Consider the following 48,714-nt stretch of genomic DNA (forward strand, 5'->3'; position numbering starts at 1 on the left):
AAATTTTATAAAAAATTACCCATCAAACAATTAAAAAGTTATCATCATGAGTTTTTAATAACATGATAGTTTTTACAACGCATCAGATGCTTATGACCGACACGAGTTGGCAAAAGCAGTCTAAGCGCTTAATAGGATTACCCAATGACCAACCGTGACCTCATCATCTTTGTGACGCTCTCTTTTATGTGGTCACTCTCCTTCGTTTTTTATCGTATCGGCGTGCCCGAGTTTGGCTCATTGGCATTCGCCAGTTTGCGTGTGATATTCGCCGGATTAGTCATGTTGGTCTTTGTATTATTAAATAAGAAAAACAGAGTAGGCATCAAGGAGCATTGGAAAATGCTAGCACTCGTCGGCTTGTTTTCGGCAGCGCTACCTTTTGTGTTGTTCTCGTTTTCCGCGCAGTCAGTGAACGCAGGCGTGCTAGCCGTGCTAAATGCTTCTGTACCGATGATGAGTGGTTTTATCGCCAGAGTCTTCTTTAAAGATAGGCTATCGAAAAAACAAGCACTCGGTTTGGTCATCGGAGTGATTGGGGTAATCATACTGATGAGCGAAAGCTTATTTGGCGGAGGTGAGCCAGGCAAAGGATTGGTCGAAGGGCTACTACCAATGGGTTACGCGCTACTAGCCTGTGTGGGTTATGCGCTTGGGGCCAACATTACCAAGAACTATCTGTACGAAGTATCGCCAGTCGCTATCACCGCAGGATCGCTCATTATCGGTAGTATCATTATGCTGCCTGTGGCTTTTAATGAGTTCCCTTATGGCAAAGATATCAGCATAAAGGCGTGGGTATCAGTGATCTGTATCGGTGTATTTTCGACTGCCATTGCCCTTATCTTTATGAATCAGCTGATTAAAAATATTGGCCCGACGCGCGCCACCAGTATTACTTTAGTCATCCCAATTTTTGCCATTATTTTAGGGTATCTATTACTTGGCGAGGCGCTAAATATACAAGCTATCATTGGTTCGATTGTGATATTGATCGGCACATATCTGTCATTAGAGCTATCAATTAAGAAAATGCTAAAGCCAAAAGACAAGACCCAGACGAACAGTATTTAAGGCTTAGTAAACAGTCTTCGTAGTAAACAGATACGAAGATTTGTATAGGTGAATATTGTTGTATCTGTTTGTAAATATTGCTTGGAATAATGAAATCTATCCCCTATAAATGTAGGCGCTAAACGTAGATTTACTAATGATATTATAAGTTTTTCTAAACAGCATGCGATAATAATTAGTATGATTGATGGTTGCTATAACTAAAGATCATAGATAGCAACAATAACCAATAGGACAGATTATGGCACACGATATTTTATTTGAGCCTGTAAAAATGGGTACACAAACGCTAAAAAACCGCATTATGATGGCCCCACTGACACGTCTGCGTGCCGTTGAGCCAGGCGATGTCCCTATCACATGGGCAGCAGAGTACTACTCGCAGCGTGCAGGGGCGGGCCTTGTCATCACTGAAGCGACGCAAGTATCGTTTCAAGCAAAAGGCTATGCAGGCGCACCAGGGCTACATACTCAAGATCAAGTCACTGCATGGAAAGCCATCGTTGACAATGTCCATGCTAAAGGTGGCAAAATCGTCGTCCAGCTATGGCACACAGGACTTGTCTCACATGAAAGCGTACAACCTGAACGCCGTGCGCCAATTTCAGCCTCAGATGTCGATGTAGGTATCCGTACCTCATTGCGTGATAGTGACAACCAAGCCATTCGCGCGGATGCCACGCCGCCGCGCCCAGCCAGTCTTGATGAGATTCAGCAAGTGGTTACTGACTTTGCGCATGCAACCAAGTGCGCGCAGGAAGCGGGGTTTGATGGTATTGAGATTCATGGCGCGCATGGTTATTTGCTGCATCAGTTTTGGGCCGAGCATACCAATCAGCGTGACGATGAATACGGTGGCAGCCGCGAAAACCGCGCGCGTCTGACCTTGGACGTGATTGATGCTTGCGTAGAGGCATGGGATGCAGATCATATTGGTATTCGTATCTCGCCACTGGGCACATTCAACAATGTTGAGGGAGGCTACGAAGAAGACGATAACATTTGGCTGATTGAACAAATCAATAAGCGTGGTCTAATGTATTTGCATCTGTCAGAGCCAGATTGGGCAGGTGGTACGCCGTATAGCGATGAGTTCCGTCAGCGTGTCCGTGATGCGTTCGATCAGACCATCATCGCGGCGGGTGGCTATGATGCGGACAAAGCTGAGAAGAACATCAAAGCAGGCTATATCGATGCGGTAGCATTCGGTCGTGATTATATTGCCAACCCTGATCTCGCTGAACGTATTCAAGAGGGCGCACCGCTCAACGAGCAGCACCCAGAGAGCTTCTATGGTGGCAGCACGGTTGGCTACACTGATTATCCGTTTATGAATGAAGTGTAAGCAATTATCCATCCGTCAGTATCACTGAATAGGCAGACAAACGCGTTATAAAAAAGCCCTTTGACTATCGATAGTTAGAGGGCTTTTTTTTACGCATTTATTTTGATTAATATCCAAAATTGCCTGTTTGATAATCACGGAACGTTTGTCGTAGCTCATCTTGGGTATTCATCACAAAGGGGCCGTGACCTGCGATAGGTTCACCGATTGGCTCGCCGCTTAGCAGTAGCAATTTGATAGGTGTGTATTCATCGGTAGTTGCAGGGTAGGTCAATTCGATAGTATCAGTAGCAGGTAATGATGAATGTTCAGATTGAGTGCCTACATGATTTCGAATAGGCGCTGAAAATTCAATTAGGCTGCCTGCGCTGACGGCTGTACCGTTGACCAATATTTGACCTTCTTGTACCAGGAGTAGGGTATTGTGCGTTTTCGGTACTTGTAGCGTGGTTGTACCTGCTGTATGTAGCTCAATATCCCACATATTGACTGGCGTAAAGGTCGTTGCTGCTCCCGCTATCCCATGCCAGTCACCGGCAATAATGGCAGCTTGGCCAATGACAGTTTGCTCGTCGCTATTGTCTATCAGATCAACGATAGGCATATCAGCACGTTTGATAGATTGGTATTTTGGGTCGGTCAGTTTATGGGCGCTTGGCAAGTTGACCCATAACTGCACCATACTAAATATACCACCACGTTGCCCAAAGGCTTCAGAGTGGAACTCTTCGTGCAGAATACCGCGACCAGCAGTCATCCACTGTACATCACCTTCTAAAATATCACCGCGCCCACCTGTCGAATCTACATGACTAATCTCACCTGCATAAGCAATGGTGACAGTTTCAAAACCTTTATGTGGGTGTTGACCAACGCCATGTGGCTGCATTTTATAAGAGGGATTGGGTGAAAACGTTGTTGGCTTGGCATAGTCTAATAATAAGAAAGGATCAGTATGGCTATAATTAAGGTCTGGATTATCATCTAGATGACTGATCAGAGTTTTTACAAAAAAGCCGTCACCTACCCAGTGCGACTCTTTTTCACCGTGAATGTGTTTAATTGAACGCATGGGTCACCTCATTAGTCTAATTAGAATTACTATCAATAGAAAAGCTATTATTAAGTAATACTACTATGAATATAAGAGTAGATTGTATGAGTTTTTATTACTATTTCATTCCTAGTGCTGTCGGCAGCGATTAAGCAAACGTTAAACACTTATAAGTGTCCATGATTAGACGATCTCACCACTCACAAAACCACTTGCCCATGCCCACTGAAAATTATAACCACCAAGCCAGCCGGTCACATCAAGCACTTCACCGATAAAGTATAAGCCGTCTTGTAAATTGCTTTGCATCGTTTTGGAGGATACTTCATCGGTTGTGACGCCGCCGCGTGTGACCTCAGCGGTTCGGTAACCTTCTGTACCCGAGGGTTTGAGCTGCCAGCCATTAAGGGTAATACCAAGCTCTGTGAGACGTTCGTCTTTAATATTAGCAAGCTCCGTATCTTTGATGTCTTCCCACAGATGCGTCTGTAACGCTGCCAATAGCTTCTTGGGTAATGCATTGTCTGTATTTTCTGCCAATACGGTACGAATAAGCTGGCGTGGGTGTGATTTTTTACGAGTCAGTAAAAGTTCAGTGACGTCTATTTCAGGCAACAGATTGATACTGATGGTTTCGCCAGTCTGCCAATAGTTGGATAGCTGTAGCATGGCAGGGCCAGAGAGACCGCGATGGGTAAATAGGACAGGTAATTTAAAAGAGATACGCTCGTTACTGGCAATAACTGGCAGACTGATACCAGCCAAGGCACGGATAAGTTCGCCTGTTTTATCAGTGAAAGTAAACGGGACTAAACTGGCATCAGTAGGCACGAGCGTATGCCCGAACTGCTGTGCCAACTCATAGCCGATACCACTTGCTCCCATGGTCGGGATAGATAAACCCCCAGTAGCGACCACCAAAGATTCACAGCTATAGCGTGTCTGCGCAGATTGAGTACCGCTCGCGATGTCTTTTTTACCAAGCTTTTTGCTCGTCGTTAGATAAAAGCGTTCGCCTTTATCATGAACAGCAGTTTTAACATGATCAATCTGAGCATTAAGCTTTACTTGTACACCTACGGCCGCGCACTCATCTAGTAGCATAGATAAGATGTCTTGTGCTGAGTCATCACAGAACAGCTGACCGTGTTCGCGCTCATGGTAGGCAATCTTATGCGACTCTACCATGCCGATAAACTCCCAACTTGGGTAACGACTTAGCGCTGATTTGCAGAAGTGGGGATTGGCACCAATAAAGTGCTCAGGCTCCACAAAGTAATTGGTAAAGTTGCAGCGACCACCACCCGACATCAAAATCTTTTTGCCGGCTTTATTGGTATGATCCAAAACCAATACGCGGCGACCGCGCCGTCCGGCAGTCAGTGCACAGTACAACCCTGAAGCGCCAGCACCAATAATAACGACATCATAGTGAGTATGGTTTTGTGCATTGCGTTGATTAGTCATTGCGGTCTCGTAAAACGATGGGGTGAAAAAAGTATAACCAGGCCAAGCATTGTTTTTATTAAAAACGCGGCTGACATTTTGTTAAATGAAGCAGTATGTTTAGTGTAGCTATTGTCCATATTTCACTAAAGGTTACAAGGATTAAATGCCCTAAGCCATACGCTGTTACCGTGTGATCACAACCAGCTGTCATTTTAGTACTATCGTTATGATAGCTGCCCCTATAAATAGCATTATACGTACCAGTATAAGTACTAATATAATTATCTAAACATACAGATGTACAGTGAAATTGTTATGTTTGGCTTTTGATGTCTTGCAACGGTCACGCTTATTTGTCAAACTAACGATGAGCGTCACACATTATGGAAGATGACTCTTATCGCTTACATGGGGCGCGTCATAGACGTTTATCCGTGTAGGTCATAATAATTAAAAGGGACCCAACACTATGACTCAGAAATCATTTCCTATCTCAGCCGAGTTTATGGCTGCTGCCAATACCACACCTGATAAGTACCTTACAGACTACCAGCAATCTATCGAATCACCCGAAGCAATTGATGCTTTTTGGGCGAAGCGTGCTGAGCTAATCGACTGGATAAAAAAACCAACTAAGGTCAGTAACGTCAATTATGACTTAGATGATTTTCGCATCAAATGGTTTGAAGATGGTGAGCTAAATATCTCAGTCAACTGTCTTGATCGTCACCTTGAAGAAAACCCATACAAGCCGGCTATCATTTGGGAAGGTGATCACCCTTCGTTGCACAAAATCATTTCTTTTAAAGAGTTACATGAAGCCGTCTGCCGCTTAGGTAATTCATTGCGCAAGCTTGGCGTTGTAAAAGGTGACCGCGTAACCTTGTATATGCCGATGATACCAGAAGCCATGGTAGCGATGCTGGCATGTGCGCGTATTGGTGCGGTGCATTCAGTGGTGTTTGGTGGTTTTTCTGCCGAGAGTCTGGGCAATCGCTTGATAGACAGTCGCTCAAAGGTTGTTATCACAGCTGACGAAGGTTTACGCGGCGGTAAGCACACACCGCTTAAAGCCAATGTCGATCACGCACTCGACATGGATGGCACTGAGAGTGTCGAAAAAGTCATCGTCGTTCATCGTACGGGTAACTCTATACCGATGAGTGGCCGCCGTGATGTGTGGTATCACAATCTGGTCGATGGTCAATCAGAGATCTGTGAGCCTGAAGTCATGAATGCCGAAGACCCGCTATTTTTATTATATACGTCTGGCTCTACTGGTAAGCCAAAAGGTGTAGTGCATACTACAGGCGGCTATATTACCTATGCTATCTCAACGTTCCGTGATGTGTTTGATATCAAAGAAGATGACGTCTACTGGTGTACAGCAGATGTGGGCTGGATTACTGGCCACACGTACTCGACCTATGCACCACTGGCCAATGGTACGACAACGGTAATGTTCGAAGGTGTGCCAGAGCATCCAACATGGGCACGTATCGGTCATATTATCGATAAGCATGACGTGACTATCCTATACACTGCACCGACAGCCATTCGTGCAATGATGAAAGAGGGCGACGCCTTCGTTCGAGAGTCGGATCGTTCAAGTTTGCGTCTGCTAGGGTCGGTCGGTGAGCCGATCAACCCAGAAGCGTGGGACTGGTACTACAATGTCGTCGGTGATGGTAAATGTCCTATCGTCGATACATGGTGGCAGACCGAGACAGGCGGCATCTTAATGGCGCCAATACCAGGCACGGTCGATCTCAAACCGGGCGCGGCAATGACACCGCTATATGGTGTCAAACCAGAAGTCGTCGATAGTGATGGTGCGATTTTAGAAGGCCCTGCAGAAGGCAATTTGGTGATCAGTAGCGGTTGGCCAGGGCAGATGCGTACTATCTACAATGACCATCCACGTTTTTTAAAGACTTACTTTAGCGATTATCCAGGTCATTATTTCACAGGTGATGGCGCTCAGCGTGATGAAGATGGGCATTACTGGATTACCGGTCGTGTTGATGATGTACTCAATGTTGCAGGGCATCGCTTGGGCACAGCAGAGATTGAGAGCGCCGTGGTTGCGCATCCTGCGACTGCTGAAGCTGCGATTGTCGGTATGCCGCATGAGATACGCGGTACAGGTATCTGTGCATTTATCATTCTAAAGTCAGGTGAAGAAAAGACCGACGATCTAAAGGCAGAACTAAAACGTCATGTGCGTGCCGAGATTGGACCAATTGCGACTTTAGATGCCATTTATATGGTTGATGCACTACCAAAAACGCGCTCAGGAAAAATCATGCGCCGTATCTTGCGTAACCTTGCAGCAGGTCAATATGTAGGGCTGGGCGACCTATCTACGCTTGCCGATAGCTCAGTGATTAATGACTTGGTTGAAGAAGTCAAAGCGGGCCGCGGAGAGTAAGTTAGCCTGATAACGAACCTGCAGTATTAAGGATAGTTATTCAGTACTAGCCATTGATATTTGTATATTGAAGTTGAATAAAAGCCATGTTATCGAGAATAGCATGGCTTTTTTACGTAGACGATATTGATATTGAGTCACTTTGAAGGTTCAATAATGCTAACAAGACAACATCGCTACCATTTTAATTGAGGATTAATTGACGAGTCACTCGGTACTTACTAGGTTAGATACTCAATATAGTAGCGACTCGTAAATACTTTATAAGGTCTACTGTCATCATGACTGATCATGCTTCGTGCTCAACTGTCCTATCTGCCCCAAAAATCGCCATCATCGGTGGTGGCCTAACGGGTTTGCTCACCGCAACACTATTAGAGTGCGCGTCAAACCAGACAGGCTCGTCATCTAACACCCCGCAAATCACTATCTTTGAAAAATCACGTAGTGTGGGCCGTTTGGCGACCCGCTATCGCAGCGATAGTGAAACTGGTAAGAACTGGCAATGGTCGTTCGGTGCACAGTTTTTTACTGCGAAAACTGCTGTCTTTCAACAATTTATCGCGCCTTGGTTAGATACAGGGTTGCTACAGCCATGGTGTGCTGAAGTGATTGAGTTAACGGCATCAAGTGACAATTATCAGTCACCTAATATCCAAAGCAAAGAGCAATGGGACGTGGTGCATGCACGCTATATCAGCACACCGAAAATGACCAGTTGGGGCCGTGAGTTAGCCGCTGCGCTCAAACATACGACCATAGTATTTAAGACCCGTGTCGCACCGCTTGCTCAATATTTGCAGTCTCAGCATCAGATCCAGAACCAGACTCATAATCAAACTTTTAATCAAAACAGCAAGCAAACTGAGCTATTTGACGAAACTGGAGCCAGTCTGGGTTGGTTTGATTGGGTTATTTGCACAGCGCCAAATGGTCAGGCGATAGAGCTGATGTCAGATAGTGGCTTTGCTCAACAAGACAAAATTACTAAACCGCAAATGCAAGCCTGCTATACGCTGATGCTTGGCTGGGATGATGTGCAAAAACTACCTGAAACATTAAATGGCCAACTTGCACCGCAGTGGGATGTCGCTTATTTAAATAGCGCTGTTCTCGATAGGATATTTATTGAGCATCAAAAGCCTGCTCGTGATGAGCTACTACCAAGTGTCACCATTCATGCACGTAATGACTGGTCAGAGACCCACGTCGATGACGATATTGAGTCAGTCAAAGAACAATTATTACAGGCGGCAAAACAAGCATTAAATTGGAATGAAGCTAGCGCACCTAGCCAGACAGATTGTCATCGTTGGCGCTATGCGGCTACTATCGTAAATAAGGATACTGAAGAGCTAGGCATCTTAATCGATGAAACCAAGCAATGGATCGTTAGTGGTGACTGGTGTGCAAAAGGTAATATAGAAAGCAGCTATCGAATGGCGCAGCAAACCGTTAAGGCAGTTATGCAAACGCAGTAAGCGTAATATCTATGCTCATTATTTTGCATTGTTTAACGATATTTAGGTTTAGCAAAACGTAAGCAAAAAAAGGCCCACAGAGGAGGTACTGTGGGCTGAGGAAAACGGGTCATGTATTAGCTACACAGGCCGTGGTCAAGAGTTGTTGTAATTATTGGTGCTCTCTACTGTTATTTATAAAGGTAATAATTATCAATACAATAGGTGGAAATATTTAACTATTAACATTTACTGATTTAAGTGTACAAGTGTTCTGGTACAGTCGCTATGATAGCGCAATTGATTACTGTCTGGCGGTTTTGGTTACAGTATATTACGTTGTAAAAGTCCAAAAGACGCCAAGACTGGTATGAAGCACTGATATTTAGAGTAAGTAGCGGAGCTTTATGATGAAATCATTAATAAAGGCTGCCAATAATTTCAATACGTTATGTCGATAGGAGGTCATCTAGTCGATCTTGATACCTTTGATAACTCAATCGCTGCAGAGATGGCATGACGCCTTGTCCGAAAAATGCTAAGCTATCTGCCATTATTATGTTCATATTAAACTGGGTTTGCCATGACTGACAGCACGCATTTGCATACGCAGGAAGAACCGCCAAGTTCGCAAAATACCAAGAGTATTTTCAACTTGCCTAATAACCTTACGATTGCGCGTATCTTGATGATTCCGCTATTTGTCGCGATTGCTTATTGGCCGCCAGCCATGGGTATTGGTATGCCTGCGATTTCAGACAATGTCATTGCGCGCGTTGGGATGAGCGAGTTTAGTGATAGTTTGTTGCGCCATTTATTATTGACTGGCGTCTTTATTATTGCCGCAATTACCGATTGGCTTGATGGATATTTTGCTCGTAAACTTAATGTCATGTCAGCCTTTGGGCGCTTTTTAGACCCTGTTGCTGATAAGTTAATGGTAGCTGTAGCGCTCATCGTTCTTGTACAGTGGCATCCTAATATCATTATGGCGATAGCGGCTATCGTCATTATTTCGCGTGAAATCGCAGTATCAGCATTACGCGAATGGATGGCAGAGTTGGGCAAAAGTACTAGCGTCGCAGTATCTTATGTTGGCAAATTAAAGACCACGTTTCAGATGGTGGCAATTACCGTACTACTACTTAATTGGCAGTCGCTTGAAACCATTGGTTATGTATTAATGGTCGCTGCTGTGATACTTACCTTATGGTCGATGATGATTTATCTAAAAGCAGCTTGGCCTTATTTAAAGCAAAGCGGATAATTCCATAAAACGAAAATAATCAGCTCAAAACTTAGACAATAAAAAACGCCAGTCGTATTAGCCACTGGCGTTTTTGTTTTTACTGCTTATAGATCAGGCAGCTTATAGCGTCACTGAGTTGTTTTCGCCTAAGTTAGTCGCTTTCTTACCGTCCATTACTGCAGCAGTAGTCATCTTAAACATATTGACGACTGAGCTACCGCTTAGCCAGTATTCTGCACCATGTGGTACGACTTTGATTAATTGTACATTTGGATCTTCTTTACCTTGCTCATAAAACGCATTGTAAATTGGCGACCATAGCTCGTCTAACTTCTCTTGGTCTTCGACCAATTCTGCTTTACCGTTAATAGAAACATAATCTTTTGAATCTTGACTGACATAGGCCAAGTTCACTTGCGGGTCTTTTTCGATATCTTTAATAGTTTCGGTAGTCTTATCACCAATGAACCAAATCTCTTTTGCGCCAATACTCGTCTCGCTAGTTGTCATTGGGCAGGCATGTAAATGGCCTTCGTGAGTACGAGTGGTCATCATGGCAAATTTCACTTCTTTTACCAGTTCTTGTACTTTATCGATATGGTCTTGTCTACTCATAATAAATTTCCTTTTTTATAGTGTTTTAATTGGGCTTATATAGCGTTGTTTTAATTAGCCGAATTGAACAGTTAATTATTTATAGTAATTTTTCTTTAGGCTAGATATGTCTAACCATTAAATAAATCTAAAAGTTAAACGTCATCGTCGCCTTAACAACTGAGACTAGAATACCGAGTTGTCACCCTACATTTATATAGGTTCCCAGTAATGCGATGTGAGTGTTTGTAAGGAATATGAAGGTTAGGTAAAAATTGTGACAGTGCGAATTTATATTCTCTATATTTGAATAAATTATTCAAAAACGTCTAGAAAATTCACTTTTGTAGTTTGTCGATTCATAAATAATAAGTAGTGATAGAACGCAACTTTTCGGCAATTTATCTTGGTTTAGACCTGCTTATTACAGGGCTTCTTGTTATAATACGCAGACCATTTACTTAGCATGGCAGAGATGCCTTGATCTTACGGATTATGCCTTTATGATGACCATCGCCGGACAACCGTTTCTTACCGATTTTCAGACGCAGCAACTCATCAGTCAGTTTCAGCAAAAAACCGAGCTAAATGTCAGTCAAATAAGTACACAGCAAGTGTATGTGCTATCACGAGAGCTATCTGGTGATGAACATAAAAAAGCGCTAGATTTACTAGCGGTTGACCAGTCAGCAACGCTAAATTCGCCGCAAGACAACCAACTACAAGTCATCGTTGGGCCACGTTTTGGTACGATATCGCCATGGGCAAGTAAAGCGACAGATATCTTTAATAACTGTGAAATCGAGATCAACCGCGTTGAGCGTGTCGTTGTTTATACGTTAACCCTCGATGAAAAAATAGACGGTGACGCAGGCGAAAAACTACCAGTAGACGCTGAGCAGTTATTGTTTGATCGTATGACTCAGAGCTTGGTTTATGACTTGAGCGATGTCAGCAAATTGTTTGATGATCAAGCGCCAGCATCACTGAACCATATAGATGTAATAGGACAAGGTCAGGCAGCGCTAGAATCGGCCAATACCGAGTTCGGCTTTGCGTTATCAAGTGAAGATATCGACTATCTGATGAATGCCTATGTCAATGAGTTGAAATGCAACCCAACTGACGTTGAGCTGATGATGTTTGCACAGGCCAACTCAGAGCATTGCCGTCATAAGATCTTTAATGCTCAGTGGACAGTTGACGGCGAAGCACAGCCAAAATCATTGTTCCAAATGATCAAAAACACGTACCAGTCGAATCCACAAGGTATTTTATCAGCGTATAAAGACAACGCTGCGGTCATGGCAGGCGCTGATGGTATGCGTTTTTATCCTATTCCAACCAACGCGATGGATGCCAATTCAATCCATCCTTACGACTTTCATCAAGAAAACATCGATATCTTAATGAAGGTTGAGACGCACAATCATCCAACAGCGATTGCCCCTTATTCTGGTGCGGCAACAGGTGCTGGCGGTGAGATTCGTGACGAAGGCGCGACTGGTCGCGGCGGTAAGCCAAAAGCAGGTCTAACAGGGTTCCACGTGTCACATTTGCATATCCCAGAGCTTAGCGAAAAATGGGAGCAGTCAGGTCAATTGAGCACGCAGGATTATGGTACGCCAGATCGTATGGCAACCAGCCTTGAAATCATGACCGAAGCGCCATTAGGCAGTGCCAATTTTTCAAACGAGTTTGGTCGTCCAAATCTATGCGGTTACTTCCGTAGTTTTCAGCTAGACACCTCTGCTGCAAAAGACGGTAGCGAGATGCGCGGCTATCATAAGCCAATCATGCTGGCAGGTGGTTACGGCAATATCAAACGCAACCTTATTGAAAAAAATGCAATCAAAAAAGGTGATTTGCTCATCGTCCTTGGTGGCCCTGCAATGCAAATCGGTCTGGGCGGCGGTGCCGCATCGTCGGTCGATAGTGGTGACCTTGATGAAGGTTTGGACTTTGCTTCAGTTCAGCGCGATAATGCTGAAATGGAGCGTCGTTGCCAAGAAGTCCTCGATCGCTGCTGGGCACTAGCGGGCGATGATGTCGATGTAAGTAATAACAGTAAAGACGGCAACCCAATCGTTTCACTACATGATGTAGGGGCAGGTGGTCTGTCTAATGCGATGCCAGAACTGGTCAATGACCATGAAATGGGCGCGCATCTGAACTTGCGTAAGATTCCATCGTTAGAAGCTGGCATGTCGCCAATGGCCATATGGTCAAATGAAGCGCAAGAGCGTTATGTGCTAGCGATTCGCCCAGAGAGCAAAGATCAGTTCGATGCTATCTGTGCCCGTGAGCGCTGCCCATATGCCATCTTGGGCGAGGCGACGGATATCCGTCAGCTAATCGTTGACGATGAGCTATTAACTGAGCAACCAGTCGATATGCCGATGCAAGTACTGCTCGGCGGTACACCGAAAATGCAACGTAGCTTTGAGCGTACCGAGAGCACGTTACCAGCATTAGAGCTTGGTGACGTTAATCTAGCTGAATCAATCACCGATGTATTGCGTCACCCAACTGTCGCTAGCAAATCATTCTTGATTAGCATTGGTGACCGTTCTATCACGGGTATGGTCGTGCGTGATCAGTATGTGGGTCGCTATCAAGTGCCTGTATCAGATTGTGCGGTGACGGCTTCTGGCTTGGTGGCGCTAGATGGTCAGCCAATGACTGGCGAAGCCATGAGTGTGGGTGAGCGTACGCCTGTTGCGCTTATCAGTCCAAAAGCCTCTGCGCGTCTAGCAGTCGGTGAAGCGATTACTAACATCGCTGGTGCGCGTATCGCTCAGTTGTCTGATATTACGATGTCAGCGAACTGGATGGCTGCGTGTGGTAATGATGCGGAAGATGCTGCATTGTTCGACGCTGTACATGCCGTTGGTGAAGAGCTATGCCCAGCACTGGGCATCGCTATCCCAGTCGGTAAAGACTCGCTATCGATGCGTGCCAATTGGAGTGATGAAAGTGGTAAGGACAAATCAATCGTCTCACCAATGAGCTTGGTCGTGACGGCGTTTGCCCCTGTCGTTGACGTGGCAAAAACGCTAACGCCTGAGCTAATCAATGGCGACAGTGCGTTTTACCGTATTGACTTGTCAAAAGGCAAATTGCGTCTAGGCGGCTCAATCCTTGCGCAGACGCTTAGCCAATTAGGTAACGACTGCCCAGATCTAGCGCAGCCTAGCGACTTGGTCGATTTCTTTAACTTTATCCAAGCGGGTAATGAGCAAGGCGTCATCAGCGCCTATCACGATATCGGTGATGGTGGTCTACTAGCGACTATCGCTGAGATGCAGTTCACTAGTCGTCAAGGTATCAAGCTGTCATTGACGGATGATAACTTACTCGGTCAACTGTTCAGTGAAGAGCTAGGCGCAGTCATCCAAGTATTACCAGAAAACGTCGCGGCGCTAATGCAGTTGGCAGAAGAGTTTAATGTTGCTGATATGCTGAGTCTCGTTGGTCAAAGCTCGGAAGAAGACAGCTTACTTATCCAAACGCCAACGCTCATGGGTGCCGATGGTATTAATGAAACTTTACGCTTTAGCCGTACTGAATTGCAGCAAGCGTGGACGCAGGTCAGCTATCAAATCGCGCGTCGCCGTGATAACCCAGCGTGCGTACAGCAAGAGTATGACTTGATTGCTGATGCGAGCCATCAAGGCCTGATTGCTTCACCGAACTTTGATCTGAATCAAAAGGTCGAAGAGCCATACTTGGCTAGCCGTGAGAATAAACCAAGAGTCGCTATCTTGCGTGAGCAAGGCGTCAATGGTCAGACAGAAATGGCAGCAGGCTTTACTCAAGCTGGCTTTGAAGCGGTCGATGTACACATGAGCGATCTGCTCAGTGGTCGCATCAATCTGCGTGACTTCGACGGTCTGGTCGCTTGTGGTGGCTTTAGTTATGGTGATGTACTGGGCGCTGGCTCTGGCTGGGCAAACTCTATCTTGTTCCATGACGAGCTACGCATGCAGTTTGTCCGCTTCTTTGCCCGTCCTGATACCTTCTCATTAGGTGTCTGTAACGGTTGTCAGATGATGGCTCAGTTAAAAGACCTCATCCCAGGTGCAGATAACTTCCCACGCTTCATCGCCAATCAATCGGCTCGTTTTGAAGCGCGTACGGTCAACGTAAAAGTCGAGCGTACCAAGTCTATCCTGTTCAAAGGTATGCAAGACAGCATCTTGCCAATCGCTGTAGCGCATGGTGAAGGCTATGCCACGCTAGACAACAACGAAATCGATGGTATGGCCAAACACGGTCAGCTTGCGATGCGTTATGTCGATAGCCAAGGTCATCCAACTGAGACGTATCCGCTCAATCCAAACGGTTCGGTCGGCGGTGTCACGGGTCTGTGTAGCACTGATGGTCGTGTGACGATTATGATGCCACATCCTGAGCGTAACCTAAAAGCCTACAACCACAGCTGGAAACCAGAAGAGTGGGACGAGGACGGCGCGTGGATGCGTATGTTCCGTAACGCTCGTGCTTGGTTACGCTAGACTGGTTTGAGTTATTTTAGATAATAAAAAAAGGTGGGCGTAATGCTCACCTTTTTTGTGTTTTGGTTTTTAGTGTCTAGAGTAGGTTGATGTGGAGCTTGCACACCCAACGGTTTTAACAAGGAAGGTAATCCATAGTTCGTGTGACAAACGAATTAATTCTACCTAGTATGCTAAAGCTTTATTGATTCAAAGCAATGTATTGACCACAACCTTGTGTATCCCCATTATCACATGCCAACTTAAACCATTTTTTGGCTTTAATATAATCTTGATCAAACCCTAAACCATCCCTGTAGAGAACGCCTAAATTATATTGAGCATCAACATAGCCTTGACTGGCAGCTTTTTCAAACCATTCTGCTGCATTGAAATAATCTTGAGGTACACCTCTGTTGAAAAGGTACATTGTACCAAGATTATACTGAGAGATAGCATCACCTTGAATAGCAGCTTTTTCAAACCATTCTGCTGCTTTGTTAAAATTCTTAGGAACGCCTTCACCATCATTATAAATATTTGCCATATTACGTTGCGCACCAACATTTCCTTGGTTAGCAGATTTTTGATACAAGTCTATTGCCCTCAAATAGTCTTGGGGAACGCCTCTGCCATTATTGTATAATATTGCTAAATTGTATTGCGCATTAGATTGACCTTGATCAGCGGCTTTTGTGTACCATTTTACGGCCTTTGTATAATTTTGTGAAATTCCTTCACCATCCATATACATCACGCCAAGATTATATTGCGCATTAGCATGTCCTTGACTAGCGGCTTTTTGATACCACTCTATAGTCTTAGTATAATCTTGAGAAACACCTTGACCCTTTCCATACATCCATCCAATTTTGAATTGTGCTTCAACGTTGCCTTTTTCGGCTAATCTCAGTAGTTTTACAAACTCAATATCTGTTTCAGATATAATTTTCGTTGCAGAAATCTGCTGACTATCTATACTTTGCATTTTATGGTCATCTGCTAATAGCGTAGATAATGTAGATAAAAAAAGAATAATGATTATTGATTTAGTTACTAACAAATTCATTTACTAATTCGCTTATGAGAAAATTATTAAAAAGCACATTATTTTAGAACCTAGACTAGCATATAAAGTTAGCAAATCCTGCGATGCTCTACAGTTTTGAGCTGATAATTTAAATAAATAAGATGTTAGGTTTTTTATTTGATACTAAACTAAAACTGCTTTTCCAAGTATGCATTTTTAATAAAACCAATCGCCATTACGAAGCTTTTCTATATCTCTGTTACTTGCCTTACGCACCATGTTTGATATTGCACCATTAGCTTGTCCATGATCTGGTTTTGTGAGAAAAATATTCACTTCAGATTCATCTGCATGAAGTATCTTATCTAAGTAATATCGTTGGTCATTTTCGTTTAAACCAGTTTCTTTAAGCTGAAAAGGTTGGTGTAGTGCTGCATTAAGCATCACTGCACGATATTTATCATTTTCAATTACTTCAAAATCTTGAGCATTTATGCTTATGATTACACCAAATTCTGCGAATCCACTCTCGATAGAAACCTTTAAAATATAAATTCCATTTTCTGCTTTTGCTAGCATACGAAGATCATGAAAAATAATTATTTTGTCCTAATAACCTGTCCCTTTCCGAGCCTCAGCAATCAATTCATGAATCTGAGCACTTTCTTTTAGCACACAAGCATCATAAGCAGAAAGCGGCTCAGACTCTTGTTCTTTTTCGTGATCTTGCTTGGCTTTTTCTGCTAAATAATTTTCAAGTTTATCGGCTTCAGAATCGCCCATGGTTTATCCCCCGTATAATTTTTACCATATAAAAAACGGCACTGAAATCAGTGCCGTTTTATAAGTCGTGATAATTTAAACCCTAACCACGACTCCTCAAATACTGACGCAGAACATTATCAATCCCAGCTTAAAATTACCTTACCGCATTGCCCGCTTTCCATGATATCAAAGCCTTCTTGAAAGTCATCAATGTGCATGCGATGGGTAATGATTGGCGATAGATCAATACCGCTAATCAGCATTTGCTCCATCTGATACCACGTCTCCCACATCTCGCGGCCATAAATACCTTTTAGGGTTAATGCCTTAAAAATAATTTTGCTCCAATCCACCGTGGTGGTGTTAGGCAAAATGCCCAAGAGCGCAATTTTAGAGCCGTTATACATATTACTAATCATCGAATCAAATGCCTGAGGCGAGCCTGACATCTCAAGCCCAATATCAAAGCCGTGCATTTTTAACTCAGCAATAGCGCCTTCGATGGTTTCACCTTTGGCTGGGTTGATGGTCATCGTCGCGCCCATTTTTTTGGCAAGCTCTAGGCGATAATCGCTGATATCACTGACCACAATGTTACGTGCTCCGGCAAATCGGCAAATCGCTGTTGCCATCGAACCAATCAGCCCTGCACCCGTGATTAGTACATCTTCACCAAGGACAGGAAATGAAAGGGCAGTATGAGTAGCGTTGCCAAAGGGGTCCATAATGGCTGCCATCTCATCGCTGATACGCTCATCGAGCTTGATGACATTATCGGCAGGTATCACCAAATATTCGGCAAATGCGCCATCGCGGTCAACGCCCACACCGATGGTGTTTTCGCACACATGTAGCTTACCACGGCGGCAGTTACGGCAATGCCCGCAAGCGATATGGCCTTCGCCTGTGACTCGGTCACCTATTTCAAGATGCTTGACGCCATCGCCCATTTCACTAATGACACCGACATATTCATGTCCGATAATCATCGGCGTTTTTATGGTCTTCTGTGACCACTCATCCCACTTATAAATGTGTAAATCTGTGCCACAGATGGCGGTTTTTTTAATTTTAATTTTAACGTCATTGATACCGACTGTTGGTTCTGGCATGTCTTGCATCCAGATGCCTTTTTTGGCATGGGCTTTAACCAGTGCTTTCATACTTTTCTCTTATTTAACGGTGTTGTACTTAATGGTTGAATCTAGCGAGTGAATACAGAACAAATACCAAACGACGCTTAATCAATCACTTTCATCTGCTTGGCGACTTTGATAAAGGCGGTGATACACTTGTCTAGCTGCTCGCGAGTATGGGCGGCAGAGAGCTGGACACGAATGCGAGCCTCATTTTTGGGTACGACAGGATAGAAGAAACCGATCACATAAATGCCTTCTTCAAGCAGTGCGTCTGCCATCTGTTGCGATACATTGGCGTCATAGAGCATCACCGCACAGATTGCCGATTCGGTAGGCTTGATATCGAAGCCTGCCTCTTGCATTTGCTTCACAAAATAGGCGGTATTTTCATGCAATTGGTCTTGTAGAGTATTGTCTTGCGCTAGCATCTCAAACGCTTTTACCCCAGCGGCAGCCACCATAGGAGGAATAGAGTTTGAAAACAGATACGGGCGTGAGCGTTGACGCAGCATCTCAATCATTTCTTTTTTGCCCGTGGTAAAGCCGCCAATAGCACCGCCAAATGCCTTGCCCAAGGTACCAGTGATCAGCTCAATATCGCCACGCAGATCAAACAATTCAGTCACGCCGCCACCAGTACGACCGACCACACCTGCTGAATGCGATTCGTCAATCATGACCATGGCATCATATTTTTGTGCCAACGCATAAATCTCATCCATCGGCGCTACATTACCATCCATTGAAAACACACCGTCAGTGACAATCAAACGAAAACGCTGTGCTTGCGCCGCTTGCAATTGCGTCTCTAAATCTTGCATATCCGCATTGGCATAACGATAACGCGCGGCTTTACACAGGCGCACACCGTCGATGATCGAGGCGTGATTTAGCGAATCAGAAATAATCGCATCTTCAGCAGTTAGTAGGGGCTCAAATGCGCCACCATTGGCATCGAAACAGGCCGCATAAAGAATCGTATCTTCGGTATTAAAAAACTTAGAAATCGACGCCTCTAATTGCTTATGCAAATCTTGCGTACCACAAATAAACCGCACCGATGACATGCCGTAACCTGAGTTTTCGATGGCCTCGGTAGCCGCCTTTTTAATTTCAGGGTGGTCAGACAATCCAAGGTAATTATTGGCACAGAAGTTAAGCATCTCACGGCCATCGGCAATTTTGATGAGCGCATCTTGCGGAGAAGTGATCACGCGCTCGTTTTTATACAGGCCTGCCGCGCGTATATCGCTGATTTCTTGTTGTAGGTGTTTTTGAAAGGCTTGATACATAAATATTCCTTTTTTAGTATTATTGGTGTTCGTTTGGTAATAAAAATATTGGGAATGGTCATAGAATCAAGTTATCAAAGCCAAGCTATCAAAGCCAAGCTATCAAAGCCAAGCTATCAAAAGCCAAGCTATCAAAAGCCGCGCATCATCCTAGCCATCATTAAAACCAATGATAAAACCAATGATAAAACCAACAATGCGGGAAGCCAATGAGATGGTGCGAGCAGTGATACTATCTATAACCCTGTGAGCGGTGATTTTATCATTTGCCTATCGCAATAAATAGCCTAAATAGTTGGTAGATAGGCCTTCTTTTATAAAGTGATATAGTGCTGTTTAGTTGTGGTATTGGTTTCATAGCGGCTTAGCTATGTCTCAAAACATAAGACATTAACTTGCGCATTTATATAATCTTGATTGGTAAGGATTGGTAAGTACTGTCTATCCAGTTATTCATCTTTGGGACGATTCTGAGCCTCAGCGATCAACTCATGAATCTTGGCGCTTTCCTTTAGCACACAAGCATCATAGGCAGAAAGTGGCTCAGGTTCTTGCTCCTCTTTCTTTTTCTGCTCTTGCTCTTGTTTGGCTTTTTCTTCTAGATATTTTTGCAGTTCGTTTTGTTCATCTTGTTGAGAGTTATCCATGGTTTATGTCTCCTGATAGTCTGTATTCTTTAATAAAAATCATCCCGACCAGCATATTTCTTATTTAGTGCCTGCAATATCGCATAGGTCTCGCTATCCATATTACCCGTTGGCTGCTGCGCTCTAAAGTGCAGCTGAAACGCATAGACGACATCGCGACTGGCTTTGTCCCACGTATCAGTATCGTTGATTTGATAGCCATACTTGCGAAACGCTTGCTTGATCTCAAGTATCGTGGCCGACGCAAATCCATCTTGATTTATAAAGAATTGCTTATCAAATTCATCATACCAAGCGCCGATACCGTAATCGAAATACAGTCGCTCCCACGGGAATTTGGCACCAGGGTCTATCTTGCGCGAGGGTGCCATATCGGAGTGACCAATGATATTCTTCGGTGAGATGTCATAGCGCGCGGCGATATCCTGCACCAGTTGTGCGACTTTTTTAATCTGCAACTCATCAAATGCCACATAGTGCTCATAAGGGTGATAGTCGAGCGTGCCATTTTTTAGTGCGTCTCGATATTCAGGCTTGATGCCACTATTGACGATTTCGATGCCGATAGAGGTATCGTTTAATATCGTCCGTCCTGCAAAGCCGCCATCACCTGCATGCCATGCGCGCTCGCTCTCTGGTACTAGGTTATAGATTTTATTGTCATCATTGTCTAATACTAGATAGTGCGCGCTCACATTGCCCGTGGTCAATGTCTTTATCGAGCGCTCATTATCTGAGACCGTATAGTGCAAGACGATGGTTTTGATGCGCTCGCTTTTGCCAGTAGCTTGGTAGCTATCGCTATCGATGATATAACGCGGCTCTGAAGTTGATACGCAGCCCACAAGCGATAGCATAGAGGATGATACTAGTACTGAAGCCAATGCAATCGAGGAAATGTGTTTTGCCATGAAATGCTCTATATAGGAAGAGTTGCGGTTAATTAACATTAGGATTGACTGCGATTTTTTTATAACCAATTGCCCCGATCAGAATAAAGAATCCTAGTAATACATAAGCATTGAACGACAACGCTGCTGGTGAAAATGGTAGCAGCAATAGCGATATAAAGACCACACTGAATAGTACAGAGAGATAATTTAGCAGACCCGCTTGTTTCTTTTTTCGCTCATTGATGAGGTCGGCGGTCGTGACATAAGCAAAGCCAACGGTTATACCCAAGGATGCCATTGTCACGATATCGAGTAGGTAGTTTCTACCTAGCCAAGGAGAGAGTAGGCACACCAAACATATCAATATAACGGTTCTTTGCTTACTGAATTGGTTGTGTTTATCCGTAAATACGCTAGGCAATAATGACGTATCACCCATAGATTCTAAGAGCTTAACCGATGACAATATAAAGCCGTTGATACCGCTCATTATCGAGCCAATCATAGCGATCGACAGCAGCCAAATACCGATGCTACCAATCCGATTGTCTATGCCTTCACCTGTTGCCCAGTGGCTGTCTTTGATCGCTTGATAGTCAAAGCTCATGTTTAGCGCGGTAAAGTAGTTGATTAAAAAGTAAAACAACACACCAGCGATGAGTGAAATTAGGATAATACTTTTGGTCTTGGTTTTTGAATCACTAATCGCCTTTGAAATTTGCGGTGTGGTCTCAAAACCAACATACGCCCATGGCATAACGGCCAAGATAGGTAACCATGCCAGACTGGTAATAGAGCTGCTAGACATATCAGTTGGCAGAAACGTTTGGCTCGTTGGTGTCATCCAAAGCGATGCAAAAAACAGCGCGGTGACTGATAGAATCATAAAGAGGGCGATATAGAGTTGGATTTTTGCACCGACTCGTACGCCTTTTAGGTTGATATAACTGAACAAAATAATAGCCGCACTGCATAGGAACACTTCACTGGCGTAGACTTCCCAACCAGCAATCGTATACAGATAGCCTAATTGTAAGCCACTAGGCAGTAGATAGCGCAGTAGCAAAGCGACGGCTGATATATTGAGCGCGATAATAGAAATATAACCTATCGTGACGCCCCAACCATAAATATAGGCATGCTTGCGATTGATGTATTTTTCAATCCAATAGATACCGCCTGATTCATTCTCTGGCGTTTGGGTCAGCAAATTAATATAGGCACGCGCAACCATATAGATGGCTAAAGTACCGATAATAATAGCGACAGAAGAGCCTAATAGCTGTGACTGCGGCAAAAACAAATCGCCTGGCATAACATACGCACCCCAGCCGATAATCGCGCCGACACTAATCGCTATCGCTTGTAGGTAGCTGATACTTTCTGTCTTTTCACTCATGGAGTGCTCCTTCGCGATCAAAGATAGAGAAGGAGAGAGTGTTTATTATGGAGCTGACATAGAACATGAAAAACCTTGTGACGCCATTACGCAGGGTAGTGGCTATCTTTTATAAATAGAAAAGTCATATTAAAGGTTTTTGTTGAGTGTTACCTTTTCAATCCTGTTGGATTTTCTTAGCCAGAACCTTTTTCCAACTGTCCTCTAAACAGTCAATCGCGAGCCACGGTTCAATCACATTAGCATCAAACTTTTCTTTTGAGTTTGCCAATTGCCACAGTGTCTCTAACGTCGCAAACGGATAAGGGCGCTCAACCAAATACACAGGTAAATCAGCGTCTATAACGCCATCACGTACAACTTGAAAATACCAGCCAGAGATACCTTGCTTGCTGACCCATGCCGCGATATTTGGTACTTTGGTAAATTGGCCAATCTGGTCGTTGATTTTGTAGCAAGGACGGCGTGGTTGGACGATACGTAACTGAACGCTATCACCATCATTACTAGTGTCTTGACCGTTTTCAAAATGTCCACCGTATTGAAAAACATCACCAATGCAAACCGTAGATTCGGTCATTTCAGGCAAACCATCGACAGCTTCAGTCGTAAGATTTTCACCCAATGTACCGACGCGCACTTTCAGGCCAAACTCTGCATTGATTTTTTCATACGTCGCAGGCGCTAGCTGATGCACGGCTTTGAGTGGGCCACCATGATGCTTACGATCGGCCTGTTCATCAGTGGTTAAGCCCATAAAGTTGACAGCAACAGGAGATTTGATAGGTGCTTTATCAATGGCGCTCATTTCTTCACGGGCGAATGGCATAGATTTGCCAGCGCGGACACAAGTAAGGGTAGCGATATGTAGGGGCAAGTCTTGGTTAAAGTCTGTTAGGGTTTGCTCAGGCGATTTTGTTAAGGTTTGCTCAGGTGATGACGTGATCGATTCTGCGCTCATACGGTTTCCTAATAGGTAGAATGAATAGGCAAGGGCGGCTTAATTTGGCGGCTTAATTTGGCGGTTTAATGTTAGCGGCTAATAAATATTGATATGAAATGAGCTTATCTGTACTCAGTGATGTATCTGATTATACTAGTTCATCACCATAAAATTTACATAAAAAAAGACCAGAATAAGTATTCTGGTCTTTTTGATGGAGCGTTTCTTAATTTTGAACGAATATCATCACTGATAAGCTTATTTGTTTTTGTTACGACGACCTGCAGTTTTCTTTTCGCGCGGCGTAGCAACTAGCTCAGCCAACTGCTCAGGTGATGACCATAGGCCTTCTAGGTCATAAAACTCACGTGCTTGCGGCGTCATCATGTGGACGACAACTGCGCCCAAATCAATCAACGTCCAGTCAGAATCGATGCCGCCTTCACGGCCAAGGGGCATAAAACCAGCTTGCTTAGCTTCAGCGCCGACGCTATCAGCCATCGCACGTACATGACGCTTTGAGGTACCATCAGCGATGATGATGCGCTCTGTTACGTCAGTCAACTCTTCTACATTCATTACAGTGATGTTCTTTGCTTTCATATCATCTAGAGCGCTTTGTACTAGGGTCAAGCATTCTGTTAGGCGTTCTGCAGTCATGGTGTTGGTCATAAATTTTAATCTCTTAAATCGTAAATATGTAAAATAAAGGGGTAAAACGTCAATTTGTCTTATCCGACTGATCATATGTTGTCAGTCACGCATAGAGACAGGATAGGCAAAATGACATAGATAAGGCGATTTTAACGGAATTGAGCAGCAGAATATAGCTGATGGGCGATAATATATTGATAAACAGCAGGATTTAGCCATTTAGCTAATGGATTAGATTCAGTATTGCTAATGATATCATTTATTGATGCTATAGATGCGATTTGCCGTTGAGCGACTGGCATTTTATTTTTTAGATCGTCTAGTTTCTGTAGTTGTTCACGTATTTGTGTGCTTGATACCGCAGTAATAGGTCTCGAATCTATATAAATGCGTCCTTGATCGGCATTTTTCAAGTCAGTGCTTTTTAAGTCAGTGCTAGTCAGATCAGTACTATTTAGATTAGTGCTGTTTGAACTTGAGCTATTTGACGAACGTCGAATAGTGGGTGTTAATAGCTCGATAGGTGAGTCCGTTATATGGGGCTGCAATGACAACGGCAATTGCGATTGTAGAGTAGCAATATCTTGCACGGTCGCTGTATTGTTTTCAGAAGAGATAGTGCTGTCAGAAAATTCATCGCTAATACCATCAATAACATCGGTACTGCTCTGACGATTAAACACCCATAGATTGGCATGGTCAGTGAGATGCAATCCATCTTTCCATTTGTCCAAACTATGGGCGCTGTCCATACCCATGATAAATATCAAATTGTCATTAGGATATTGCTGCCTTAATGTACTTACGCTGTCGATCGTATAGACAGGCGGCGCTTGCCACAGCTCCAGCTCATTAATCTGTATCGGTGTATTCTCTGTCGCCAGCTTTAACATCGCCAAGCGATGATTAGGGTCTGTACTTTGGGTCTTAAATGGCGAGCGCGCATTGGGTAATAAAGACACATGCAGCGTGCGCTGTAGCTGCGTTGCAATTGGTAGTAGGTGCTGATAGACAGACATCGCTACTTCTAAATGACCATTATGTACGGGATCGAACGAGCCGCCAAGGTAGGCACGAATGGCAGGTGCAGTTGTTTTCTCTGGAGGGCTGTTGCTTGTATTTGGCATAGATAAATGTGTAAAAGTAGATAGGGCGCACGTTATCGTTGATGCACCTTGCTCTTTTACTGGCTGACCTTTTTAGATTAAATAATTTGATGATAGCGCTATTGTAGAGGGCAGACGAGCATCTGTCACCACTGTCTGACCCCACAGTACCAATAAAAAACCGACCATCATAATGATAGTCGGCTTTGTATAGGACTTTAATTAGCGAGTCTTATAGCGATTAAATCAAATCGCTATACGCTTGGATAGCGGTTAACGCGATGGTATAGACGATATCGTCGACCAAGGCACCACGTGATAAATCATTCACTGGTTTATTCAAGCCCTGTAGCATAGGGCCGACACTGACGACGTTGGCACTGCGCTGTACTGCTTTATATGTGGTGTTACCAGTGTTGAGGTCAGGGAAGATAAAGACGTTGGCCTGTCCAGCGACAGGTGAGTCAGGTGCTTTTTGCTTACCGACGCTCATGACAGATGCCGCATCATACTGTAGCGGGCCGTCGACTTTGAGGTCTGGTGCGCGCTCGCGCACGATTTGGGTTGCACGGGCGACTTTTTCGACATCCGCGCCTGCGCCTGATGAGCCAGTAGAGTAGCTGATCATTGCAACTTTTGGATCGATACCAAATGCAGCAGCAGACTGTGCTGATTGAATGGCAATCTCTGCCAGCTCTTCAGCGTTAGGATCAGGGTTGATTGCACAATCACCATAGACGACCACTTGCTCAGGCAACAGCATAAAGAACACTGATGACACTAGTGAGTACTGCGGCGCGGTCTTAATCAACTGGAATGCTGGGCGTACTGTATTGGCAGTGGTATGAATCGCACCTGAGACCAGACCATCTACTTCGTCTAGTTGGAGCATGATAGTACCTAAATAGACCGTGTCTTTTAGGTATTCAGCAGCGACTTCTGCAGTGGTTTTGCCTTTACGGCGCTCTACGACAGCAGCGATATATTTGCTCATATCTAGGTTGTCAGGGTCAATGATCTCTAACCCTTCAGGCAACGTTAGATCACGGTTTTTAGCCACTTGCTCAACGTCACTACGTTTAGCAAGTAATACGCAGTTGGCGATACCACGACTTTGACAGATACAGGCAGCTTCAACCGTACGCGGTTCCGCGCCTTCTGGCAGCACAATGCGTTTCTTAGCGTGCTGTGATTTTTTGACCAATTGATGGCGAAACGCTGATGGTGACAGACGCGGTTCATGATTGCGGCTGAAGTATTCTTTAATCCAGCTTAGATCCAAATGCGCCGCCACATAACGAGCCACTTCATCAGCACGTTCTGTATCATCACTTGGAATCTCAGAACTCATATGCATCAGGCTCTGTACCGTTTCGTAGCTGTCGCTTTCGACGCTCATGACAGGTATGCCAGTTTTGAGTGCTGATTGCCAAAGCTCAGCAACTGTCTCACTTGGGGTGATGCCACCTGTCAACACCAGACCTGCCAATGGAATCCCATTGATACAGGCCAATCCAGCGGCTAACAGTAAGTCATCACGATCGCCAGGCACGACCATTAACGTACCACGTTTGAAAACTTCGTTGACGCGCGCCACTGAACGAGCGGTTAGGCTGATACGATTGATACGACGTGTCTTTGCTTCGCCAACATTTAGCCAAGTTGCATCGAGCTCTGTTGCGATATCCCATGTACGAGGCACAGACAACGAGTCACTAAAAGGAACAACACCGATAAGGCGGAACACTTCGGTATTGAACGAAGGCGATAGACGCTGAACCTCTTGCAGGAAGTTTGGATCTAAGCTGACAACGGCCTCACCCGGCGCGACAGGTTGATTATCAAACGTGTTCGGCACGTCTTGTACCCGCATCAATATCACGCCTAGCGTCCGTGAATCGATGACACCGCCAAACTCACGGGCATGGACATCTAGTTTGTCTGCTAAATAAGCAGGTTTGCTGATGTCAGCGGTACTGACAAATATAATCTTGGCATCGAGCGCATGGGCAAGTGCACGGTTAATTTGTGAAGCATAAGAGGTCTCAGTGGTTGGCACCAGACCTTCACAGATAATCACGTCATGACCATCATCAATCGTATGAAAATTGGCAATCACTTCTTCCATCAAGTCATCAAGATTGTCATCGCCTAGCATACGCTCAACGTGTTGACGGCTGATAGAGTCAGGCGGATTTAAGCCAAATGCGTGCATGGTCAATGCGCTTGAGCTGTCTAAGCTGTGCTGTTTGTCTAGCGTATCATCTTGCAAAAATGGCTTCATAAAGCCCGCTTTGATACCGTTATAATCAAAGGCACGGATTAGCCCTAGCGCGGCTGATGTCACACCGATACCGCGACTAATGGGAACAAGTAAAATGGTTTGCATAATGTGTCCTACAATTTATTTTATTTTAGACGTCGAGTCATTTTGAGCAGCATAAGAAATGCAGTATAAAAACACCAAGCGCTTTACCTTATTTGTTCTCAGCTTTTTATAAGCGTCTAGAACGATAAGCGCTAGGCATTATGATCAATCGTCTTATACTAAGTTCAATGCTTGACGAGTCTCTTGAGCGATGCGGTATTCTTCGTCTGTTGGTACAACCCACAGCTCGACACTGCTACCTTCTGCTTGGAAGCTGCCTTCTTGACCACCGTACAATCCAGCGTTCTTTTCAGCGTCCATCTTGATACCGAAATGACGCATGACGGCTAAAATGCTTGCGCGCGTGGTGACAGAGTTTTCGCCAATACCACCAGTGAAAACAATACCGGTAAATTCAGGCAGTGCACAGCTTAAGCTGGCGAGGTATTTACCAGCGCGGTAGCAGAACATCTCGATGGCGAGCTGCGCATCTTTATGGCCTTCGCTCGCAGCTTGTTCAATAGTACGCAAATCATTTGATAGGCCAGAAATACCAAGCAGACCACTTTCACTATTTAACATCTTATCCGTTTCTTCTAGACTAATACCGAGCTGACGTTTCAGATGCATATGTAAGCTTGGGTCGACATCGCCGCTACGTGTGCCCATCATCAGTCCCTCAAGTGGGGTCAGACCCATACTGGTATCGAGACTTTTGCCATCATATACGGCGGTTGCTGAGCAACCATTGCCTAGATGCGCGGTAATCCAACCATGAGGACCTTTCGCTTCAGTAACCTGGCTAGCACGTTCTGAGACGTAGGCATGAGACGTACCATGGAAGCCATAACGACGGATTTTGTGCTCTTCATATAGATATTTTGGTAACGCATAGCGAAAGGCGACGGGTGGCATAGTTTGGTGAAAGGCGGTATCAAATACCACAACTTGTGGGATATCAGGATAAATAGCTTGAACCGCTTCAATACCCAAAGCATTTGCAGGATTATGTAGTGGAGCCAATATCTTTAAGCGTTTTACTTCTTCTAGCGCATGCTGATCAACGCGAACCGCTTCAGAGTACTCACGGCCGCCATGTACCACGCGGTGCCCGACTGCGATGAAATGATATTGCTCTAGTAGCTCTAGAATTTTTTGTAAGGCGAGTTTGTGACTACCACCAGGGATAGAAATCTCTAACTTATCGCCATTTAGCGTGGTGTGTTTGATACGGGCTGTATCGAGACCTAAGTTTTCAGCAAGACCGGTGATACGAGTAGAATTGTCATCGCTAATCAACGCGTATTTGATAGAAGACGAACCGCAGTTGAGGACTAAAGTGGGGCTGGTTAGGGTTGATGTTTCGCTATTCTTATCATCAAATGTGGTACTTAGGTTGGCGCTCATACTCTATCCTTAGATTGGTTTTTATAAAGGGCAAATCAATTATATCGTTCGTTCGATACAAAAAAGACGTCTATTGCCACGTCCTGTTTTATTATCATCAAATGCTACATCGCTGATATCTCAACTGCTGTAGTAAGGCTCACTGAGATGTGATGTCATTATTATATGGAGTTGATGAAGTTGATAACCGCCGAGTAAATAAAAATCAGCCATATCTATGCTGATCATATCAAGCAAGCATATTGGCCATTTTGTTTATACTTGGGCTACTATTTCTGACAGTGCTATGCATCCATGCTTATGAGGTAATGCGTCTGCATCTCAGGCTAGCATCCTATTGCCGCCGCAAACTGGGAATATAATGTAACACATTTTTGTTTCTACACCACGACAGGGGCAAGGTTTAAAATGTGTGATTAATAAATGGCTAAATATAAAATAAATCAATTATATTCAGTGAGTTATAGAACTATAAATGGATAACTTTTATGGGCGGCATAACAGGGCTATTGCTCACAAAATTGTAAGAAATATTGTCGAGCCACCCATATGTCATACATTCATATCTAAGCTCGCAGACGATATTACTATAAAAATTCGACTAATGTTTTAGAAAATATCCAACATCACGCAAATTTATTCACCAATCATATTCAGTATCCGTACAGCTTTATGTAATAATGCTATGATTAAAATGGTCATAATGATAGTGCTTTCGCTGTCGATTTGGCTGTCCACTTATTTTTTATTTATCACGATTTACTATCGCCATTATGCCGTCGTAAGCTCACAGGTTATCTATTATATGTCTACTATACACAGCCCCTCAGCAGCCAAGCATGCTAGCTCGTTCGCTCGTACCAGTCGTCAGGCTGTCGCCACTTTATTTATTGGTAGTGCGGTTATGGTAGGATTGTCAGGCTGCGGGCAAAAAGGCGATCTATATCTGGCAGACTCTAGTAGTCAAACGATAGAGGGCAGTGCGTCTGTACTAGATAGTACTAGCCATCCACAAGATGCAGCCTTTGCGGGTATCGATGATGATAACTATCAAAAAAACCGCTACCTAGAAGAGAAAATGGTACTGCCTGAGCCTAGTACTGACCCCAACGACTATTAATTGCTAAGCTATTAATTACTAGACTAATAGTTGCTAGGCTAATAATCACTAAGCTGAGCCAATGGATAGCGGTTAGGTGCTTTTTAATTAACAGTTTAACTAACTGTCGATTCTTTACTGCCTGATTAACTACATAGCTTTAGAGTTTTGCTACCTAAATTTAATTTTCACCCTTGTTAATCTGATTATATTAGAGATGTTTATATGAGTCATTCTGAACTACCTGCTGACTTAACCGATTCTACTACTGGCGAATCCGTTACTATCCAAACTGAGCGAGGGTTGTATGTTGACCCGAAAGCGTTGAGTGCTCACTTACCAGCGCTAAGCTATCGCGGCGATGCATTGTATATGGAGCAGGTCAGTATTGATGAGCTAGCAAAACAATATGGCACACCATGCTACGTGTATTCAAAGCAAGCAATATTGGATGTTTATCAAGCTTATACTGATAGCTTCGCCAGTCTGAATCATCAAGTATGCTATGCCGTAAAAGCAAACTCTAACCTTGCCGTGCTTGGTGTCTTGGCACAGGCAGGCGCTGGGTTTGATATTGTCTCTCGCGGTGAGCTGATGCGTGTGTTAGCGGCAGGTGGCGCAGCATCACGTGTGGTATTCTCAGGTGTGGGCAAAACGTATAGTGATATCGAATACGCGCTGACTCAAGGTATTGGCTGCTTTAATGTTGAGTCTATCAGCGAGCTAACCTTAATCAATGAAGTGGCAAAGTCACTCGATAAGCCTGCGCCAATCTCGTTACGCGTTAACCCTAACGTCGATGCCAAAACCCATCCATATATCTCAACAGGTCTTAAAGACAACAAGTTCGGTATCACTCACGAAGACGCACTAGCGGTCTATCAGCAAGCGGCCGATTTATCACATATCGACATCGTTGGTATTGATTGTCATATCGGCTCGCAGTTGACTGAAGTAGAGCCATTTGTTGCAGCATTAGATAAAGTTATTGAGCTGATACATAGCCTGCGTGACGCAGGTATTGAGTTACAGCATATCGATTTGGGCGGTGGTTTGGGTGTGCGCTATATCGATGAGACGCCTGTGTCTATCGATGAGTTTGCCCAAGCATTATTACCAAAGCTTAGCGAGCTTGGCTTGACTGTGTTCTTTGAGCCAGGTCGTAGTATCGTTGCCAATGCTGGCGTGCTTTTGACCCAAGTTGATGTACTCAAGCCGACTGAGCATAAAAACTTTGCAATCGTTGATGCCGCTATGAATGACTTAATTCGTCCTGCTTTATATCAAGCTGAGATGGCGGTGATTCCAAGCGTGTTACCTAGTGCTGGTATCGATACGGATGGTACGCAGCCGTGGGATATCGTTGGCGCGATTTGTGAGACGGGTGATTTTTTGGCAAAAGACCGCTTACTATCATTGACCACAGGTGATGTACTGGCCATTACGGGCGCAGGTGCTTACGGTTTTACCATGAGTAGTAATTATAACTCACGCCCACGTGCTAGCGAAGTGATGGTTTCTGGCGATAGTCATCAGCTTATTCGCAAGCGCGAAACGATTGAAGCATTATATGCAGATGAAGCGTTGTGGCAGGCGCAGTAAGGCGATTAAAGACGAGCCAAAACTATCGCCGTATTTGATGGTTGAAGAGAACCTATTGTGATAATGACAATGGGTTTTTTTATGACTGGATTTTGAGGGAAGTGTTTTTAATTAAAGCTGATTTTTAATTGAAGGCATGCCTTTAGTTGAAGGCAACATCATTCACAAAAATTAGAATAGCAAGGAAAACGAGTGCAAGTACTACTCACTGTAGACTAAACAAGTTTGACACCGCTAATCGTATTTTTGGGGATTGGTATTATTATGATTGTATCTGACAGCGTGCTAAGATAAGCCATACATAAAAATAGGATAGGACATCAAAGATATGCTAATAGAGTTTACTAAAATGCATGGGTTGGGTAATGATTTCATGGTCATTGATTTAGTGACCCAGCGCTTAGAATTGACCAAGGATTTGGTGCAGTTATTGGGCGATCGTCACCTAGGCATTGGTTTTGATCAATTGCTCGTAGTCGAGCCACCCATGCGCCCTGATGTCGATTTCAGTTATCGTATCTTTAATACTGATGGCACCGAAGTCGAACAATGTGGCAACGGCGCGCGTTGTTTCGCGCGTTTTGTGCAAGCACGTAAACTGTCATTTAAGCAGCGTCTACGCGTTGAGACGGCCAGCGGTATTATTTCTCTGACCACTGATCGTTACGGTTGGGTAGATGTTGATATGGGCAAGCCTAAATTTGAGCCAGATGAGATTCCGTTTAGCCCAAGAGCGACGACCAAAATCCAAAACACCTATCATCTTGATGTAAATGGTACGCCTGTGCAGCTGTATGTTGCCAATATGGGCAACCCGCATGCTGTCATAAAAGTCGATGACGTACTCGATGCCGAGGTTGAGACTTTGGGCAAAGCAATTGAGTCGCATCCTGCGTTCCCAGACCGCGTCAATGTGGGCTTTATGCAAGTGATGAATCAGCGCCATATTCGTCTACGTGTGTACGAGCGCGGTGTGGGTGAGACGCAAGCTTGTGGTACGGGCGCGTGTGCAGCAGTAGCTGTTGGTATACGTGAGGGTTGGCTCGATGAAGGTGAGGAAGTTCGCGCGCAGCTCTACGGTGGTAGCATGATTATCAAATGGCAGCCAGGTTATTCGGTTACGATGACGGGTCCGACCGCTTTCGTTTATGAAGGTGTATTTAGTCCAGATGGCCTGATGGCACAAGCAGGTCTTAAACCCAATGCTGAAGGCTGATAACTGTTGTTAGGTCAATCGTATAAATACCAAGGATGGTTCTAATATGGTTATGTCTACCAATAAAGACAGTCAGGCGGCAAGCTCAGCACCTTGGCTATCTACTGAGCTGGCCGCCAATATAGAGTCAGACGCTGCCTTACGAGAGCTACTCGCACCTGTGCATCGTTGGCTCAATACATTGTCTGTGCGCAACCATTCGCCGCATACTCTGACCGCTTATTTCGCTGATTTAAATCAACTGGCGTTATTTTTGCGTGGTAAGCGTCTAACGTGGACGCGCTGTGATAAACGGCAACTGGCCCAGCACATCAGTCAACGTCTTGATGAAGACAAGTTAGCGCTTGCCAGTGTCCAGCAAGAGTTGTCTGCGATTCGGCATTTTTATGGTTGGATGATTGAAGAAGAGTTAGCACGTATCAACCCAACCACTGGCTATCAACTTAAACGTAGTCCTAGACCGCTGCCTTCTATCGCTGATGTCGATTTACTGACTCAGCTACTCGATCAAGAGATCCCTGATACACCAGAGCAAGCGCGCTTATGGTTACGTGATAAAGCTATGTTCGAATTGCTCTATAGTAGTGGCTTGCGAGTTGGCGAGTTGGTTGCACTCGATATGGCAGATGTAGACTTGTCTGAGTTACGGGTACGCGTCACGGGTAAAGGGAATAAAACACGCCTAGTACCATTAGGGATAAAGGCCGCAGAAGCGATTAATCGTTACCTGCCGCATCGTAACCTGTGGGTAGAGCAGATGGATAACGCACTATTCATCAGTGAAAAGCTTGGCACCAGATTATCAACACGGGCAGTGCAGCAGCGTTTAAAAATTGCTGCCATTCGCGCAGGTATCGCACAGAATATGTATCCCCATCTATTGCGGCATTGCTTTGCATCACATATGCTGTCAGGCAGTGGTGACTTGCGCGCCGTACAAGAGATGCTCGGGCATAGTGATATTAGCACCACGCAAATTTATACCCACGTTGATTTTGCAAAATTAACGCAGGTTTATGATCGCGCCCATCCACGAGCAACTCATGCTTAAAATGAAGACTTGTCCTAGCAATTAGACACGAAATCCACTGTATTCCATAATCTACGCCAAACGATGGCAATCAAAGATAGGCAGTTTTTGGCGGCCTTGCTCTTGCGCTTGTTTGTCTAATGACGCCATAACGATGGCATATTGTTTATCCAGTTCGCTATCGTCATAGCTTGCGATAACACTACTATCAAACGCTGTAATGGCTGCATGTCCCCATGTCTGACGCGTACTACCATCTTTGTAGAGATGATCACCACCTTGTGCTGCGCCGATGACCATACATTGACTATCTAGAGCACGCGCTCGTAACAGCAGCGACCAGTGCGCTTGCCCAGTTAAGTACGTAAAGGCAGAAGGTGCACTCAATAGTTCAGCACCCGCTTGTCGCAGACGCTGCGCCAATGCCGGAAAACGTAAATCAAAACATACCATCATGCCGAGTTGATAGACTGTATTGCCTACTGCTAATGGCGCAATTACGGTCTGGGTACCTGGCTCAAAGGTCGCCGCTTCGTTATAGCTGCCATGCTTATCGGCCACAGTTGCGGTAAACAGATGAATCTTATCGTAGCGTGCGACACGGGTACCATCTGGTGCAAACAGCTGGCTCACTTGGCGTAATCTACCATCAGGAACGACAGTGCCATTAGGGCGATAATGGCAGGGTAACGAGCCCGCTAGTACATGGATACCAGCGGTGCGGGCGTAATCTGCTATCGTCGCTGATAAGTCGTCAAAACGCTCGGCAGTAGCAGATTGCTGTCCCATACTACAGCAGTTCTCAGGCAATACAACGAGCTCAGCCCCTTGGCCTTGTGCATCGATAATGGCAGCTTTGATATCTGCTAAGTTATCCTCAACATTCTGCTGACTGTTCATTTGAATAGCAGCGACGTTAAGTTGATGGTTACTTAAATTCATGACAATATTCCTATTGGGTGTGAGCTGTATTGGTCATTTACCGTAATTTATTTATTATAATATTTTCGCGGTAATGAGCAGACTGCTCGTATTTATGGATTGCTCATCCTTGCCGAGATGATAGTCTGCTATTGATAGCAAACCAAACGTATCCGGACAAAACATAAATTATCATAGCAAAATTGTGGCAAAAAATGCTATCGTCATGTCCTGATAAGATTTATGTCGTTACTTTTACTGACAGAATAAACACAATATCACTAAGATCGGAGTGCAAGAAGCCGCCCATGAGTATGTCGTTCGGATTGGCGACCACGCTGAGCAACTCACAAAAGCTAACCCCGCAAATGCAGCAAGCCATAAAATTGCTGCAACTCTCTAGTCTTGAGCTCGCACAAGAGGTTCAGGCAAAACTAGATAGTAATCCATTACTTGAACGTATCGAAAACGATGACGAATACGACAGTGGTGACGATGAAATAGAGGAGTGGAGCGAGCCTTTGACGCTTGATAGCTGGAATCAAAGTAGCAGTGACTCATTCGACTCAGTACCTACTACCAGTACAGAGTACAGTGGCGATAGTAGCGATAGCTTCAGTGATAGTTTGGATAAGCTTCAACAGCCTAATATCGATGATAGTGCAATAGATGTAGATAGCTACGGCAGTTCTGATGCCGATAGCTTTGATATAAGTAGCTTTGAAACGGATAACTACGCCTCTACTGCAACAGGCTCTGGCAATAGTAGGGGTGATGAAGATTTCGATAGTTACCAAGGCGGTACATCGTCTACCATTCAAGATCATGTGCGCTGGCAGCTGAACTTTAAGCGTCTATCAGAAGCCGATACGCTGATTGCAGAGTATTTGATAGACTCCATGGATGATATGGGCTTTATTCGAATTGATATAGATGAGCTGCTACAGAGCTTTGATACGATGGCAAGTTTCTATCAATGGGATGAGCGCGTTGAGAAAGAAGAGGTCTTGACAGTATTACGTATTATCCAGTCCTGTGATCCCGTTGGCGTAGGGGCGCGTCATTTAAGCGAGTGCTTATCGATTCAGCTATCTAAGTTAGATGCCCACACCGAATACCTACAAGAAGCCAAAGTGCTGCTATCAGCAAGTGAGCACTTAGTCAGTAATAATATTAAAGCACTGACTGAACGTACAGGGCTTGCACCAGAATATATCACACCTGCGCTTACGCTACTACGTACCTTAAACGCTTCGCCAGGGCTGCTGTTTCAGTCTAGCCAGCCTGACTATGCCCAGTCGCCTGAGAGCTACGATATTCCAGATGTGTTGGTCACACCTGTTAGGAATAATAAGGCGACAAGTAACTCTGAAGCTGAAGAGGATGGTTGGTATGTACGCCTCAATCCAGACACCTTACCAAAACTACGCGTAAACCAAGAATATGCCAATTTGGTCAAGCGTGGCGATGACAGCCCTGACAATCAATATCTGCGCGAAAACCTCACCGATGCTCGATTGTTTATTCGTAGTATCGAAGAGCGCAATCAAAACCTACTCAAAGTAGCGACTAGCATTGTACGCTATCAACAAGAGTTCCTGCAGCATGGTGCAACCGCCATGCAACCCCTAATATTAAAGGCAATTGCTGAAGAAGTTGACTTGCACGAGTCTACGGTCTCACGCCTTACTACCAGTAAAACCATCTTGACGCCGCAAGGGTTGTTTTCTTTGAAACACTTCTTTTCATCTCACGTAAGTAGTGCTGATGGAGATATCTCATCGACCGCTATCAGTGCCATGATTAAAAAGCTCATCGCTGACGAAGATCCCAAAAAACCATTGTCAGATAGTCGTATCAAAGATGAGCTGTTAGCAGATGGTATCGATATAGCCAGAAGAACCGTCGCCAAATATCGTGAAGCAATGAATATTGGCTCGTCTACTCAGCGCAAACAGAAATATTAATTATCTAAGTTCATCTTTCTACAAGGTTAATGGCTACCTGTCTGTATAGTGTAATCGAGATATAAAAAATAAAATTTTTTGATTATATAGAAACTAAGTAGAAATAATAGGTATTGTTACACTTAATTACAATTTAATGGCTTGCTACTGGGCGATTTTCATGACAAATTAGAGTCATACCAACAACGAAAACCAAGTGCCGATTTATAGTATTTATTTACAACTAATAAAGGAGACGATAAAAGGATACGTCGACACATTACTAGAGGCATTGGAGTAGTTATTGGTAAGGCAGGATGACAAAAGCAAGAATGCTACCTCATCTGTTGATTGTAAGTTACAAATAAAAGGACAACAATATGAATGTTTCTATCAGTGGTCATCATATCAGCGTTACAGAAGCTATGGACACAGCAGTACGCGAGAAGCTTGAAAAAGTAGAGCGTCACTTCGATCAGATACAAAGTATTCAAGTGATTTTATCGTTAGACAATAGCGGTGCTAGCGACGGCGGTAAAAAGAGCCACAAAGCTGAAGCAATTATGCGTGTCTCGGGTCAAGAAATGTTTGTCCAAGCGTATGAAGATGATATGTATAAAGCCATTAACGAGATGGCAGACAAGCTAGATAGACAAGTACGTAAGTACAAAACCCGTCAAGAGCGCAAAAAGACTCAGGGTGCAGGACGCGATAGTCGCTATCAGGATCTAACCCCTGCAGAAGCAGTACCAGCGGCATAGTTCGAGTTTAAAAATTTGAACACTATCGTTACAAGCTAGTGAAAGCAGACTAAGAGAATAAAAAATTTATAAGTAGCTGCTGCATTATTTTGTAATTGACATAAAAAAAGACCTCTAACGTGTAATACGTTGAGGTCTTTTTTATCATTAGTAAATTTAGTTAGTAAACTTAGAACGAAAATGAACTAGCTGTCAGCTCAACCTTATCTATCTAAACATTGTTAACCGCCGCCGACGGCTTGTACTACTTCGATATTCATACCTTCTACAATACGTAGTTGAGCAAGCTCGCTCTTTGGCATCAACTCGCCGTCTACTTCTACAGCGTAACGACCCTGACTAAGACCAAGCTCATTGATAACCAGTTGTACAGTCTGATGAGTGGTTTGCAAGCTTTTACCATTGACACTAATGGTGCTCATATTAAATACTCCCTACTAAATTAAAATTCCTGTTTATCCACTATTCACTACGTATCTTTTGTTTTGTTACTGATAGTTCGTCGCAGCTAATGCAAAGAGCTAAAACTTACAACAACTATTAAACAGCTCAGCTAACTGAGTCCTTCAATCGAAAGGCGGAAATGGCAAGCCATAGCCAACCTGCAATCATAAGAACGCCGCCAATAGGCGTAATCGCACCGAACCAGCGCGGTGCACCAAGCGTCATGGCATACAAACTACCAGCAAAAATGATAATACCAATTTGTAGTAACCAAGCAGTCGTCTGAGTAATATATTTTAAACGAATTAGCAGACCGACAAGCAATAATCCTAGCGTATGTACGAACAAATACAGCGTTGCCGTATGCCACCATTCAAGTTGTTGGATGCTGACGCGGCCTTCTAAACCATGCGCACCAAACGCGCCCAGAGCAACAGCAATAGCCATATTAACTGCGGCAATACCGATCCAATTTAACATTGAACAACTCGTATCATCTTAAGGCTACTGAATATCATCTGGCAAAATTACACTATCAATGGTCATCGCATCACGAATCTTGTCCATGGCATTCTTTTCAATCTGACGGACTCGTTCAGCTGAGATAGAGTAAACCGCAGCTAACTCATGCAAAGTAGATTTTTGCTCAGACAACCAACGCTGCTCAACAATATCACGTGAACGATCATCTAAAGTACCCATAGCAGCGATAAGTGCTGATGAGTTATTTTCTTCCCAATCTGCTTCCTCTAACTGCTCAGCTGGATCGATACCGTCTTCCAAAAATAGCTGAGGTGCGTAGCGACCATCATCATCGTCGCTTGACTGCGCCTCAAACGAAGCGTCATAAGAGGTTAGACGTGATTCCATCTCTAACACTTGCTTGCGTGTGACATTCAAGTCATTAGCGATAGCATCTGCTTCTTCTAGTGTCAGCTGATTATTGGTCTTCTTAAGGCTACGCAAGTTAAAGAACAGTTTACGATGAGCCTTGGTGGTCGCAACTTTGACGATACGCCAGTTGCGAATCACGAACTCATGAATTTCAGCTTTAATCCAATGTACGGCAAAGGATACCAAACGTACGCCTTTATTCGGGTCAAAACGTTTGACTGCTTTCATTAATCCTAAGTTACCTTCTTGGATTAAATCTGCTTGCGGCAATCCGTAACCCGAGTAGCTACGCGCGATATGAATTACAAAGCGTAGATGCGACATCACTAGTAGACGAGCGGCTTCGACATCACCTTCATCATAATAGCGATGTGCCAGCTCTTGCTCTTGCACTGGCGTCAAAATAGGAATTTGATGGACAGTATTGATATACGCACCCAAGTTGACCCCTGGCGCTGACAAGTGAGTTGGCATAGCTGGTACCAAGTCGCGCGTACTGGTATTGCCCAATGTACTCGCGTCATAAGGTGGTCGCTGAGCCGCGGCCTTTAATGCAGCATCGCGTGCATCATTTTTTATAGGAGCTGAGCCATCTTTTTTATTTGTATTTACAGCATCAGTAGAAGTATTAGCCATATTCTTGACCTTGGTTAAATAGTTAAGCAAATAGTCAGATAAAAATCTTTATGATTTGATTGTAAAGGATAGCAGCGCTTAGTTGCTATCAGTTTTGGTAATGATGAAGTGATATATTGTAGCGAAACGCTGTAATGATGTGCCATCAACTGACGAATGGTCAGTAATTTCATTGACCACTAGCTCTAAATAATTTGCCGACTGTGATTGCTGACTTTGTCTACAAAACGCTGTGATATCAGCTTGCGAGTTAGGGTCGGTTGCAACCACGTACAGTGATTCGCCAACTGTTACGTCACGTAATGCGACCTTAGTTTTTAACAATGGCATCGGACATGCAAGACCGCGTCCATCAACGAAACCTTTTATATTTAGTTCAGATTGCGCTGTAGCTACATCATCTGAGTTATGACTTTCAGTCGGTAGCAGCTCTAGTAAACTTGCAATATCGTTCTGCTGTGCATCAGTCAAATTCGCTGATAACTGTATAAAGTGCGACACACGTTCGATGACTAATTCACTAGCAGCGGGCATAACTTAAACCTTGTAGATATCTATATTTTAATTTGTTCTATTAGCAATAGGCTTTGATATCGAGTACGAACATGATCCATCAATCATAGATTATGAGGTCGTCATCACAGTCACCTAAACCTACTATCATTGTTGCTTATTATACCAAATAGCTAATGTATAGTTGCAGTTGAATATAATCAACGCTGCGTTCGGTTCATTAGAATCATATAACTAAGAGTTGTACGATTAGCAGTTGCCCGATTAAGTGTTATACGTTTGAGATTTACTGCACAAATAATAGCCCAATGAATAATTACACAGCCATGTTGCGCAATCGTGACGGGTGGCTAAGTTATTGGTAGTTAAGTGCATTGTAGAATTGACCTTGGATAAACAAGCTCGTATAGTCGAAAAGACGTCGTCAATCATCTTATAGGATATGCACTTGTACCACGCTCATAGAACGAAGCGACCCGACAGTAATAACTCTTTAGTAGCCAAAAACTCTGTAGGCTTGCCACTCATGCTGTCTAAGCAAAAAGGTAAACGTCATTTCATGAGTGTAGCTTTGCCAAATAGTATCAAGGTAGGACTATCAATGATGCTGCTAGCCATGGCCAGCGGTGCATATAGTCGTGAGAGCCAAATGCTGCCATTGGCTGATAGCTCGTGGCAAGTCACAGATCCGCAAACGCTAGATCTACCAAATCTGCGCGGACAAGGCTTGAGCTTTGCTGAGCAATATCAGAATAAAATGCTTGGTGAATGGTCATTACAGAATATCAATGGCCGCGTCAGAATGGAGCATGATCCTTGGGTACAAGAAACGATAAAAGACATGACATGGCGTCTCAATGCCCAAGCTCGTCAGCAAGCACCGCTTGGCGTTGTTATCATTGATAATCCTAGTATTAATGCCTTTGCAGCGCCTGGTGGCGTAATCGGTATCAATACTGGGACGATACTGTCAGCTAGTAGCATGGATGAGCTGGCAAGCGTTGTCGCGCATGAAGTTGCGCATATCAGTCAACGGCATTACGAAAGCGGCGCTGACGAACGTAAAAAAGCCTTGCTGATGCAGCTAGGCGGTATGCTAGCTGCGATTGCTGCCTCAGCTGTCGATGGTGATGCCGCTGCGGCTGTGATGATGGGCAGTCAGACAGCCTCTATGAATAGCAGCATGGCGTTTAGCCGTAGTAACGAACGCGAGGCTGACCGAGTAGGGATGCAGATTATGACCCAAGCGGGTTATGATCCTCGGGCGATGCCACGGTTCTTTGCCACGATGAATCAACAGAGTCAGTTAAATCAAGTTGAGAATCAATTCTTACCGAGCTTTGTACGCTCACATCCTCTGAGTAATGAGCGGTTGAGCGAGTCACAAAGTCGCGCTCAGCAATATCCAACGCTCTCATTGAGCCAACAGCAGCGCCATCAAGCATTGTTTGATTTACTGTATTGGCGTGTGCAAGCGACTGGTAAACATGCCTCTGAAGTCACGCTGACAACGGCTGCTAAAAACAGTCTTGGAGCTAAACTTGCGCTAATGCATTGGTATGGAGAGCAGCAACGCTTTACAGATGCTAATAAGGTATTGGCTGAGATAAATGCGTTATCAAGCACACAGCGTCAGAGTTTAGAGCCTTTATTGTCGATTACCCACAGTCAGCTATTGAGTGAACAAGGAAAATGGCAACAAACCGTAGATGTCTTAGAGAGTCAACAGCGCCTATATCCTGAGCGCCGTGATTTACGTCTTTATCTGGCCGAAGCACTGACTAACAGTAATCAGCCGATAAAAGCCCAAGCGCTGTTAAAACCACTAACAGAACAGCAGCCAAGCGACCGTTATGCATGGCAAAGCTTGCAACTTGCCAATGAAAAACTTGCTAAGACCACCACGTCACCACAATTAGCCAATATCGCGACGATTAATGCATTGCGCTATCGCAGTTATGATCAGCTATGGAATGGGCGCTATGAGAGTGCGCTGACCTCTTTGACACAGGCCAAACAATTGACGGAAAATCTGCAAACTACAGATCAGGCCAATAGTGCGCGTCCGTTATTGGCTAATATTAATGCAGAACTCAAAGCAATAAAAACCGCCCAAGACTTTAAGCCTTAGACGGTTATTTGTACAGATTAGCCTGCCAATCAATAGCAAGTGCTAGCCTTGTAGCGCTTCTTTGACCATTTTAGAAATCAAAGCAGGATCAGCACGGCCAGCTGTTTTATTCTTCAAAACACCCATGACGCTACCCATATCACGCATAGACGTAGCACCTTGCTCAGCGATTTCAGCATTTACCAATGCCATGATCTCGTCTTGATTCATTTGCTGCGGCATAAACTCGTTGATGATATCAATCTCAAACTGCTCTTTGGTAGCCAAGTCATCACGGCCATTTTCTGTAAAGATAGTTAGTGACTCTTGACGCTGTTTTAGCTGTTTTTGCAAAACTTCTAATACTTGGGCATCATCAAGTTCTGTCTGACGGTCAATCTCGATTTGTTTCACTACTGACTGTACATTGCGCAGTACTTTGACGCGCTCAAGCTCACGAGCTTTCATTGAAACTTTGATATTATCTGATAACGTCTGTTTAAGTTGGCTCACTGCTATTATCCTTATCGATCTGTTAAATGCTATTCGTTAGAGGTCGTTTGTTAAATTTTAGAACAAAACCTGCTGATAGTGGTTTTAATAAAAAATTATGTCAGCAGTAATAACAAAAATTGTAGCATAAAAAACGCCACTGATATCGATTGATAACAGTGGCGTTAGTGTAGCGCTTGTACTTAGCTAATCAGATTACTGATTAGTACATACGAGTGGTACGAATAGTTTCGCGTTGTAACTTCTTCTTATAACGCTTTACGGCAGCAGCTTTTTTACGCTTACGTACTTGCGTTGGTTTTTCATAAAACTCACGCTTACGTACGTCTGATAATACACCAGCTTTTTCACAAGCACGTTTGAAACGACGGATAGCGATATCAACTGGTTCGTTTTCTTTAACCTTAACTGCAGGCATGAAGACTCCTCGATTAGGATGAGATATAAGGGCATTAGTTTGGCTGTGTATTAGTATTTAGCCGTAATATCTCAAGATTACAGGCATCAGCTCAAACTAGGACAATTCTCACGCATTAGCGTAAGGGCAGGTATTTTAGTAAAAAATACCAACAAAGTCAATGATTTTAAGCATTTATTGCCGATAAGGTATTCAATTAGATAGCTATTTGAATTTGGCTCTCAAACTATGAATTCGACATATATGCAACGCTTTATCAATAAAAAACCCCTACCGTCTATAACGGTTTGATTGGAGTTTATGCTATGATAATTCCCATATTATAGGGTCTATTGAACATGCAAATATTAGGTCTGCTGATGGCTAAAGTTACACCAAACTAGGCGAAAACCGACGATAATGTCGAGACCTTAGCTAGGTTTTCAACAACGGTTGGGGTAATTTTAGCATCAGCCTTGAGAACGGATCGAGCAAAGCACTGCTTTGCCCGTTCGCAAGGCAAGAGCTGTGCTCGAGTGGAGGACAGTACTCTTTTTTGTCAATATATGGCGAAATAATTTAACCTAGAATGACTAGGCTTCAACAATTTCACTGCATATTGTCTAAAAAATAGTGACTGCCAGCACCACATTTGAAAGTTCAATAGACCCTAGTAAGCCTATGAACCGTTTTGTGTGTATTTTATTGAGGATGTTGGAATGAAAAAAACAGTATTTAACACGGCATTAAGCACGGCACTTATCGTAGCTTTAGGTGTGAGCGTGAGCGCTTGTAGTGGCGGCGAAGAGCATGAAGAAGTAATGGCAATCGATCGCGTTGACGAAGCTGCTGAACTTGCCATCAAAAATGCGCCGCCAGCTGAAGAAATGGAGTTCCCAGAGACAGCACCAATGCCAGCAGCTGATGCAGCGGGTACAGAAGCTGGCGGTACAGCTACTGCCGAAGCAGGAACGGCTGACGCTGATACTGCAGAAGAAGCAGCAGCTACCGATAGTACGGATACAGCCGCTGCCCCTACTGACAGCGCTGATATGGCGGCTACTGACGACACAGCTGTAGCCACTGCTGAGTAATTTAGTGGTCAATTGACCATTAGCTCAATGGGCTATTAAACAGTCATTAGTCATATATGTAAGTACTTTAAACTGATATAACGCATCACTAATTGATTACAGACTGATTAAGTAAGGGTAAAACTATGATTGATATACAACCGTATATGAACAAGCTGAAATTGTCTGTGATCGGCATGAGCGTGGTATTTGCCGTGAGTGCTTGTAGCGGAGATAACACAGCCACTGAAGAGTCTACAGCAGCCAATGAACCTGCTACCGCTATAGAAGAGACAGCTGTAGCAGAAACCGAAGGCACGACGCCTGAGTCTGTGGTTGATCCAGAATCAGAAGCAGCAACAGAGTCTGCCGACATAGTAGATGACGCAGTAGCAACACCTGAAACTGATTCTGAGCCTGAAGTGTTGGCAGCAGATGCAGGTGCCAAACTGTATGAATCAAACTGTCAGGTTTGTCATGCTGCAGGTTTGCTCGATGCGCCAAAATATGGTGATACAGCGGCTTGGTCAGCTCGTCTAACCAAAGATAAAGAGACGTTGTACATGCACTCGGCTAAAGGCTTTAATAAAATGCCAGCGCAAGCGGTAAACGGTGTCAGCGAAGCACAAGTTAAAGCGGCTGTTGATTATATGCTAGCGTCGGTAAGCTGATACGATATATATAGAGTATGTCAGCTATTGAAATTTGCTAAACTGGCCGTCATTGTGACTGACAATGACGGTCTTTTTATGCACGTTTTTTGTCATGCCAGTCTGAGAATATACAGCTGTATTAAGCGAATTCGAGATAGTGTGTGGCTGATTGTATTATAGTCGGTGAACTACTAAACCGCTACGGCGTTACCCTCCTTAGATGTACTACTTGTACAATCTGCAGTCGGCTGCCTTGTACTCATTTTAGAGTTCTTTGACTATAGTTATCCAATTTCTCAAAATGATGTAAGATAAAAGTGCGACAAAAATAGCACGAAAACGAAAGTATAAAGGCAAAAGTATGAAAGTATTGGGCTTAGAGACCTCTTGTGATGAAACGGGGCTGGCGATTTTTGATAGTGAGCAAATAAATAGCGACAACCAAGGTTTGGTCGGGCAAGTACTGTACTCTCAGATTGAGCTGCACGCACTTTATGGTGGCGTTGTGCCTGAGCTTGCTAGCCGCGATCATATTCGTAAGCTCGTGCCGTTACTCAATGAGCTGCTAGAACAGTGCGATATGAAAAAAAGCGAGATTGATGCGATTGCCTATACTAAAGGACCTGGTCTTATTGGTGCATTGATGACAGGCGCACTGTTTGGTCGTAGCTTGGCATATGGTTTAGATATTCCAGCGATTGGTATTCATCATATGGAAGGGCACTTACTTGCGCCGCTGATGGGTGCAAACCCTCCGGCGTTTCCTTTTGTCTCGCTATTGGTATCTGGTGGGCACACGTTACTGATTGCTGCTCATGGTGTTGGACAATATGAGATATTGGGCGAGTCGATAGATGATGCGGCGGGTGAGTGCTTTGATAAAGCAGCTAAAATGTTGGGTCTTCCTTATCCTGGCGGTCCTAATATTGCTAAGCTGGCAGAAGCTGGTAATCCTGACGCTTACGCACTCCCAAGACCAATGCTCCATCGGGGTCTAGACTTTTCGTTTAGTGGCATGAAAACAGCCGTGCATAATCTGATTAAAGATACACCATGCTCGGGAGGGTCGGGTAATGGCGCTGATAGTGATCCACAAGTTCGCGCTGATATTGCTGCCAGTTTCCAGCATGCAGTGGTCGACACGCTAGTGAAAAAATGTGTCAAAGCACTTAAGCAAGCAGATATGAGCCGCTTAGTAATTGCGGGCGGGGTCAGTGCCAATACTCATCTGCGTGAGATGTTAGAGGCTGAACTGGCTAAGATCAATGCAACGGTTCATTATGCACCGCCTGCGCTATGTACGGATAATGGCGCGATGATTGCTTATGCAGGTTTTGAGCGCTTGCAAGCAGGACAGTCTGATGATTTGGCCGTTAGCTGTATTCCGCGTTGGCCGATGACAGAATTGCCAGCTGTGTAATTGAGCCTTTTGTTCAATACGTTTATATGAATTAAGGACAGTCTATGCAGTGGCTTGCTATTGGTTTGGGCGCAGCATTCGGTGCTTGTTTGCGAGCTTGGCTATCGCGTTTTAATGCTTTGCACGGTTGGGTGCCACTCGGTACCCTGAGCGCCAATATCTTAGGCGGACTGCTGATAGGGCTTGCGCTAGTATGGTTTGAGCGCATGGGAAGCAATTTATCTGATCATGTACGCGTGTTTGTGATTACCGGATTTTTGGGCGGGCTAACGACCTTTAGTACGTTTAGTGCAGAGGTATTTGGCTTTATCCATGACGGGCGGCTGCTGGCAGGATTAGCGCTCATCGGCCTGCACGTTGGACTGACATTATTAGCAACCGCGCTTGGCTTTTATTTCTTTAAGTGCGTACTTTGAGCTTGTATCGATATCACCTGCTTAATGAGTGGTCTGATTTAAGTGGTTACCGAAATACAGTCTGTTTTAAATGGTCTGTTAATGAGTCTAGAGGGCATAATGACTGGTTCCGCTGGGGTATATCTAAAAAATTTCTGCTAGTTGTCTGACTAAAACTTCCCAAGCTTGAGTGTACGGCATCGACGGCAGGGGTCAGTAGGTTATAACCCTAATTTTTGAGGAGGTATTTAGATTTCAGATATCTATTTTTGATAAAGTCTTCGATACTCAGCACAGGCAAACGGATATCCATTGCTGCAAGACTTTTGATACCATTCTAGCGCTTTGTTTTTATCCTGCTGTATATTGATACCCTTCTCATAGAATACTGCCAGCCCTGATTGAGCCATTGGAAGATCCTGCAAAGCTGCCTTGCGCGTCCACTCAAAAGCCTTCGTATCACTTTGGGTTGTACCTTTACCTTTAAGGTACATATCTCCAATTTTTGATTGGTATAAGTCAATACCGTCATTGGCTAAGTTTTGATATAACTCAAACGCTTTAGCATCGTTTTGATCTACGCCTTGACCCTTCTCATACATCAATGCCAGCATCCCCTGCATTTCTTTATGTCCATGGTTAGCTGCTTGTTGTAACCAATAAAATGCTTTTGAATAATCTTGAGGAACGCCTCTACCATAGTAGTATATAAGCCCTAATTCCGCTTGGCTTGAAGCATCTCCTAGATTAGCTTGTAATGTGAGATTTTCAAAATCCTTCTCAACATCAGATTTTACGGTTGGAACATTGTTTTGAGTGCTCTCCCTCTGAGTATCAATAACTTTAGTACACCCTGTCAGCATAATACACGTCAGCAAAAATACTGCTAGTCTCTTTTTCATGACTGCTTGTCCTTTTAGTTAATCAAGGTAACACTAACCTTTTTTAACTGACCTTGAGTGTGGAAATATCGTAACTATTACTAATACAATGCCAGCTACAACTAAAATTAATGGACTCAATTGCAGAATATGAACTGAACCAAATATAAGAAAATACATACAAACTGCTATAACCTGAAAATCGTAAGTATGGTCTTTAAAGAATTTAAATATAATAATTAAAAGAAGCGCTATACCTACTATAAGGAAGAAAGTTCCATCAAGAAACATGTCTTTCATAAAAAAATAATAGATCACAGCAAATATGATATAAATGCCTAAACCAATTTTTCTATGAATTGAGTTTTTCTGTGTGGACTTAGTATTTTCTAATTCATCTCTCATAAAGCCATTAACCCCTATCATCTAACATAAAAATATAAATTAACAATTTTTACTGTTGTTGGAATACGTTAGATCCTTATATAGGTAACCAAACCAGTGAGAGTGCCTGATAGGTCCCTTATAGGTATAGTTGATAACCGTTATTTTTTATGGAGGTTTGTAATGGCCACTGTTGTATATCTTCTTGAGCACACAGTTAAAGGCTTAGATGATAGTACTAAAATGCTAGGTATCTACAGTACGAGAGAAGAAGCAGAAAATGCGATAAATTTTCTTAGTAATAAACCAGGTTTCAGGGACTCATTAGACGATTTTTTAATCGATGAGTATGAGATTGATAAAATCTGTTGGTCTAGTGGTTTCGGCTAATGGCCCTGATATAAGCTATCCTACTGTAACTATGAGAATACAGTAGGATTTAAATGGACTGCTTTATCGCACCGTATATTCTTCTAATTTAGAATATTACGGTCATACCGATAGCAGTGATAGTTGATATAAGAAAAGAGCCAACTACTAACCATTGTGCGACATTATTATCTCTTTTGAAAAAAATATATTTAACGATGGAGACAACTAAAAAAATCAAAATCGCAGGTAATACAACTCCATCCCTAGTTATTATCTTATCGAAAACTAACATCAAAGCTACGAATAAAATAACATAAGCAAAGGCTACGGAGGATGCTAAACCTAGAGGATCTAATACATCTGTCTTTTTACCCATGTTAAAACACCTATCCTTAAATATGGTTGTACTGTGAGATAGTAGCGTCATAGCGCACCGATCACGAATAGAATATGTATGGTAAGTACACCATGAAGTACACTGTGGCTATTTCAGCGAGTTAAAGCGTTGATACCATTCGCCCACAGCTTAGCGTTCAAGTCCTCACTAGGGTACCGAACCAGTGAAAGCGCCTGATTGGTTCGCTGTAGGTATGTCTTAATATGACAATACATTTAAGACAGTTAGTTTAGTTGGCTCATATCCTTGTCTATCAGAGTAC

At 43.8% G+C, this 48,714-nt stretch carries 45 protein-coding genes; 19 read left to right on the top strand and 26 right to left on the bottom strand.

The window, feature by feature from the left end; translation table 11 throughout:
* The first annotated feature begins 144 nt into the window (after nt 1-144).
* Together CXF61_RS06115 and CXF61_RS06120 are read left to right on the top strand one after the other, a co-directional pair.
* The gene (locus CXF61_RS06115) at nt 145-1,074 is read left to right on the top strand and encodes a DMT family transporter (protein ID WP_101205127.1); all 930 of its coding nucleotides are present in this window, start codon (nt 145-147) and stop codon (nt 1,072-1,074) included.
* Between the two features lie 241 nt (nt 1,075-1,315).
* On the top strand, nt 1,316-2,419 hold the full coding sequence (locus tag CXF61_RS06120; protein WP_102090858.1) for an alkene reductase: 1,104 nt from the start codon (nt 1,316-1,318) through the stop codon (nt 2,417-2,419).
* Between the two features lie 106 nt (nt 2,420-2,525).
* Here CXF61_RS06120 and CXF61_RS06125 read toward each other — a convergent pair whose 3' ends face one another.
* Complete coding sequence (locus CXF61_RS06125) at nt 2,526-3,491, bottom strand: pirin family protein (RefSeq protein WP_165597554.1); 966 nt, start codon at nt 3,489-3,491, stop codon at nt 2,526-2,528.
* Between the two features lie 165 nt (nt 3,492-3,656).
* Nucleotides 3,657-4,940, bottom strand: a complete 1,284-nt coding sequence (locus CXF61_RS06130) for a BaiN/RdsA family NAD(P)/FAD-dependent oxidoreductase (RefSeq protein WP_165597555.1) — start codon at nt 4,938-4,940, stop codon at nt 3,657-3,659.
* A gap of 451 nt (nt 4,941-5,391) precedes the next feature.
* Between CXF61_RS06130 and acs the strand changes: the two genes are divergently transcribed.
* From acs to pgsA, 3 genes are all read left to right on the top strand, one after another.
* Nucleotides 5,392-7,353 (top strand): acetate--CoA ligase, encoded by a 1,962-nt coding sequence (gene acs, locus CXF61_RS06135; protein WP_165597556.1) that lies wholly within the window; start codon nt 5,392-5,394, stop codon nt 7,351-7,353.
* A gap of 281 nt (nt 7,354-7,634) precedes the next feature.
* Nucleotides 7,635-8,834: an NAD(P)/FAD-dependent oxidoreductase gene (locus tag CXF61_RS06140; RefSeq protein ID WP_165597557.1), complete on the top strand. Its 1,200-nt coding sequence runs from the start codon at nt 7,635-7,637 to the stop codon at nt 8,832-8,834.
* A gap of 562 nt (nt 8,835-9,396) precedes the next feature.
* Nucleotides 9,397-10,080, top strand: coding sequence for a CDP-diacylglycerol--glycerol-3-phosphate 3-phosphatidyltransferase (gene pgsA / locus CXF61_RS06145; RefSeq protein ID WP_057758088.1), 684 nt, complete (start codon nt 9,397-9,399; stop codon nt 10,078-10,080).
* 102 nt (nt 10,081-10,182) lie between these two features.
* Here pgsA and CXF61_RS06150 read toward each other — a convergent pair whose 3' ends face one another.
* Nucleotides 10,183-10,677 carry a pyridoxamine 5'-phosphate oxidase family protein gene (locus tag CXF61_RS06150; protein WP_057758090.1) on the bottom strand — a complete coding sequence of 165 codons (495 nt, stop codon included), beginning with the start codon at nt 10,675-10,677 and terminating at the stop codon, nt 10,183-10,185.
* 482 nt (nt 10,678-11,159) lie between these two features.
* Here CXF61_RS06150 and purL point away from each other — a divergent pair, with 482 nt between their 5' ends.
* A complete protein-coding gene (gene purL, locus CXF61_RS06155) occupies nt 11,160-15,173 on the top strand; it encodes a phosphoribosylformylglycinamidine synthase (protein WP_165597558.1) in 4,014 nt (1,337 codons plus the stop codon).
* A 181-nt stretch (nt 15,174-15,354) separates the two neighbouring features.
* On the opposite strand, the gene CXF61_RS06160 is transcribed toward purL, so the two are convergent.
* The 5 genes from CXF61_RS06160 to kbl all read right to left on the bottom strand — a co-directional run bounded on the left by CXF61_RS06160 (nt 15,355) and on the right by kbl (nt 19,378).
* Nucleotides 15,355-16,221: a tetratricopeptide repeat protein gene (locus CXF61_RS06160; protein WP_165597559.1), complete on the bottom strand. Its 867-nt coding sequence runs from the start codon at nt 16,219-16,221 to the stop codon at nt 15,355-15,357.
* Between the two features lie 177 nt (nt 16,222-16,398).
* Nucleotides 16,399-16,761: a hypothetical protein gene (locus tag CXF61_RS06165; RefSeq protein WP_165597560.1), complete on the bottom strand. Its 363-nt coding sequence runs from the start codon at nt 16,759-16,761 to the stop codon at nt 16,399-16,401.
* Between the two features lie 30 nt (nt 16,762-16,791).
* Nucleotides 16,792-16,965, bottom strand: a complete 174-nt coding sequence (locus CXF61_RS06170) for a hypothetical protein (protein ID WP_165597561.1) — start codon at nt 16,963-16,965, stop codon at nt 16,792-16,794.
* 119 nt (nt 16,966-17,084) lie between these two features.
* The gene (tdh, locus tag CXF61_RS06175) at nt 17,085-18,110 is read right to left on the bottom strand and encodes an L-threonine 3-dehydrogenase (RefSeq protein ID WP_165597562.1); all 1,026 of its coding nucleotides are present in this window, start codon (nt 18,108-18,110) and stop codon (nt 17,085-17,087) included.
* 77 nt (nt 18,111-18,187) lie between these two features.
* Complete coding sequence (gene kbl, locus CXF61_RS06180) at nt 18,188-19,378, bottom strand: glycine C-acetyltransferase (RefSeq protein ID WP_165597563.1); 1,191 nt, start codon at nt 19,376-19,378, stop codon at nt 18,188-18,190.
* A gap of 54 nt (nt 19,379-19,432) precedes the next feature.
* On the opposite strand from kbl, the gene CXF61_RS06185 reads away from it, so the two are divergent.
* A complete protein-coding gene (locus CXF61_RS06185; protein ID WP_165597564.1) occupies nt 19,433-19,591 on the top strand; it encodes a hypothetical protein in 159 nt (52 codons plus the stop codon).
* Nucleotides 19,592-19,827: 236 nt separating this feature from the next.
* On the opposite strand, the gene CXF61_RS06190 is transcribed toward CXF61_RS06185, so the two are convergent.
* The 8 genes from CXF61_RS06190 to CXF61_RS06225 all read right to left on the bottom strand — a co-directional run bounded on the left by CXF61_RS06190 (nt 19,828) and on the right by CXF61_RS06225 (nt 28,795).
* Nucleotides 19,828-20,025 (bottom strand): hypothetical protein, encoded by a 198-nt coding sequence (locus CXF61_RS06190; protein WP_165597565.1) that lies wholly within the window; start codon nt 20,023-20,025, stop codon nt 19,828-19,830.
* Between the two features lie 29 nt (nt 20,026-20,054).
* Nucleotides 20,055-20,936 carry an N-acetylmuramoyl-L-alanine amidase gene (locus CXF61_RS06195; protein ID WP_165597566.1) on the bottom strand — a complete coding sequence of 294 codons (882 nt, stop codon included), beginning with the start codon at nt 20,934-20,936 and terminating at the stop codon, nt 20,055-20,057.
* Nucleotides 20,937-20,964: 28 nt separating this feature from the next.
* Nucleotides 20,965-22,317: an APC family permease gene (locus CXF61_RS06200; RefSeq protein WP_165597567.1), complete on the bottom strand. Its 1,353-nt coding sequence runs from the start codon at nt 22,315-22,317 to the stop codon at nt 20,965-20,967.
* Nucleotides 22,318-22,474: 157 nt separating this feature from the next.
* Nucleotides 22,475-23,146 carry an MOSC domain-containing protein gene (locus CXF61_RS06205; RefSeq protein ID WP_227526617.1) on the bottom strand — a complete coding sequence of 224 codons (672 nt, stop codon included), beginning with the start codon at nt 23,144-23,146 and terminating at the stop codon, nt 22,475-22,477.
* 372 nt (nt 23,147-23,518) lie between these two features.
* Nucleotides 23,519-23,932: a ribosome silencing factor gene (gene rsfS, locus CXF61_RS06210; RefSeq protein WP_057758112.1), complete on the bottom strand. Its 414-nt coding sequence runs from the start codon at nt 23,930-23,932 to the stop codon at nt 23,519-23,521.
* A gap of 131 nt (nt 23,933-24,063) precedes the next feature.
* Nucleotides 24,064-25,041, bottom strand: a complete 978-nt coding sequence (locus CXF61_RS06215) for a nicotinate-nicotinamide nucleotide adenylyltransferase (RefSeq protein ID WP_165597569.1) — start codon at nt 25,039-25,041, stop codon at nt 24,064-24,066.
* Nucleotides 25,042-25,261: 220 nt separating this feature from the next.
* Nucleotides 25,262-27,409, bottom strand: a complete 2,148-nt coding sequence (gene pta / locus CXF61_RS06220; protein ID WP_165597570.1) for a phosphate acetyltransferase — start codon at nt 27,407-27,409, stop codon at nt 25,262-25,264.
* Between the two features lie 153 nt (nt 27,410-27,562).
* Nucleotides 27,563-28,795 carry an acetate/propionate family kinase gene (locus CXF61_RS06225; protein WP_165597571.1) on the bottom strand — a complete coding sequence of 411 codons (1,233 nt, stop codon included), beginning with the start codon at nt 28,793-28,795 and terminating at the stop codon, nt 27,563-27,565.
* 805 nt (nt 28,796-29,600) lie between these two features.
* Between CXF61_RS06225 and lptM the strand changes: the two genes are divergently transcribed.
* The 4 genes from lptM (at nt 29,601) to CXF61_RS06245 (ending at nt 33,763) form a co-directional block, all read left to right on the top strand.
* Entirely contained in the window at nt 29,601-29,915 is a 315-nt protein-coding gene (lptM, locus tag CXF61_RS06230) for an LPS translocon maturation chaperone LptM (protein WP_193834195.1), read from the top strand.
* A gap of 351 nt (nt 29,916-30,266) precedes the next feature.
* The gene (gene lysA, locus CXF61_RS06235; RefSeq protein ID WP_264755673.1) at nt 30,267-31,496 is read left to right on the top strand and encodes a diaminopimelate decarboxylase; all 1,230 of its coding nucleotides are present in this window, start codon (nt 30,267-30,269) and stop codon (nt 31,494-31,496) included.
* Nucleotides 31,497-31,824: 328 nt separating this feature from the next.
* Nucleotides 31,825-32,712, top strand: a complete 888-nt coding sequence (dapF, locus tag CXF61_RS06240) for a diaminopimelate epimerase (RefSeq protein ID WP_165597574.1) — start codon at nt 31,825-31,827, stop codon at nt 32,710-32,712.
* Between the two features lie 46 nt (nt 32,713-32,758).
* Nucleotides 32,759-33,763 (top strand): tyrosine recombinase XerC, encoded by a 1,005-nt coding sequence (locus CXF61_RS06245; RefSeq protein WP_165597575.1) that lies wholly within the window; start codon nt 32,759-32,761, stop codon nt 33,761-33,763.
* Nucleotides 33,764-33,814: 51 nt separating this feature from the next.
* Here CXF61_RS06245 and CXF61_RS06250 read toward each other — a convergent pair whose 3' ends face one another.
* Nucleotides 33,815-34,684, bottom strand: coding sequence for a nitrilase-related carbon-nitrogen hydrolase (locus tag CXF61_RS06250; RefSeq protein ID WP_165597576.1), 870 nt, complete (start codon nt 34,682-34,684; stop codon nt 33,815-33,817).
* Between the two features lie 287 nt (nt 34,685-34,971).
* On the opposite strand from CXF61_RS06250, the gene rpoN reads away from it, so the two are divergent.
* Complete coding sequence (gene rpoN, locus CXF61_RS06255) at nt 34,972-36,630, top strand: RNA polymerase factor sigma-54 (protein WP_165597577.1); 1,659 nt, start codon at nt 34,972-34,974, stop codon at nt 36,628-36,630.
* Between the two features lie 359 nt (nt 36,631-36,989).
* Nucleotides 36,990-37,370 (top strand): ribosome hibernation-promoting factor, HPF/YfiA family, encoded by a 381-nt coding sequence (gene hpf / locus CXF61_RS06260; RefSeq protein WP_057758130.1) that lies wholly within the window; start codon nt 36,990-36,992, stop codon nt 37,368-37,370.
* 221 nt (nt 37,371-37,591) lie between these two features.
* Here hpf and thiS read toward each other — a convergent pair whose 3' ends face one another.
* The 4 genes from thiS to CXF61_RS06280 form a co-directional block, all read right to left on the bottom strand.
* Nucleotides 37,592-37,792: a sulfur carrier protein ThiS gene (gene thiS / locus CXF61_RS06265; RefSeq protein ID WP_057758131.1), complete on the bottom strand. Its 201-nt coding sequence runs from the start codon at nt 37,790-37,792 to the stop codon at nt 37,592-37,594.
* A 127-nt stretch (nt 37,793-37,919) separates the two neighbouring features.
* Nucleotides 37,920-38,294 carry a DUF423 domain-containing protein gene (locus CXF61_RS06270; protein WP_165597578.1) on the bottom strand — a complete coding sequence of 125 codons (375 nt, stop codon included), beginning with the start codon at nt 38,292-38,294 and terminating at the stop codon, nt 37,920-37,922.
* 24 nt (nt 38,295-38,318) lie between these two features.
* Nucleotides 38,319-39,182, bottom strand: a complete 864-nt coding sequence (gene rpoH / locus CXF61_RS06275) for an RNA polymerase sigma factor RpoH (protein ID WP_197099889.1) — start codon at nt 39,180-39,182, stop codon at nt 38,319-38,321.
* 240 nt (nt 39,183-39,422) lie between these two features.
* Nucleotides 39,423-39,878, bottom strand: a complete 456-nt coding sequence (locus CXF61_RS06280) for a sulfurtransferase TusA family protein (RefSeq protein ID WP_165597579.1) — start codon at nt 39,876-39,878, stop codon at nt 39,423-39,425.
* Between the two features lie 427 nt (nt 39,879-40,305).
* On the opposite strand from CXF61_RS06280, the gene CXF61_RS06285 reads away from it, so the two are divergent.
* Complete coding sequence (locus tag CXF61_RS06285) at nt 40,306-41,988, top strand: M48 family metalloprotease (protein ID WP_227526616.1); 1,683 nt, start codon at nt 40,306-40,308, stop codon at nt 41,986-41,988.
* Nucleotides 41,989-42,030: 42 nt separating this feature from the next.
* Here CXF61_RS06285 and CXF61_RS06290 read toward each other — a convergent pair whose 3' ends face one another.
* Nucleotides 42,031-42,480: a GatB/YqeY domain-containing protein gene (locus CXF61_RS06290; protein ID WP_102094673.1), complete on the bottom strand. Its 450-nt coding sequence runs from the start codon at nt 42,478-42,480 to the stop codon at nt 42,031-42,033.
* Between the two features lie 202 nt (nt 42,481-42,682).
* Entirely contained in the window at nt 42,683-42,898 is a 216-nt protein-coding gene (gene rpsU, locus CXF61_RS06295) for a 30S ribosomal protein S21 (RefSeq protein WP_010195908.1), read from the bottom strand.
* A 698-nt stretch (nt 42,899-43,596) separates the two neighbouring features.
* Here rpsU and CXF61_RS06300 point away from each other — a divergent pair.
* From CXF61_RS06300 to crcB, 4 genes are all read left to right on the top strand, one after another.
* Nucleotides 43,597-43,971: a hypothetical protein gene (locus CXF61_RS06300; RefSeq protein ID WP_165597580.1), complete on the top strand. Its 375-nt coding sequence runs from the start codon at nt 43,597-43,599 to the stop codon at nt 43,969-43,971.
* A gap of 125 nt (nt 43,972-44,096) precedes the next feature.
* Nucleotides 44,097-44,621, top strand: a complete 525-nt coding sequence (locus CXF61_RS06305) for a c-type cytochrome (RefSeq protein ID WP_165597581.1) — start codon at nt 44,097-44,099, stop codon at nt 44,619-44,621.
* A gap of 343 nt (nt 44,622-44,964) precedes the next feature.
* Nucleotides 44,965-46,023: a tRNA (adenosine(37)-N6)-threonylcarbamoyltransferase complex transferase subunit TsaD gene (gene tsaD, locus CXF61_RS06310; protein ID WP_165597582.1), complete on the top strand. Its 1,059-nt coding sequence runs from the start codon at nt 44,965-44,967 to the stop codon at nt 46,021-46,023.
* A 44-nt stretch (nt 46,024-46,067) separates the two neighbouring features.
* The gene (gene crcB / locus CXF61_RS06315; RefSeq protein WP_101205094.1) at nt 46,068-46,439 is read left to right on the top strand and encodes a fluoride efflux transporter CrcB; all 372 of its coding nucleotides are present in this window, start codon (nt 46,068-46,070) and stop codon (nt 46,437-46,439) included.
* 242 nt (nt 46,440-46,681) lie between these two features.
* Here the strand turns inward: crcB and CXF61_RS06320 are convergent, their stop codons facing one another.
* Together CXF61_RS06320 and CXF61_RS06325 are read right to left on the bottom strand one after the other, a co-directional pair.
* Nucleotides 46,682-47,320 (bottom strand): tetratricopeptide repeat protein, encoded by a 639-nt coding sequence (locus CXF61_RS06320; protein WP_011954796.1) that lies wholly within the window; start codon nt 47,318-47,320, stop codon nt 46,682-46,684.
* Between the two features lie 33 nt (nt 47,321-47,353).
* Nucleotides 47,354-47,704, bottom strand: a complete 351-nt coding sequence (locus tag CXF61_RS06325; RefSeq protein WP_036600603.1) for a hypothetical protein — start codon at nt 47,702-47,704, stop codon at nt 47,354-47,356.
* Nucleotides 47,705-47,866: 162 nt separating this feature from the next.
* Here CXF61_RS06325 and CXF61_RS06330 point away from each other — a divergent pair, with 162 nt between their 5' ends.
* Nucleotides 47,867-48,073: a DUF7336 domain-containing protein gene (locus CXF61_RS06330; protein ID WP_165597583.1), complete on the top strand. Its 207-nt coding sequence runs from the start codon at nt 47,867-47,869 to the stop codon at nt 48,071-48,073.
* A gap of 88 nt (nt 48,074-48,161) precedes the next feature.
* Here the strand turns inward: CXF61_RS06330 and CXF61_RS06335 are convergent, their stop codons facing one another.
* Complete coding sequence (locus CXF61_RS06335; protein WP_165597584.1) at nt 48,162-48,431, bottom strand: hypothetical protein; 270 nt, start codon at nt 48,429-48,431, stop codon at nt 48,162-48,164.
* Nucleotides 48,432-48,714 lie beyond the last annotated feature (283 nt).

Source organism: Psychrobacter sp. 4Dc (genome assembly GCF_002836715.1).
Taxonomy (GTDB): Bacteria; Pseudomonadota; Gammaproteobacteria; order Pseudomonadales; family Moraxellaceae; genus Psychrobacter.

Coding starts and splice junctions, on each gene's coding strand:
- CXF61_RS06215 (WP_165597569.1), bottom strand. CDS start 25,041: ATGCCAAATACAAGCAACAGCCCTCCAGAGAAAACAACTGCACCTGCC.
- purL (WP_165597558.1), top strand. CDS start 11,160: ATGATGACCATCGCCGGACAACCGTTTCTTACCGATTTTCAGACGCAG.
- CXF61_RS06200 (WP_165597567.1), bottom strand. CDS start 22,317: ATGAGTGAAAAGACAGAAAGTATCAGCTACCTACAAGCGATAGCGATT.
- rpoH (WP_197099889.1), bottom strand. CDS start 39,182: ATGCCAACTCACTTGTCAGCGCCAGGGGTCAACTTGGGTGCGTATATC.
- CXF61_RS06250 (WP_165597576.1), bottom strand. CDS start 34,684: ATGAATTTAAGTAACCATCAACTTAACGTCGCTGCTATTCAAATGAAC.
- hpf (WP_057758130.1), top strand. CDS start 36,990: ATGAATGTTTCTATCAGTGGTCATCATATCAGCGTTACAGAAGCTATG.
- CXF61_RS06330 (WP_165597583.1), top strand. CDS start 47,867: ATGGCCACTGTTGTATATCTTCTTGAGCACACAGTTAAAGGCTTAGAT.
- CXF61_RS06335 (WP_165597584.1), bottom strand. CDS start 48,431: ATGGGTAAAAAGACAGATGTATTAGATCCTCTAGGTTTAGCATCCTCC.
- tsaD (WP_165597582.1), top strand. CDS start 44,965: ATGAAAGTATTGGGCTTAGAGACCTCTTGTGATGAAACGGGGCTGGCG.
- CXF61_RS06165 (WP_165597560.1), bottom strand. CDS start 16,761: ATGCTAGCAAAAGCAGAAAATGGAATTTATATTTTAAAGGTTTCTATC.
- CXF61_RS06120 (WP_102090858.1), top strand. CDS start 1,316: ATGGCACACGATATTTTATTTGAGCCTGTAAAAATGGGTACACAAACG.
- CXF61_RS06300 (WP_165597580.1), top strand. CDS start 43,597: ATGAAAAAAACAGTATTTAACACGGCATTAAGCACGGCACTTATCGTA.
- lysA (WP_264755673.1), top strand. CDS start 30,267: ATGGAGCAGGTCAGTATTGATGAGCTAGCAAAACAATATGGCACACCA.
- kbl (WP_165597563.1), bottom strand. CDS start 19,378: ATGTATCAAGCCTTTCAAAAACACCTACAACAAGAAATCAGCGATATA.
- CXF61_RS06140 (WP_165597557.1), top strand. CDS start 7,635: ATGACTGATCATGCTTCGTGCTCAACTGTCCTATCTGCCCCAAAAATC.
- CXF61_RS06130 (WP_165597555.1), bottom strand. CDS start 4,940: ATGACTAATCAACGCAATGCACAAAACCATACTCACTATGATGTCGTT.
- CXF61_RS06185 (WP_165597564.1), top strand. CDS start 19,433: ATGGTCATAGAATCAAGTTATCAAAGCCAAGCTATCAAAGCCAAGCTA.
- CXF61_RS06195 (WP_165597566.1), bottom strand. CDS start 20,936: ATGGCAAAACACATTTCCTCGATTGCATTGGCTTCAGTACTAGTATCA.
- CXF61_RS06150 (WP_057758090.1), bottom strand. CDS start 10,677: ATGAGTAGACAAGACCATATCGATAAAGTACAAGAACTGGTAAAAGAA.
- CXF61_RS06125 (WP_165597554.1), bottom strand. CDS start 3,491: ATGCGTTCAATTAAACACATTCACGGTGAAAAAGAGTCGCACTGGGTA.
- tdh (WP_165597562.1), bottom strand. CDS start 18,110: ATGAAAGCACTGGTTAAAGCCCATGCCAAAAAAGGCATCTGGATGCAA.
- CXF61_RS06320 (WP_011954796.1), bottom strand. CDS start 47,320: ATGAAAAAGAGACTAGCAGTATTTTTGCTGACGTGTATTATGCTGACA.
- CXF61_RS06225 (WP_165597571.1), bottom strand. CDS start 28,795: ATGAGCGCCAACCTAAGTACCACATTTGATGATAAGAATAGCGAAACA.
- rpoN (WP_165597577.1), top strand. CDS start 34,972: ATGAGTATGTCGTTCGGATTGGCGACCACGCTGAGCAACTCACAAAAG.
- crcB (WP_101205094.1), top strand. CDS start 46,068: ATGCAGTGGCTTGCTATTGGTTTGGGCGCAGCATTCGGTGCTTGTTTG.
- CXF61_RS06305 (WP_165597581.1), top strand. CDS start 44,097: ATGATTGATATACAACCGTATATGAACAAGCTGAAATTGTCTGTGATC.
- CXF61_RS06280 (WP_165597579.1), bottom strand. CDS start 39,878: ATGCCCGCTGCTAGTGAATTAGTCATCGAACGTGTGTCGCACTTTATA.
- CXF61_RS06325 (WP_036600603.1), bottom strand. CDS start 47,704: ATGAGAGATGAATTAGAAAATACTAAGTCCACACAGAAAAACTCAATT.
- pta (WP_165597570.1), bottom strand. CDS start 27,409: ATGCAAACCATTTTACTTGTTCCCATTAGTCGCGGTATCGGTGTGACA.
- CXF61_RS06270 (WP_165597578.1), bottom strand. CDS start 38,294: ATGTTAAATTGGATCGGTATTGCCGCAGTTAATATGGCTATTGCTGTT.
- CXF61_RS06160 (WP_165597559.1), bottom strand. CDS start 16,221: ATGAATTTGTTAGTAACTAAATCAATAATCATTATTCTTTTTTTATCT.
- thiS (WP_057758131.1), bottom strand. CDS start 37,792: ATGAGCACCATTAGTGTCAATGGTAAAAGCTTGCAAACCACTCATCAG.
- pgsA (WP_057758088.1), top strand. CDS start 9,397: ATGACTGACAGCACGCATTTGCATACGCAGGAAGAACCGCCAAGTTCG.
- dapF (WP_165597574.1), top strand. CDS start 31,825: ATGCTAATAGAGTTTACTAAAATGCATGGGTTGGGTAATGATTTCATG.
- CXF61_RS06170 (WP_165597561.1), bottom strand. CDS start 16,965: ATGGGCGATTCTGAAGCCGATAAACTTGAAAATTATTTAGCAGAAAAA.
- CXF61_RS06190 (WP_165597565.1), bottom strand. CDS start 20,025: ATGGATAACTCTCAACAAGATGAACAAAACGAACTGCAAAAATATCTA.
- rsfS (WP_057758112.1), bottom strand. CDS start 23,932: ATGACCAACACCATGACTGCAGAACGCCTAACAGAATGCTTGACCCTA.
- rpsU (WP_010195908.1), bottom strand. CDS start 42,898: ATGCCTGCAGTTAAGGTTAAAGAAAACGAACCAGTTGATATCGCTATC.
- CXF61_RS06205 (WP_227526617.1), bottom strand. CDS start 23,146: ATGCCATTCGCCCGTGAAGAAATGAGCGCCATTGATAAAGCACCTATC.
- CXF61_RS06115 (WP_101205127.1), top strand. CDS start 145: ATGACCAACCGTGACCTCATCATCTTTGTGACGCTCTCTTTTATGTGG.
- lptM (WP_193834195.1), top strand. CDS start 29,601: ATGTCTACTATACACAGCCCCTCAGCAGCCAAGCATGCTAGCTCGTTC.
- CXF61_RS06245 (WP_165597575.1), top strand. CDS start 32,759: ATGGTTATGTCTACCAATAAAGACAGTCAGGCGGCAAGCTCAGCACCT.
- acs (WP_165597556.1), top strand. CDS start 5,392: ATGACTCAGAAATCATTTCCTATCTCAGCCGAGTTTATGGCTGCTGCC.